The 56,900-nt window shown below is 52.5% G+C and carries 54 protein-coding genes, 1 tRNA gene and 1 riboswitch (2 of these 56 cut by a window edge); of the genes, 15 read left to right on the plus strand and 40 right to left on the minus strand.

The genetic code is table 11. The annotated features are described in order from the left end of the window. The 3 genes from GZ59_RS12950 to GZ59_RS12960 all read right to left on the minus strand — a co-directional run. Nucleotides 1–624, minus strand: partial view of an ABC transporter permease gene (locus GZ59_RS12950; protein WP_039292271.1) — the 5' portion only. Its footprint begins 192 nt before the window's first position; 624 of the gene's 816 nt are visible here — the first part of the coding sequence; it begins with the start codon at nt 622–624; its stop codon lies beyond the left edge, outside the window. Nucleotides 625–647: 23 nt separating this feature from the next. Next, complete coding sequence (locus GZ59_RS12955) at nt 648–1,706, minus strand: putative urea ABC transporter substrate-binding protein (protein ID WP_011093480.1); 1,059 nt, start codon at nt 1,704–1,706, stop codon at nt 648–650. A gap of 59 nt (nt 1,707–1,765) precedes the next feature. Continuing rightward, nucleotides 1,766–1,867, minus strand: a riboswitch (guanidine-I (ykkC/yxkD leader). Nucleotides 1,868–2,049: 182 nt separating this feature from the next. Then, nucleotides 2,050–2,463 (minus strand): MarR family winged helix-turn-helix transcriptional regulator, encoded by a 414-nt coding sequence (locus GZ59_RS12960; RefSeq protein ID WP_011093479.1) that lies wholly within the window; start codon nt 2,461–2,463, stop codon nt 2,050–2,052. 81 nt (nt 2,464–2,544) lie between these two features. On the opposite strand from GZ59_RS12960, the gene GZ59_RS12965 reads away from it, so the two are divergent. Then, nucleotides 2,545–2,808 carry a DUF3861 domain-containing protein gene (locus tag GZ59_RS12965; RefSeq protein WP_011093478.1) on the plus strand — a complete coding sequence of 88 codons (264 nt, stop codon included), beginning with the start codon at nt 2,545–2,547 and terminating at the stop codon, nt 2,806–2,808. An 85-nt stretch (nt 2,809–2,893) separates the two neighbouring features. Here GZ59_RS12965 and katG read toward each other — a convergent pair whose 3' ends face one another. Together katG and GZ59_RS12975 are read right to left on the minus strand one after the other, a co-directional pair. Then, entirely contained in the window at nt 2,894–5,068 is a 2,175-nt protein-coding gene (katG, locus tag GZ59_RS12970; RefSeq protein ID WP_039292274.1) for a catalase/peroxidase HPI, read from the minus strand. Nucleotides 5,069–5,381: 313 nt separating this feature from the next. Then, nucleotides 5,382–6,512 carry a metallophosphoesterase gene (locus tag GZ59_RS12975; protein WP_039292277.1) on the minus strand — a complete coding sequence of 377 codons (1,131 nt, stop codon included), beginning with the start codon at nt 6,510–6,512 and terminating at the stop codon, nt 5,382–5,384. 262 nt (nt 6,513–6,774) lie between these two features. Here GZ59_RS12975 and GZ59_RS12980 point away from each other — a divergent pair, with 262 nt between their 5' ends. Further along, nucleotides 6,775–7,548, plus strand: coding sequence for a DeoR/GlpR family DNA-binding transcription regulator (locus tag GZ59_RS12980; RefSeq protein ID WP_039292280.1), 774 nt, complete (start codon nt 6,775–6,777; stop codon nt 7,546–7,548). A gap of 33 nt (nt 7,549–7,581) precedes the next feature. Here the strand turns inward: GZ59_RS12980 and GZ59_RS12985 are convergent, their stop codons facing one another. Beyond that, nucleotides 7,582–8,373 carry a Cof-type HAD-IIB family hydrolase gene (locus tag GZ59_RS12985; RefSeq protein WP_039292283.1) on the minus strand — a complete coding sequence of 264 codons (792 nt, stop codon included), beginning with the start codon at nt 8,371–8,373 and terminating at the stop codon, nt 7,582–7,584. Nucleotides 8,374–8,970: 597 nt separating this feature from the next. Between GZ59_RS12985 and GZ59_RS12990 the strand changes: the two genes are divergently transcribed. The 3 genes from GZ59_RS12990 to GZ59_RS13000 all read left to right on the plus strand — a co-directional run bounded on the left by GZ59_RS12990 (nt 8,971) and on the right by GZ59_RS13000 (nt 11,363). Next, nucleotides 8,971–9,047, plus strand: a tRNA-Val gene (locus tag GZ59_RS12990). Between the two features lie 423 nt (nt 9,048–9,470). Further along, nucleotides 9,471–10,259 carry an SDR family NAD(P)-dependent oxidoreductase gene (locus GZ59_RS12995; RefSeq protein WP_039292286.1) on the plus strand — a complete coding sequence of 263 codons (789 nt, stop codon included), beginning with the start codon at nt 9,471–9,473 and terminating at the stop codon, nt 10,257–10,259. 108 nt (nt 10,260–10,367) lie between these two features. Then, the gene (locus GZ59_RS13000) at nt 10,368–11,363 is read left to right on the plus strand and encodes an NADP-dependent oxidoreductase (RefSeq protein ID WP_039292288.1); all 996 of its coding nucleotides are present in this window, start codon (nt 10,368–10,370) and stop codon (nt 11,361–11,363) included. Nucleotides 11,364–11,510: 147 nt separating this feature from the next. On the opposite strand, the gene GZ59_RS13005 is transcribed toward GZ59_RS13000, so the two are convergent. The 4 genes from GZ59_RS13005 to narQ form a co-directional block, all read right to left on the minus strand. Then, complete coding sequence (locus GZ59_RS13005) at nt 11,511–12,878, minus strand: MFS transporter (protein WP_051623264.1); 1,368 nt, start codon at nt 12,876–12,878, stop codon at nt 11,511–11,513. 48 nt (nt 12,879–12,926) lie between these two features. After that, nucleotides 12,927–13,772 (minus strand): AraC family transcriptional regulator, encoded by an 846-nt coding sequence (locus GZ59_RS13010; protein WP_039292292.1) that lies wholly within the window; start codon nt 13,770–13,772, stop codon nt 12,927–12,929. A gap of 299 nt (nt 13,773–14,071) precedes the next feature. Next, a complete protein-coding gene (gene narP / locus GZ59_RS13015; protein ID WP_039292294.1) occupies nt 14,072–14,704 on the minus strand; it encodes a nitrate/nitrite response regulator protein NarP in 633 nt (210 codons plus the stop codon). 87 nt (nt 14,705–14,791) lie between these two features. After that, complete coding sequence (narQ, locus tag GZ59_RS13020; protein ID WP_039292297.1) at nt 14,792–16,510, minus strand: nitrate/nitrite two-component system sensor histidine kinase NarQ; 1,719 nt, start codon at nt 16,508–16,510, stop codon at nt 14,792–14,794. A 355-nt stretch (nt 16,511–16,865) separates the two neighbouring features. Between narQ and napF the strand changes: the two genes are divergently transcribed. Genes napF through napC form a run of 7 tightly spaced genes read left to right on the plus strand, consistent with a single transcriptional unit; the run spans nt 16,866 to nt 22,744 of the window. Then, nucleotides 16,866–17,402, plus strand: coding sequence for a ferredoxin-type protein NapF (gene napF, locus GZ59_RS13025; protein WP_039292301.1), 537 nt, complete (start codon nt 16,866–16,868; stop codon nt 17,400–17,402). Beyond that, complete coding sequence (napD, locus tag GZ59_RS13030) at nt 17,399–17,668, plus strand: chaperone NapD (protein ID WP_011093465.1); 270 nt, start codon at nt 17,399–17,401, stop codon at nt 17,666–17,668. Before napF ends, napD begins: the two co-directional genes overlap by 4 nt. Then, nucleotides 17,665–20,151, plus strand: a complete 2,487-nt coding sequence (napA, locus tag GZ59_RS13035; RefSeq protein ID WP_039292305.1) for a nitrate reductase catalytic subunit NapA — start codon at nt 17,665–17,667, stop codon at nt 20,149–20,151. Before napD ends, napA begins: the two co-directional genes overlap by 4 nt. A gap of 5 nt (nt 20,152–20,156) precedes the next feature. Next, nucleotides 20,157–20,849 carry a ferredoxin-type protein NapG gene (napG, locus tag GZ59_RS13040; RefSeq protein WP_039292308.1) on the plus strand — a complete coding sequence of 231 codons (693 nt, stop codon included), beginning with the start codon at nt 20,157–20,159 and terminating at the stop codon, nt 20,847–20,849. After that, nucleotides 20,836–21,699: a quinol dehydrogenase ferredoxin subunit NapH gene (gene napH / locus GZ59_RS13045; RefSeq protein ID WP_039292312.1), complete on the plus strand. Its 864-nt coding sequence runs from the start codon at nt 20,836–20,838 to the stop codon at nt 21,697–21,699. Before napG ends, napH begins: the two co-directional genes overlap by 14 nt. Further along, nucleotides 21,696–22,133, plus strand: coding sequence for a nitrate reductase cytochrome c-type subunit (napB, locus tag GZ59_RS13050; protein ID WP_039292315.1), 438 nt, complete (start codon nt 21,696–21,698; stop codon nt 22,131–22,133). The genes napH and napB overlap by 4 nt, the downstream gene beginning before the upstream one ends. An 8-nt stretch (nt 22,134–22,141) precedes the next feature. Beyond that, nucleotides 22,142–22,744 carry a cytochrome c-type protein NapC gene (gene napC, locus GZ59_RS13055; protein ID WP_039292318.1) on the plus strand — a complete coding sequence of 201 codons (603 nt, stop codon included), beginning with the start codon at nt 22,142–22,144 and terminating at the stop codon, nt 22,742–22,744. A gap of 702 nt (nt 22,745–23,446) precedes the next feature. On the opposite strand, the gene ccmI is transcribed toward napC, so the two are convergent. From ccmI to GZ59_RS23955, 23 genes are all read right to left on the minus strand, one after another. After that, entirely contained in the window at nt 23,447–24,316 is an 870-nt protein-coding gene (ccmI, locus tag GZ59_RS13060; protein WP_039292321.1) for a c-type cytochrome biogenesis protein CcmI, read from the minus strand. Next, complete coding sequence (locus tag GZ59_RS13065; RefSeq protein ID WP_039292324.1) at nt 24,313–24,771, minus strand: cytochrome c-type biogenesis protein; 459 nt, start codon at nt 24,769–24,771, stop codon at nt 24,313–24,315. Before GZ59_RS13065 ends, ccmI begins: the two co-directional genes overlap by 4 nt. Beyond that, the gene (locus tag GZ59_RS13070) at nt 24,768–25,325 is read right to left on the minus strand and encodes a DsbE family thiol:disulfide interchange protein (protein ID WP_011093456.1); all 558 of its coding nucleotides are present in this window, start codon (nt 25,323–25,325) and stop codon (nt 24,768–24,770) included. The genes GZ59_RS13065 and GZ59_RS13070 overlap by 4 nt, the downstream gene beginning before the upstream one ends. Next, the gene (locus GZ59_RS13075) at nt 25,322–27,277 is read right to left on the minus strand and encodes a heme lyase CcmF/NrfE family subunit (RefSeq protein WP_011093455.1); all 1,956 of its coding nucleotides are present in this window, start codon (nt 27,275–27,277) and stop codon (nt 25,322–25,324) included. Before GZ59_RS13075 ends, GZ59_RS13070 begins: the two co-directional genes overlap by 4 nt. After that, nucleotides 27,274–27,756: a cytochrome c maturation protein CcmE gene (gene ccmE / locus GZ59_RS13080; RefSeq protein WP_039292330.1), complete on the minus strand. Its 483-nt coding sequence runs from the start codon at nt 27,754–27,756 to the stop codon at nt 27,274–27,276. Before ccmE ends, GZ59_RS13075 begins: the two co-directional genes overlap by 4 nt. Further along, nucleotides 27,753–27,974, minus strand: a complete 222-nt coding sequence (gene ccmD / locus GZ59_RS13085) for a heme exporter protein CcmD (RefSeq protein WP_039292333.1) — start codon at nt 27,972–27,974, stop codon at nt 27,753–27,755. Before ccmD ends, ccmE begins: the two co-directional genes overlap by 4 nt. Next, a complete protein-coding gene (locus GZ59_RS13090; protein ID WP_039295102.1) occupies nt 27,971–28,711 on the minus strand; it encodes a heme ABC transporter permease in 741 nt (246 codons plus the stop codon). The genes ccmD and GZ59_RS13090 overlap by 4 nt, the downstream gene beginning before the upstream one ends. A 68-nt stretch (nt 28,712–28,779) precedes the next feature. Continuing rightward, on the minus strand, nt 28,780–29,436 hold the full coding sequence (gene ccmB, locus GZ59_RS13095; RefSeq protein WP_080641343.1) for a heme exporter protein CcmB: 657 nt from the start codon (nt 29,434–29,436) through the stop codon (nt 28,780–28,782). Further along, complete coding sequence (gene ccmA / locus GZ59_RS13100) at nt 29,436–30,056, minus strand: cytochrome c biogenesis heme-transporting ATPase CcmA (RefSeq protein ID WP_039292340.1); 621 nt, start codon at nt 30,054–30,056, stop codon at nt 29,436–29,438. The genes ccmB and ccmA overlap by 1 nt, the downstream gene beginning before the upstream one ends. A gap of 190 nt (nt 30,057–30,246) precedes the next feature. After that, nucleotides 30,247–31,077: a heme lyase NrfEFG subunit NrfG gene (nrfG, locus tag GZ59_RS13105; protein ID WP_039292343.1), complete on the minus strand. Its 831-nt coding sequence runs from the start codon at nt 31,075–31,077 to the stop codon at nt 30,247–30,249. Beyond that, nucleotides 31,074–31,475 (minus strand): heme lyase NrfEFG subunit NrfF, encoded by a 402-nt coding sequence (gene nrfF / locus GZ59_RS13110; RefSeq protein ID WP_039292346.1) that lies wholly within the window; start codon nt 31,473–31,475, stop codon nt 31,074–31,076. Before nrfF ends, nrfG begins: the two co-directional genes overlap by 4 nt. Next, nucleotides 31,468–33,342: a heme lyase CcmF/NrfE family subunit gene (locus GZ59_RS13115; protein WP_039292357.1), complete on the minus strand. Its 1,875-nt coding sequence runs from the start codon at nt 33,340–33,342 to the stop codon at nt 31,468–31,470. Before GZ59_RS13115 ends, nrfF begins: the two co-directional genes overlap by 8 nt. A 21-nt stretch (nt 33,343–33,363) precedes the next feature. Beyond that, entirely contained in the window at nt 33,364–34,326 is a 963-nt protein-coding gene (gene nrfD / locus GZ59_RS13120; protein ID WP_011093447.1) for a cytochrome c nitrite reductase subunit NrfD, read from the minus strand. Continuing rightward, complete coding sequence (nrfC, locus tag GZ59_RS13125) at nt 34,323–34,994, minus strand: cytochrome c nitrite reductase Fe-S protein (protein ID WP_039292360.1); 672 nt, start codon at nt 34,992–34,994, stop codon at nt 34,323–34,325. The genes nrfD and nrfC overlap by 4 nt, the downstream gene beginning before the upstream one ends. Next, complete coding sequence (nrfB, locus tag GZ59_RS13130) at nt 34,991–35,560, minus strand: cytochrome c nitrite reductase pentaheme subunit (protein ID WP_011093445.1); 570 nt, start codon at nt 35,558–35,560, stop codon at nt 34,991–34,993. The genes nrfC and nrfB overlap by 4 nt, the downstream gene beginning before the upstream one ends. Before the next feature lie 46 nt (nt 35,561–35,606). Beyond that, a complete protein-coding gene (nrfA, locus tag GZ59_RS13135) occupies nt 35,607–36,995 on the minus strand; it encodes an ammonia-forming nitrite reductase cytochrome c552 subunit (protein ID WP_373365834.1) in 1,389 nt (462 codons plus the stop codon). A 478-nt stretch (nt 36,996–37,473) separates the two neighbouring features. Then, a complete protein-coding gene (locus GZ59_RS13140; protein WP_011093443.1) occupies nt 37,474–38,487 on the minus strand; it encodes a nucleoside hydrolase in 1,014 nt (337 codons plus the stop codon). Nucleotides 38,488–38,591: 104 nt separating this feature from the next. Then, nucleotides 38,592–39,776: an alpha/beta hydrolase-fold protein gene (locus GZ59_RS13145; RefSeq protein ID WP_039292369.1), complete on the minus strand. Its 1,185-nt coding sequence runs from the start codon at nt 39,774–39,776 to the stop codon at nt 38,592–38,594. 92 nt (nt 39,777–39,868) lie between these two features. Beyond that, nucleotides 39,869–41,509: a carbohydrate porin gene (locus tag GZ59_RS13150; RefSeq protein WP_039292370.1), complete on the minus strand. Its 1,641-nt coding sequence runs from the start codon at nt 41,507–41,509 to the stop codon at nt 39,869–39,871. A 258-nt stretch (nt 41,510–41,767) separates the two neighbouring features. Continuing rightward, on the minus strand, nt 41,768–43,162 hold the full coding sequence (locus GZ59_RS13155) for a glycoside hydrolase family 1 protein (protein ID WP_011093440.1): 1,395 nt from the start codon (nt 43,160–43,162) through the stop codon (nt 41,768–41,770). 35 nt (nt 43,163–43,197) lie between these two features. Beyond that, the gene (gene bglF, locus GZ59_RS13160; protein WP_011093439.1) at nt 43,198–45,099 is read right to left on the minus strand and encodes a PTS beta-glucoside transporter subunit IIABC; all 1,902 of its coding nucleotides are present in this window, start codon (nt 45,097–45,099) and stop codon (nt 43,198–43,200) included. Nucleotides 45,100–45,412: 313 nt separating this feature from the next. After that, nucleotides 45,413–46,276, minus strand: a complete 864-nt coding sequence (gene licT / locus GZ59_RS13165; RefSeq protein WP_039292373.1) for a BglG family transcription antiterminator LicT — start codon at nt 46,274–46,276, stop codon at nt 45,413–45,415. Nucleotides 46,277–46,488: 212 nt separating this feature from the next. Next, the gene (locus GZ59_RS23955; protein WP_258042070.1) at nt 46,489–46,623 is read right to left on the minus strand and encodes a hypothetical protein; all 135 of its coding nucleotides are present in this window, start codon (nt 46,621–46,623) and stop codon (nt 46,489–46,491) included. Between the two features lie 298 nt (nt 46,624–46,921). Here GZ59_RS23955 and pykF point away from each other — a divergent pair, with 298 nt between their 5' ends. Together pykF and GZ59_RS13175 are read left to right on the plus strand one after the other, a co-directional pair. Then, on the plus strand, nt 46,922–48,334 hold the full coding sequence (gene pykF / locus GZ59_RS13170; protein ID WP_011093436.1) for a pyruvate kinase PykF: 1,413 nt from the start codon (nt 46,922–46,924) through the stop codon (nt 48,332–48,334). Between the two features lie 313 nt (nt 48,335–48,647). Beyond that, the gene (locus GZ59_RS13175; protein WP_005970385.1) at nt 48,648–48,884 is read left to right on the plus strand and encodes a major outer membrane lipoprotein; all 237 of its coding nucleotides are present in this window, start codon (nt 48,648–48,650) and stop codon (nt 48,882–48,884) included. Between the two features lie 191 nt (nt 48,885–49,075). Here the strand turns inward: GZ59_RS13175 and GZ59_RS13180 are convergent, their stop codons facing one another. From GZ59_RS13180 to sufA, 7 genes are all read right to left on the minus strand, one after another. After that, entirely contained in the window at nt 49,076–50,098 is a 1,023-nt protein-coding gene (locus tag GZ59_RS13180) for a L,D-transpeptidase family protein (RefSeq protein ID WP_011093435.1), read from the minus strand. 388 nt (nt 50,099–50,486) lie between these two features. Further along, nucleotides 50,487–50,903, minus strand: a complete 417-nt coding sequence (gene sufE, locus GZ59_RS13185; protein ID WP_011093434.1) for a cysteine desulfuration protein SufE — start codon at nt 50,901–50,903, stop codon at nt 50,487–50,489. Nucleotides 50,904–50,936: 33 nt separating this feature from the next. Further along, nucleotides 50,937–52,160 carry a cysteine desulfurase SufS gene (gene sufS / locus GZ59_RS13190; protein ID WP_011093433.1) on the minus strand — a complete coding sequence of 408 codons (1,224 nt, stop codon included), beginning with the start codon at nt 52,158–52,160 and terminating at the stop codon, nt 50,937–50,939. Continuing rightward, entirely contained in the window at nt 52,160–53,506 is a 1,347-nt protein-coding gene (sufD, locus tag GZ59_RS13195) for a Fe-S cluster assembly protein SufD (protein WP_039292376.1), read from the minus strand. The genes sufS and sufD overlap by 1 nt, the downstream gene beginning before the upstream one ends. After that, nucleotides 53,481–54,227: a Fe-S cluster assembly ATPase SufC gene (gene sufC / locus GZ59_RS13200; protein ID WP_005970394.1), complete on the minus strand. Its 747-nt coding sequence runs from the start codon at nt 54,225–54,227 to the stop codon at nt 53,481–53,483. The genes sufD and sufC overlap by 26 nt, the downstream gene beginning before the upstream one ends. Before the next feature lie 97 nt (nt 54,228–54,324). Then, nucleotides 54,325–55,824, minus strand: coding sequence for a Fe-S cluster assembly protein SufB (sufB, locus tag GZ59_RS13205; RefSeq protein WP_011093431.1), 1,500 nt, complete (start codon nt 55,822–55,824; stop codon nt 54,325–54,327). A gap of 13 nt (nt 55,825–55,837) precedes the next feature. Continuing rightward, nucleotides 55,838–56,209, minus strand: coding sequence for a Fe-S cluster assembly scaffold SufA (gene sufA, locus GZ59_RS13210; RefSeq protein WP_011093430.1), 372 nt, complete (start codon nt 56,207–56,209; stop codon nt 55,838–55,840). 426 nt (nt 56,210–56,635) lie between these two features. Here sufA and GZ59_RS13215 point away from each other — a divergent pair, with 426 nt between their 5' ends. Then, nucleotides 56,636–56,900, plus strand: partial view of a hypothetical protein gene (locus tag GZ59_RS13215; RefSeq protein WP_011093429.1) — the 5' portion only. It continues 137 nt past the right edge of the window; the window shows 265 of its 402 coding nt (coding positions 1–265); its start codon is at nt 56,636–56,638; the stop codon falls past the right edge of the window.

Raw genomic sequence — 56,900 nt, forward strand, 5'->3', positions numbered from 1 at the left:
GAACAGCCACGCTGCACCCAGCAGCAGCCGCAGGGAAATCAACAGCCGTGACAGCAGTTGCGGCAGGATGACGCGCAACACCACCACCCAGCTGTTCGCCCCCAGCGTTTGCGCTTTGATCAGCATTTCCTGTGGGATATTGCGGGCACGCTGTTCGAGATCGCGTGCCAGCATCGGCGTGACGCCAATGACGATCAACATCACTTTCGAGAGTTCATCGAGCCCGAAGACGATGAAAAGAATGGGTAAAATCGCCAGCGGCGGGATCATCGACAGCACCGTCATCAGCGGCGAGAGTGACGCACGGAACAGCGGAAAAGCCCCTGCCGCAATCCCAAACAGCAGACTCAACAGGCTGGCGATGCCGAGCCCCAGTGCAAGACGTATCAGACTGGCCTGCGTATCCAGCCAGAACAGATAATCTCCGCTACGTTTGTCTTCGGTAAATGCCATGCGCTGAATTGCCTCGGCCATTTGCCCAAGACTTGGCAGCAGTTTGTCATTGGGATTGGCTTCCAGCCGCAGCGCTGAACCCACGAGGTACAGCACCAGCAACACGGTAAACGGCAGCAGGACAAGCAGCAGCCGTCCGCCCCGGCTGGGGGAGCGATTGATCAAGCGCACGATAGTCTCTCCAGTCTGCGAGGTCAGAGTTTGTTCTCTGCGGCCAGACGAACGAAGGTGTCGTCAAAGCGCAGTTTCACATTGGCGCTGTCACCTTGCGTGATCTGCCCAGGGAACGTCATGCCGATAAAATCGGCACTCTGTGCGCCAGTGCCGAGCAACCCTTTATCAAAGGAGAAATCCGCAACGCGTTTCATGGTGTTCGGGAGATCGGCGCTGGTCAGAAACGCCAGATTGTCCTGCGCGGAATAAAACAGATGAGTGGTTTTTAGCTGTGCCTGATAACCGGCTAAATCGGTACCGGAGGCGGCTGCCATCGATTCCAACGCGGGTTTGTCACCCGCTTTCATTAGCGACATCATTTCAAACCAGGCACCGGCCAGCGCTTTACCCAGCGCCGGATTCTCTTGCAGCGTCTGCGTGTTCACGACCATCATGTCGATCAGCTCGCCGGGGATCTGACCGGACTGAAAGACTTCCGAGGTATCCGGCTGGCTTTTAATCGCGGAAAGCTGTGGGTTCCAGGCGACAACCGCCTGTACGCTGCGGGTGGCGAAGGCGGCAACAATATCGGCATCCGACGTGTTGACGACGGTGACATCCCGCTCACGCAATCCGGCGGTTTCCAGACCGCGCACCAGCAGGTAATGAGAAACGGAGAGTTCAGGCAGATTGACCTTCATCCCACGCAAGTCGCTTAGCGTTTTCCCTTTGCCCTTGAGTACGATGCCGTCATTACCTGCGGAGAAACTGCCAAGCAGCAACGCCGTGGTATCCACACCGCCCGAAGCCGGAATGGTCAGCGCATCCATATTGGTCATGGTGCAGCCGTCAAACTGTCCAGCGGTGTATTGATTGATCGACTCGACGTAGTCGTTAAGCTGGGTAACCTTAATTTTGATGCCGTACTTGTCGGCCCATTTATCGATAATGCCCTGCGTGCCGATGACGCCCCACGGCATCCAGCCAGCATAGATAGTCCAGCACACGTTGAATTGCGTTTTAGGCGCAGCCTGTGAAGGGAAGCTCAGCAGCGCTGAGAGACTGAGGACGCAAACGCCCAGTAAACGAGATAAGTTCATGCCAGACCTCCAGTTGAGTAGGAAAAAAGCGGGAACAGCGCGACACCATGGGTGTTGCTGTCTCCCGGGCTTTTGTCCCGCCGTGTAACCTCAACTGGAGGTCGCCAGCTCTCGGACCAGACATCCATATTGCATGGATCGGAACCCTAGCCAGCTATTCAGGTTGTTCAGCGCCCTATGTGGTGCTGTCCCGAAGAGATAAGAGCAAAATGCGTGCCAGCACCGCAAATGCCGGTACGGCTGGCGTTTATGCAGGGAAGAACCCCGTTCTCGCGCCATCGCGGTGCAGCAGTACGATGAGTACGCCTCACGGCAGTGCAGAGATCGTCAGTTGGCACAGGATTTAGTGTTTCGCATCGCTCGCCGCTATTTTTTCCAGCAGCGCACTGAACATGGCTTGTTCTTCAGAGGACAGCGCCTGAAGCATTCGCGCCTCTATCTGCTTTTCCTGATGCAGAAAAACCTGCGTAAATGCGGCGCCCTTATCGGACAAACTGAGCCACACGCTGCGTCCATCATCCGGGTTATCAATCTTGCGGACATAATTACGTTTAACCAGCTCCGCCACCATTCGGGTGATCTGCGCCTTATCGCGTCCTACAGCTTTCGCCAGCGACTGAGGCGTAATCCGCCCTTCCATCGCGATGATCTTACATAGCCGAATGTGCACGACATCCAGACTTATATCGTGCGCTTTCATCTGTTCCTGCATCTGTGCCTTATAGCTTTCTAATAAGGAAAAAAGCGCTTTCATCATAATTTATTGACTCAGTCAACCAATGATCATATAGTTGATTTTATCAACTATCCATCACGAGTTCAATTTACTGAGGCCACAATGGGAAACATCTATCAGATTACGGTGGAAGAAAAAGCCGAGCACCAACGCACGCTGTCGTTTGAATTCTCGCTTCACGACGACCTGTTCAAGCTACTGGAAAAAGTCGATGGCAAGATGGACATGACGCCGGAACAAACGCAGGCCTTTATGGTGGGATTGAAGCTGTTTGGAGAGGTGATGATGCAGCAAAGAAAACATCCGCTATTTAAGGAATTTTCTGCCCCGTTCAGAGCGTTCATGATGAACCTGAAGAAACAGTAATCTGTACAGACACACCGAAATGCATCACAGTAGAAAATGATTCTCCCCACGCGGCACAAGCGCCCGCGCAGGGAGTGGTTACGTCTTACTCTGCCAGATCGAAGCGATCCGCATTCATCACTTTCACCCAGGCAGCAACAAAGTCATTCACAAACTTCTCTTTGCTGTCGTCCTGTGCGTAAACTTCAGCGTAGGCCCGCAGAATGGAGTTGGAACCAAAGACCAGATCCAGACGCGTCGCCGTCCATTTGACTTCACCCGTTTTGCGATCGCGGATTTCATACAGGTCTTTGCGGTAAGGCTTCCACGTGTATTTCATGTCGGTCAGATTGACGAAGAAATCATTCGTCAGCGCCCCTTCACGATCGGTAAATACACCGTGCTTCGTACCGCCGTAGTTGGTTCCCAGCACGCGCAGGCCGCCCACCAATACCGTCATCTCATTCGCTGTCAGCCCCATCAGTTGGGTACGGTCGAGCATCAGCTCTTCTACGCTAACGGCATAATCTTTCTTCAACCAGTTACGATAGCCGTCATGGATCGGTTCGAGGACATCGAAAGACTCCACATCAGTCAGGGCATCGGTGGTGTCGCCACGTCCCGGCGCAAAAGGCACCGTCACCTGTACGCCAGCCGCTTTTGCCGCTTTCTCAATCCCCACATTACCTGCCAGCACAATGGTATCAGCCACGCTGGCTCCCGTTGCGGCCGCAATACTTTCCAAAACGACTAATACGCGCGCCAGACGCGCAGGTTCATTCCCTACCCAGTCTTTCTGCGGGGCAAGACGAATGCGCGCACCGTTGGCACCGCCGCGCATATCGGAGCCACGGAACGTACGGGCGCTGTCCCAGGCGGTTGCCACCAGCTCGCTAATGGAAAGGCTGCTTTCCGCAATGCGTGCTTTGACAAGATCGACATCATAGTCGGTACGGCCCGCCGGAACCGGATCCTGCCACAGTAAATCTTCCTGCGGCACATCTGGGCCAACGTAGCGCGCTTTCGGCCCCATATCGCGGTGCGTCAGTTTGAACCACGCTCGGGCAAATACTTCGGAGAAGTAGGCCTGATCCCGAGAGAAGCGCTCGGAAATTTTGCGATATTCTGGGTCAACTTTCAGTGCCATATCGGCATCGGTCATCATCGGGTTGTAGCGAATAGACGGGTCTTCAACGTCAACCGGTTTATCTTCTTCTTTAATGCTGACAGGCTCCCACTGTGACGCGCCCGCTGGACTCTTTCTCAGTTCCCATTCGTGATTCAACAGCATTTGGAAGAAGCCGTTGTCCCATTGTGTCGGATGCGTCGTCCAGGCACCTTCCAGCCCGCTGGTTACGGTATGGCGACCTTTGCCCGACCCCGCCGGGTTATGCCAGCCGAGACCTTGTTCTTCAACATCCGCACTTTCTGGTGCCGCGCCCAGCAGGCTGGCATCGCCGTTGCCGTGGGTTTTACCAACCGTATGTCCACCCGCCGTCAGGGCGACGGTTTCTTCATCATTCATTGCCATACGAGAAAACGTAACGCGCATGTCTTGTGCGGTACGCAGCGGATCGGGATTACCGTCGACGCCTTCTGGGTTAACGTAAATCAGCCCCATCTGTACGGCAGCCAGCGGATTCTCCAGAGAGGTACGATCGTCGCTGCCATAGCGTTCAGTACTTTTTGCCAGCCACTCTTTTTCCGCTCCCCAGTAGGTATCTTTTTCCGGTTGCCAGATATCTTCACGACCAAAAGCGAAGCCGAAGGTTTTCAGCCCCATGGATTCATAGGCGATAGTGCCCGCCAGAATAATCAGGTCTGCCCAACTGAGTTTATTGCCGTATTTTCTTTTGATTGGCCACAGTAAACGGCGCGCTTTATCGAGGCTGACGTTATCCGGCCAGGAGTTAAGCGGTGCAAAGCGCTGGTTACCCGTTCCGCCGCCACCGCGACCGTCAGTTGTGCGGTAGGATCCCGCCGAGTGCCAGGCCATACGAATCATCAGGCCGCCGTAGTGCCCCCAATCCGCTGGCCACCACTCCTGGCTGTCGGTCATCAGTGTATGCAGGTCTTTTTTGAGGGCATCGACATCGAGGGTTTTAAGGGCTTCACGGTAGCTGAAATCGCTGCCTAACGGGTTGGTTTTGGTGTCGTGCTGATGAAGAATATCGAGATTGAGGGCATTGGGCCACCAGTCCGTGTTTGATGAGCCAGTAGAAGTATTTCCGCCGTGCATAACCGGACACTTGCCGGTTGGTTTCGTTTTATTCTCGTCCATCATTATCTCCCAGTATGTTGCATTGCCTTAATCGCTGCGCCAGAAAGTGGGTCGTTCTCCGATAGCCTTGTCATGTGACAACGGAGCCTTCACCTATTCCCTCTTCTTGATGCAAGACAGTGCCAGAGTCTCCCTATCATTTATAATTGTATATACTAACTTCTGCGATAGCTTAACCTGATGAAAAGCAGCTCAATCGCACATTTTTCCTATCTGCATCAATAATCTTGCGGATAGAACGGCTTGCGATAATGAGTCTGCTTGTGATCGCGGCCTCTTTCAAGAAGCCGCTGATTCAGCTACCACAAAAAAACTACAGCGCAGGCGAACGGAGTATGAACTGGGTAATTTCGGCGCGTTTCCCTAATCGGATCGGAAAGCCGTTCCACAGACCTGCGCCATTGCTCACGTATAAATGCATGCCATCGACGTCATAGCTGCCTGAAACATAGCCTTCATTCGCTAACTGCGTCACCCAATGCATGCCTAGCACCTGTCCGCCGTGCGTATGGCCGGAAAGCTGTAAATCGGCTCCGGCACGCGCGTTCTCTTTCGCCCCCGTGGGTCGATGGCTCAGCAGAACGACGGCGCTGTCGGGCGATATACCCTCAAGCGCAGCACGAGTATCCGGCAGCAGTTGTTGAAAATCCGCAGCAGTGCGATCGGTGATACCCGCCAGTACAAACGCGGCATTATCACGACTAATCGACACATGTTCATTGAGCAACATCCGTAAACCCAACGCATTCAACCGTTGCACCCATTGCGTATATTCCACGTAATACTCATGGTTGCCCACGATGGCAAACACGCCGTGTGGCGCAGTCAGGTTACGCAGCGGCTCCATATCATCGTGACGGGCGCTGACGGTGCCATCGGCCAGATCGCCGGTAATCACTGTTAGATCGGGCTTAAGCGCATTAGTTTTTGCTACCACTGCTTCCATCCAAGGGCGCTGCAACAGACGGCTGGCATGTAAATCCGTTAGCTGCACCAGTCGGAAACCGTCCAGCGCTGGCGGCAGGTGTTTTAATTCAACCTCTACCGTGCGAACTTCAGGAACACGTACCGCTTCCCACACTCCAATAGCCGCCAGCCCCATCGCCACAGCGGCAATGCCGCCACGCAGCACCATGTTGTTCAGCAGAATATTTCCAGCTGACGGGGATAAAAAACGCACCACGACGCCGAGAAGATCGACGGCCAACAGCAGGAATGCAGATATCAACAGCGCGCCGAAAGCCCATCCCAGCAGCATCAGGACGAATGCAGGCACTTCAGGCGATGCCATCGTGCCAAAAAAGGTGCGCGTAATTAGGTGATGCTGTGAAACCAGCAGCAGTAACACCGCCAGCATGCGCTTTACAGGCACCCCGACACGTAAGCGCCAGACCAGACGCCAGATAACATAGAGGGCAATGAGCCCAGTAATGACATGAAACACGGATGTTTTCTCTCTTTATCGGTGATATCGGTATATTGACGCGGACATTATTTCCCAAGGAAATGTTTATAGTGTCCACTAAGATCGTGTCAAGCCGTTTACCTCGCGGCTCACACATTGCGGATCAACGCAGTAGAGGTGTTGTGTTGCCAGAAGGGGCAGATTAACATGGCGCGATTCCCTGCTGTACACGTCACTGACCAGAGTGAAGCCTGCTAGCTGACGGCAGGTTGTGCATGATTTTGATTAACCAAGGACATTTATGTTCGATTACACCGACTTTCCCGAACAACGGCAATCCAAAATCAGGCAGATCCTCAGCGAGGAAGGCAAAGTCGTCTGCACACAGCTCTCACGCGAATTGAACGTATCCGAGCACACCATACGGCGCGATCTAAAAGAACTGGCACAATCTGGTGCCTGCAAACGCGTCTACGGTGGTGCAGTCAGCCTGCCGCCAGAAGCCATCGATTTTGCCAGCCGAGCAACCATCGACGCAGCCCAGAAAGATCGCATCGCTCAGGCCGTCATCCCACTGATAAAGCCCAACGGCTGCGTCTTCTTTGACACTGGCACAACCAATCTGGCAGTGGCGAAACAGATCCCGACGGGGCTGAAATTTACCGCAGTGTGTAATTCGCCGATTATCGCGGCGGAATTGATGCAACATCAGGATGTAGAAGTGATTGTTCTTGGTGGAAGGATCCAGAAGGAAGTCGGTGGCGCAATTGGGATCGATACGCTTAGGCAGTTGGAGAAGATGTATTTCGATCAATGCCTGCTGGGAGGCTGTGCCTTTGATGCTAATGAAGGCCTGACCGTTTTTGAATATGACGATGCGGAATTCAAAAAGTGCCTCGTAACCCGCAGCAGCGAAGTGATCGTGGCCCTCACTGCCAATAAAATCTCCGCTCTGGCGCGCTATCGCGTCGCTGAATGTGATGAGATCACCTCGCTGGTGACCGATGACGAAATCCCCCCTGCCTGCCAGAGCGTGTTAAGCGAAAAAAATCTGGATCTGATTATTGCCCGATAATACAACGGTAGCCCCAGCGGCTGCCGGATCCACTCATGAAAGCAGCAGCTTTATCGTTTTTAGTACCCCATCGTCGTCATTACTGCGGGCAATAAAATTCGCCGCGGCTTTGGTTTCCTCAAACGCATTGCGCATCGCAAAGCTGTAAGCTGCGCGGCTCATCAGTTCAATATCATTGTAACCATCGCCAAACACCATCGTTTCATCTGGCGTAATCGCCAATGTATTCTGAAGAATCTCTACGGTGTGCCCTTTGTGTACGCCAACATTGGCAATGTCGATCCAGGCCGCTTCGGAGACCACGATATAAACATGGTCGTGAAACGCATCGAGATACTTCGCCGTCTCATGACAGTGTCCTGCTGGGTCATAAACCGTGATTTTCACAAAGTCATCGGTGACGACAGCAAAACTGGGTATCAACGTCACGTTGGTGTACGATTTCTTCACCTTTTCCAGTAAGGCTGGGCTGATCGTTTCTTTTACCATTGCTCCATTTGGAGTACAGCCGATGATCACATGCTGGTCGTCTACGCTTTCCAGCACGCCAATCAGACTCAACGCAAGACGGTTTTTGATGAGCGATTGGTAAATATAATTTCCCTGATGTTTGATACGCGTCGCGCTATCTCCCAGAATCCAGATGTCTTTCGCCTCATCGCCAAAAAGCGCTTCCACCCGTTCACACTGCTTACCCGTGCAGGCAGCGAACTGTACGCCCTTCTCTTTCATTAATGCATAAACCTCGGCAAACAAGGCTCTGTTGTAATCGCCATCGCTGTGAAGAAACGTGCCGTCCAGATCGGTAATTACCAACTTGATCATTCCACTCCCCTTTCAGATTGTACGTACACAGATAGCCACGTGTCAGGCTGGGAATAGCCCACCTGAACAAGGAAAAACATCGCTTTTTCACAGTGTGCTAAATGATCGACGTGATGATTAAACGCCAATGCTCGATTAAGCTCGATAATGTATTCACCACACAGAAAAGAGCAAAATGCATACGATGAAAACTACTTACTGTCAGATTCATTGAGATTTTACGCGAAAATTAGCATAGCATTTATTGACAATACGCAACAAGAAGCAAAATCAATCAATAATGAGCAGCGGAGGGATAGGGATAATGAAAACCGTGGCCGAGGCCACAATGAAAATAGCTCCGCAACACATTAGCGGTTCAAATGAAGCCGATGCGGGACGAAACCCGTACTCAGATGAGCCGCAACAGCACCATATTTTGCTGACATATCGGCTTCATTCGACGAATACGGCTAAACATTCGGCACTTGAAAGACGATGATAAACAAAGCGCTTGCCACGAACGTCGGAGCCGTCCATAATAGCGCCCATTCCAAACGCTGGAATGAAGAAAAGCATTCTAATCAAAACGTTACTGATTAAGATGTTATCTACTGTACGACCGTAGCTCAGTTGGTTAGAGCACCACCTTGACATGGTGGGGGTCGGTGGTTCGAGTCCACTCGGTCGTACCAATTCATGTTCTGTAAATATTACCCTGCGCCCGTAGGTTAATGAATGTGAATTGAAATTTCTCTTACTCGTGTCCTGTTAATCTCATCAAAACCTATTCAAATAAGCGTTTTTACGCTCATTTTTAGCCTGATCCTGGGCGCTAATCTAACCCGCACGACAATCCTGTTACCGACTTTGCAGCATTAACCATAATTGCACACCAATCTCTATTGATGTCACTCATCATCAAAACACTTGACGGAATAGATGATGATCATCATTATAAAAATCAGCTCATTTCCTGTAAGAGATGATAAATCATGGCGAGTTCCCTGTCTGACCCTTTCAGCCCACTTCAGCGCAGTCGATAGGGAGTAGAGCCGACCTCACTCAGGGCCTTAATCACCGAGCCTATGCCACGCTCCCCTTTCAAGGACAAAATTATGACGACTCGCTCCACTGTTCTCATCACTGGTGCCTCAACCGGAATTGGTGCCACTTACGCTGACCGCTTCGCTCGTCGCGGACACGATCTGGTATTGGTCGCTCGCGACAAAGCACGCCTCGACACGCTCGCCACCCGTCTGCGGGACAAACACCACGTCGGTGTTGATGTTCTGCAAGCCGACTTGACCCGGCCCGAAGATCTGGCAACAGTCGAACGCCGTCTGGTAGACGATTCCGCAATTGACATCCTCATCAACAACGCCGGCATCGCACAGTCTGGGGGGATCGTCGATCAAACCGCCGGTAGCATTAACCAACTGATCGCATTGAACATTACAGCGCTGACGCGACTCGCCACAGCCATTGCCCCACGGTTGGTTCAGTCCGGCACGGGAACTATCGTCAATATCAGCTCAGTCGTTGGCTTGGCACCCGAGTTCGGCATGTCAGTGTATGGAGCAACCAAGGCCTATGTACTATTCCTTTCTCAGGGACTGAGTCAGGAACTCGCGCCCCAAGGCATCTATGTACAGGCGGTGCTGCCAGCATCCACGCGCACCGAAATCTGGTCGCACATCGGCATCGATGTCAATACGTTGCCTGAGGTGATGGAGGTCGACGAACTGGTGGACGCCGCCCTCGTTGGCTTCGATCAGCGTGAACTCGTGACGATCCCCCCTTTGCACGTCGCTGCACGCTGGGACACGCTGGATGCAGCACGCCAAGGCCTGCTGTCGGATTTACGTCAGGCAAATGCGGCGCAACGCTATCGCCCAGCCATTTGAAAAAACCAGTTACCGCTAAAGCCTCTGCCAGACAGAATGGGGATATGCCATGAGCGCTGTCCCTATTTTAACCGTTACTCCTCTCTCACAGGCATAGGGCCATATATCATGAAGGCATTTTTCATCAATCGCTACAAGGACACCGGCCAGATTGGTCAACTGCCTGACCCTGAGGTCGGGCACAACGACGTGTTGGTACAGGTGCATGCCGCCAGCATCAATCTGCTGGACGCCAAGATCCGTAAAGGCGAATTCAAGCTCATCCTGCCCTATCGCTTTCCGCTGGTGTTGGGCAATGATCTGGCCGGTGTGGTCGTGCGTGTCGGCCGCAATGTCCGTCAGTTTAAGGCTGGAGACAAAGTTTATGCTCGTCCCCCAGAGGATCGCATCGGTAGCTTTGCCGAACTGATTGCCGTGAAAGAGGAAGCGCTAGCACTCAAGCCGACCAATCTCGATATGGAACAAGCCGCCTCCATCCCGCTGGTTGCCCTAACGGCCTGGCAGGTGCTGGTCGAAACTGCACAGTTAAAGAAAGGTCAAAGGGTGCTGATTCATGCAGGTTCGGGCGGCGTAGGCACTATCGCCATCCAACTGGCTAAACACCTCGGTGCGTTTGTTGCGACCACCACCAGCACCCGCAATGTCGAATGGGTGAAAAGTCTGGGTGCCGATGTTGTGATCGATTACAAAACACAGGCGTTCGAGAGCGTCCTGAAAGATTACGATGTCGTCCTCAACAGCCTAGGCAACGACGTACTCGAAAAATCACTTCAGGTGCTCAAGCCCGGTGGTCGACTTATCTCTATTTCTGGGCCACCGACACCAGCCTTTGCCAAGCAACAAGGGCTGTCTTGGTTCCTGAAACAGGTGCTACGCCTGTTGAGCCGACGCATCCGCCAGAAAGCTGACAAGCGCGGCGTGCGCTATAACTTCGTTTTCATGCGTGCAGACGGCGACCAACTGCGAGACATCACTGCGCTGATCGAATCCGGAGTCATCAAACCGGTCATCGACCGAGCTTTCCCATTGGAAGCAACTGCAGAGGCACTGGCTTATGCCGAGCAGGGAAGATCGAAAGGCAAGGTAACCATCAGTATTCGATAGCTCGGTGGTGCTGAATAGCAGAAGACGTTTCGCTCAGGGCACATTCGGGGGAACGTGGAAATAAGGCTAACGCCGACAATTCCTCCCCTGTTCCCGCTGCCTTCGATCCTTAAGTATCTCTATTAGTGCTTATGGACACAGAGCCATTTAATCACGCAGGAGCAAGGCAGAAATTGACACGGTTGCACCAAACCCAGCCATTAATAGCCACGCCAGACTGTATTGATCTGCATAAAGCGCCGTTCCCGATACCGCAACAAAGACAGAAACCCCTACCGCCGCACCGATTTGGCGAGCCGTATTAATAATCCCAGTGCCTGTAGCATACTGCTTCTCAGGCAGCGCAGCCGTGCCGCCAGCCAGAAAACCCGTTTGCCCAATACCAGCCCCTGCACCTGCCAGAAGCAATCCCGGCAGGTAGCTCACCAAATAGTCAGGTTCGGAGCCTAACATGGCATACCACCAAATCCCTGCGATCAGGAAAAGGAAACCAGCCAGCGCGGTCAGTCGCTTAGGTGAAATATTTATTTTGCCCACCAGTAATGATGCCAGTACGGCAGCACCCGGACTAATACCAATACCCGCTCCGGCAATCATCGGTTCCCAGCGCCACACCTGTGTCAGGTAGAGCGAGCCTCCCAACAGCATGATCGCAAACCCCATATAAAAACAGGCCATCCCGAACGTCGCAAACGAGAAGGCCGGAGCCTGAAAAACGCGCAGATCCAGCGCAGGTGACAACACGGTTAAGCAACGCCGCACAAACAGCACCAAAAATAATGTTGCCGCGCCGAATGCCAGCCAGAGGCTTATACTCTCCGCGCCCCACACCGACGTGTACGAAATGCCCGTGACAAGGCAACCAATCCCTGCGATCAAAAGCACAGAACCCGCAATATCGGGAAATACACCGTCCGTGGCTGGGCTTTCAATCAGGTGCTTGCTAAGCCACAGCGCCACCATGACCACGGGCAAGTTGATCAGAAAAATCAGACGCCAGTCGATCTCAACAAGCGCACCGCCCAACGTAGGACTCAGAGCGGCAGCGACCGAACCCGCTGCAGCCCAAATGCCAACCATCTGCTTGTGTCGCGTTTTGGGGTAGGTAGCAAGGAGCAAGCCAAGGCTGGTGGGGATCATCAAGGCAGCGCCTAACCCTTTTAAGCCCCGCGCGAGAATCAAAGAGACAACATTGGGTGCAAAGGCGCAGGCGGCGCTGGCTAGCGCGAAAACCAGTAGCCCTGCGATAAACACTCGCTTGCGCCCGTAGAGATCCGCCAACCGGCCACTGGGCACCAGAAAAGCCGCAAACGTGATGGTATAAGCGGTCAGCACCCATGACATAATCTGATTTGTCGCGCCGGGAAAACTGTCCCGGATGGCAGGGAAAGCCAGGTTGACAATAAACAGGTCAAGCGACGACAGCACACTGCTCGCCCCCACGGCAACCATTACCCAAGGTGAAACACGGGTGGGTGGTTCTTCAATCATTAAGGTATTCGTTGGCTGGGACATATCCTCTCCAGACGATGGTATTTCTGGAAGAGGAGTGTGATAAATACATCAGGTCGTGTATTGGACATCTGATAAATACGCCGCCGTGTACTGCGCAGGTGTGATGCCAAATGAGCCCTTAAAGCGCCGAATAAGATGGCTCTGATCGGACAGGCCAACGGAGGCCGCTACATCAGCAGCACAGTGGCCGGATCGCAGGAGTTGTTTCGCGGCATCCAATCGTACGGCATTGAGATAGGCATGGAGAGGAAGGCCATAAGCCGCGCTAAACAATTGATTCAGTCGAACCCGGCTAAGCGCGGCGGCTTCCGCCAACACTGATGTGGTCAATGGCTCAGAAAAACAGGCGTGGATAAGTTCACGAACACGTTCGATACGAGGTTCATTACACACTGGTTGAGGTTTGATAGGGGTCGTTGAGTAACGTTGAAATAGCGGATTTAACGCGTCAATCATGCTGACTTCACGTGCCAGCAGATCCTGTTCACTAAAAAGTACACCATGGAGTTTTTTCAATAAAAAAACGATATCTGCATCCATGATTAATGAGTGGGTAAAGCGTGTGGTGGAAGAGGGAAAAACGTCATGCGCCTGAGCGAGATCATCAATCATCCAGGGATCGATATACACCATGCTGTAGATATAACCCTGCTCGTCACAAGGCTTCCCGTCATGCATCTCTCCGGGATTGATGATCATCGCGCTACCCGGAGGAGCAATGAATCCCCCCTTTTCCAGAGCAACTTTTGGCGCACCAGCATCAATCGTACCCAACACAAAATAGTCGTGGGAATGGCGTTCGTACTGATGTTTGTTGAAGTAGGCGTGCAGCCCCTGCATTCCCAATGAAGGAACAGCAACAAACTTCTTCCATTCACGCTGTTGGGATTGCATACACTCCGCCCATGTCTGATCTGAAAATCAATCGCCCCTAGGGATCAGATTCACCCCGTCAGCCATGATTATGGCGAGTTTGCTCCCGTTAATCATCCAGAAATATAAGGCTTTACACCGGCCTAAATGGCAACGAATTTTCCCTTGCTGTCATGCTAAAAGGCAAGAGAGCACCGCTTAGAAAAGGACAGCCACGGCATACTGACCGCCAGCCCCTCTGGATAGAGAGGCTCCATGACTCAAGAGACGTAAATCGTTCTTTGCGGCGGGCGACAATCCACCGTTAATTAACTACGGCCCTACTGCCCGCGAGTTTCCAGATAAAGCACCGTGGCGGCGACGCGGGAGCGCACGTTGAGTTTGCGCAGCATGTTGCGAATATGCACTTTTACCGTTTCTTCTGAGATATACAGCACAGCGGCGATTTGCTTGTTGGATAACCCTGAAGCCACTTCCTGAAGCACATCCAGTTCGCGCTCCGTCAATACGGTAAAGGGCGACGGCGTCTCCTTTATGGCGATACGGTGGCGCAACACGTCGCGCACCTGTTCACTGAATGCATCACTGCTACGGATAGAATCCAATAAGTGTTCTGGGGCGCTATCCTTAAGCAGGTAGCCATCGGCACCCGCGTCCATCAGCGCATAGATATCGCTGGGCGCATCGGAAACCGTCAGCACAATCACGCGAGCGCAGATCCCATCACGCCGCAGCGCGTGGAGCGTATCCAGCCCGCTTAATCCTTTCATGTTGAGATCGAGCAAAATGATATCGGGAGAATCTCGATTCGCGAGGCTTAGTGCCTCCACGCCATTGCTAGCTTCCCCAATCACGTCAAAGATGGCGTCAGTTGCCAGTAACTGACGGATTCCCCGGCGCATAAGCGGATGATCGTCGACGATCAGCACGCGATAAGATGGTTTTTCTGACATGCCCAGCCCCAATGTAATATGGATCTTATTATTTTTTATTTATGATTTATCCCTGTCATCTTTCAAGCGATATGTACGCCGCTCGAATTATTCAGGGTAGAGATTATTCGTGTTGTCACGTTCACGCGCTGTCGTCGGCGTCGAAAAACGAACGCTAACCTGCGTCCCTCCTTCAGGGTGGAGACCAATAGCTAATCGTCCTCCTAACCGTTCGGCGCGTTCCTGCATAATATTTAAACCGTAATGTCCTGCGGGTTCTTCCTGATTGATAATGCCGCAGCCGTCATCTCGAATATCAACACAATGACTACCATCGGGCTGCGTACGACAGTTGACGGTAATCGTCGTCGCCTGCGCGTGTTTAATGGCGTTTAGCACCGCTTCACGAATAATTTGCAGCAGGTGAACCTGCTGTGATGCATCTAGCGCCTGCGTAGGAATACGGCAATCGATATCAATCGTCGCCGGAGTCTGCGCTCTTAGCGGTTCAATCATTTCCTGCATCGCCGCAGGCAAATCAGCCTGTTGCAGCGTCAGCCGGAACGTTCCTAACAATTCCCGCAGTTGGCGGTAAGCATCGCTTAACGCCTGTTCAAAATCGGTGATGATCTGCCGAGCCTGCGCATTTTCTTCCGCTACCGCGCGCTTTAATAACGTCATCTGGATATTCAGATAAGAAAGCACCTGAGCCAGTGAGTCATGCAGTTCACGCGCAATAGTGGCTCGCTCCTCCATCAGTAGCAACTGCTGGTAGTGCTTCTGCGCCTGATTAAAATAGAGGCCGCGCCCCAGCATATTGGCGACGCTTTCCATCAGCTGCGCCGACGGCTGCTGCGTTGATGCCTGCCACCGTAGCTGTCCAAACTCGACCTCTTGCAAACGGATGGGCAGCGTCTGCCATGCTGTCTGCTCGTCCGACTGGCCTTCACATAACAGCCAGTTCTCCCCTACCCGCATTTCCAGACAGACGACCGTTTCATAGCGATGAACAATTTGCAGAATCTGCTGAAAGCAATGCCTGTCGATCGTGCTGACATTCATCGCCTGAGAACAGTTGTACAACACCTTCAGCATACGGTTCACTTCCTGCAAACGCAGCGTTTTCTGCCGTACCTTGTCTTCCAGAGAGCGGTAGAGCTTTTGCAATTCGTCAGTCATGCTGCTGAAGGTTTGCGCCAGTAATCCCAATTCATTCGGCAAATTGACATCCAGCCGCGAATGAGTAAAACGCCCCTTCTCAATGGACGCACAGGCCGCCATCAGCTTATTCAACGGCACGACGACCTGACGGCGAATGCGGCGCAGCGTAAAGAAGATCAGTATATAGATAGTGATCGAACCAATTATTGATGTCACAACCACTATCATCATCTTGCGCTCGGAATAATGCTGCAACGCCAACACAAAGAGATCGATCTGCGTGACATAGCGAACAATATTGTCCTGATACCACACCCGATCCCCCGCGCTTAGGCGCTCATCCATCGTTTTCCAGCTCTGCAACAGTGCGGCATAACGATCGCGTACATCGCGCGGCACATACCAGCGATCCAACAGATGAAAAACTGGGGAATCCAGCGTTTGCGCATAGAGGTGGCGATGCGCTTCTAACGCTGCACGGTCGCCCTGTAGGTCATATCCCATGCGATAGCTTTGCATACGCATGGAGCCAGCAACGTTGATCGCTTCCGCATCGCGCAAACCGCTGGCTAACGTCAGCAGCGCAATGCCCGTCGTCAGGAATGAGAGCAACGCGATATAAAAAAATGCGCGAGCCAGACTGGTAGAAACAGGACGTTTGACCATCACAACAAGCAATCCTCTTTAGCATCAGGTAAGTGATTCGGGTGAGTGACAAGTCTGCCAGAGGCAGACTTGAACGCTGCTTGCAGCGGCCCCAACGGGGCGAGGTCCACATAAGTGGGCCGAGTAGCGCAGCCAACGCACATGCAGCTTGAAGTATGACGGGTATCCACTATCACGATCCCCGCGTGCTCAGGCAAGCCGATAAGGCACGAATCCTACATAAGCTTGATCCGGCACCCCCATTTACCTCTAAAGGGTGATTATCGCATACAGCCTAGGGAGCATAGTGTAACCCCTATAAAAACAACGTGTTTTTTATTGGATATTTTACCGAGTGCCAGAGCGACAAACCGCCATGACTAACCTCTCTCGACGTTCCTTACTGACCGGTGGCCTACAGCGTACAGACAACGCGCTGCGTCCGCCGTGGAGTGGTGCCGAAAGCCATTTTCTGAGTCAGTGTACGCGCTGTAATGCCTGCGTTGAGGCCTGCGAAACGAGGATCATCCAGCGAGGTTCAGGGGGCTTTCCCACTATCGATTTCCAACGCGGCGAATGCACCTTCTGCTACGACTGCGCTCGCGCGTGTCCACAAGCGCTGTTCGCGGAAAGCCACACCGCGCCGTGGGAATATCACCTGACGATTCAGGATGCCTGTTTATCGCTACATCAGGTGGAATGCCGCAGCTGTCAGGATGCGTGTGAAACAGGCGCGATACGGTTTCGGCCAACCCTCGGACGCATTGCCGCACCGTCGATCGATGATGACGCCTGTACCACCTGCGGCGCATGTATTTCAGGGTGCCCCGTCGGTGCCATGTCGATGAAAAAAATAACAGCGGAATATCACACCGCGCCAGCGCGTCTCACGACGCAACAGGAAAACCGATGAGCACAGTCTGGCATGTTTGCAGTGTAGTGGTTCACGTCAAGACGGAACGTATGGCGGCGGTAAGCGACGTATTGGAAAAATTACCCAATGTGGAGGTTGCCGCCAGCGATAGCGATACCGGAAAAATGGCCGTGGTACTGGAGTCAGATTCAGAAGACACGCTGTTAAAACACATAGCGTCAATACGCGAGCTTGCAGGCGTATTGGCGGTTTCGCTGGTTTATCACCAGCTTGATGAACAATCTCAGGGTGAGGAAATACCATGAAACTCAGTCGACGACACTTTATGAAGGCGAACGCTGTTGCTGCGGCCGCCGCGGTCGCAGGCATCACCATCCCTATCGCGGTTCGCGCCGCGACCGAGCAGTCGGATGCAATCCACTGGGATAAAGCCCCCTGCCGCTTCTGTGGCGTAGGATGCGGTGTCTTGGTGGGGACGCAAAATGGGCGCATCGTCGCCAGTCAGGGCGATCCCGAAGCACCGGTTAACCGTGGACTAAACTGCATCAAAGGCTATTTCCTGCCCAAAATCATGTACGGACAGGATCGCCTGACCCAGCCTTTGCTACGCATGCGTAACGGCCAGTTCGACAAAGAAGGCGAATTCACTCCCATCTCCTGGGACAAAGCGTTTGACATCATGGCGGAGAAATTCAAAACCGCGCTGAAGGAGAAAGGCCCGAACGCAATAGGTATGTTTGGCTCTGGGCAATCAACGATTTGGGAAGGTTATGCCTCCGCCAAACTGTTCAAAGCCGGTTTCCGTTCCAACAATATTGACCCTAACGCGCGCCACTGTATGGCCTCGGCGGTGGTAGGCTTTATGCGTACCTTCGGTATGGATGAACCCATGGGTTGCTACGATGATATCGAGCAGACCGATGCGTTTGTGCTGTGGGGCTCCAACATGGCGGAGATGCACCCGATTCTCTGGTCGCGTATTACTGACCGCAGCCTGTCAAACAACAATGTCACGGTCGCTGTGCTGTCTACCTATCAGCACCGCAGTTTTGAGCTGGCAGATAACGGGATGGTGTTTACGCCGCAAACCGATCTCGCCATTCTCAACTACATCGCCAACTACATTATTCAAAACAATGCGGTGAACGAGGCGTTCTTTACTCGCCACGTGAATCTACGTAGAGGCGTAACCGATATCGGTTACGGGCTACGCCCGACGCACCCGTTGGAAAAAGCGGCGAAAAATCCCGGTTCCGACGCGTCCGAGCCGATGAGTTTTGAAGAATACAAAGCCTTTGTCGCCGACTATACGCTGGAAAAAACGGTCGCGATCAGCGGCGTTCCTGCCGACCAGTTGGAAGCGCTGGCAAAACTCTACGCCGATCCGAAGAAAAAAGTGATCTCCTATTGGACTATGGGCTTTAACCAGCACACGCGCGGCGTCTGGGCGAACAATCTGGTCTATAACATCCACCTGCTGACCGGCAAGATCTCTCAACCGGGCTGCGGGCCGTTCTCGTTAACCGGGCAACCTTCTGCCTGCGGCACCGCGCGTGAAGTCGGCACCTTTGCCCACCGCCTGCCAGCAGACATGGTCGTAACCAACGAGAAACACCGTGCGATTGCGGAAAAACTGTGGCAGTTACCGACAGGCACCATCCCTGAAAAAATCGGTCTGCACGCCGTCGCACAAGATCGGGCGCTGAAAGACGGCACGCTGAATGCCTATTGGGTGATGTGTAACAACAACATGCAGGCTGGCCCTAACATCAATCAGGAACGTATGCCGGGCTGGCGCGATCCGCGCAATTTCATTGTCGTTTCCGACCCTTACCCAACCATCAGCGCACTGGCCGCCGACCTGATTTTGCCTACCGCGATGTGGGTGGAAAAAGAAGGGGCCTACGGCAACGCCGAGCGTCGGACACAGTTCTGGCGTCAGCAGGTTAAAGCGCCGGGCGAGTCAAAATCGGACCTGTGGCAGGTCGTCAGCTTTGCCAAACGTTTCACCGTGGAGGACGTGTGGCCGGAAGAACTCCTGGCGCAGAAACCGGCCTATCGCGGCAAAACGCTCTATGACGTGCTGTTTGCGAACGATGTCACCACGCGCTTCCCGCTCAGCGAATTAGCGGAAAATCAGCTGAACGACGAATCTCGCGAATTTGGTTTTTATTTGCAGAAAGGTCTGTTTGAAGAATACGCCGCGTTTGGCCGGGGACACGGTCACGATTTAGCACCATTCGATGCTTATCATAAGGCTCGCGGGCTACGCTGGCCGGTCGTTGACGGCAAGGAAACGCAGTGGCGCTACAGCGAAGGGCACGATCCTTACGTCAAAGCGGGAGAAGCCTACCGTTTTTACGGTAAACCGGATGGCAAGGCGGTGATTTTCGCGCTGCCATACGAACCCGCAGCAGAAGCGCCGGACGAAGAATACGATCTCTGGTTCTCTACCGGTCGCGTGCTGGAGCACTGGCACACCGGCAGCATGACGCGTCGCGTACCAGAGCTGCATCGCGCCTTCCCCGAAGCCGTGCTGTTTATCCACCCTCAGGATGCCAAAGCGCGCGATCTACGACGCGGTGAGAAAGTGCGCATCATCTCACGCCGTGGCGAAGTCATCTCCGTGGTTGAGACTCGCGGTCGTAATAAACCGCCGCGCGGGCTGGTGTATATGCCGTTCTTCGACGCCGCACAGATGACCAACGTCCTGACGCTGGATGCGACCGATCCGCTGTCGAAAGAAACGGACTTTAAGAAATGTGCCGTCAAGCTGGCTAAGGTGTAGCGAACATGGCACGCCCGGAGAATTCACCACCCGCTCGCCGCCGCTTTCTGCGTGACGCCGTTCGTGCCGTTGCGGGTTTATCCGTAGCGGTGACGATACTCGGCATTCAGCAGCGGCGCGCGCAGGCTGACGTACTCCGGCTGCGGCCGCCGGGTGCGCTGCCTGAAGCGACGTTTTCCGGTGCCTGCATCCGCTGTGGTCAATGTGTTCAGGCCTGCCCCTACGACACGCTAAAGCTGGCGACGCTGGTATCCGGTCCCGCAGCGGGTAGCCCTTACTTTGTCGCGCGTGATATCCCGTGTGAGATGTGCGAGGACATTCCCTGCGTGGTCGCCTGCCCTAGCGGTGCCTTACAGCCGCTGGATTCTATCGATGATGCCCGCATGGGATTGGCGGTGCTGTTAGATCAGGAGAACTGCCTGAACTATCAGGGGTTACGCTGCGAGGTGTGTTATCGCGTCTGCCCCCTTATCGATAGCGCCATCACACTGGAGCCAGAGCGCAATGCCCGTACCGGAAAGCATGCTCGCTTTCTGCCTACCGTGCATAGCGATGTCTGTACCGGCTGCGGCAAGTGTGAAAAAGCCTGCGTGCTGGAACAACCTGCGATAAAGGTCTTACCGCGCACGCTGGCAAAAGGCGAACTCGGGCATCACTACCGTTTCAGTTGGCTGGAGGCACGCGATGGCAAATCGTAAGCAAGACGCTGGACGAGAAGCTCGGGCGAAAAAAGGTTGGTGGCGAAGTCACCGCTGGCTGGTACTGCGCCGCCTGACCCAATCTCTGGTGCTGCTGATGTTCCTCAGCGGCCCGCTGTTAGGGTTCTGGATCTTGCGCGGTAACTACAGCTCCAGCCGATTGCTCAACACCGTGCCACTTAGCGATCCGCTAATGGTGCTGCAAAGTCTGGCCAGCGGCCACCTGCCCGCCGCACTTGCACTGGTCGGGGCGCTGATTATTGCGCTGAGCTATGCGCTGGCGGGCAAGCGCCTGTTCTGTAGCTGGGTCTGCCCCGTGAATCCGCTCACCGATTTAGCCGCCTGGCTGCGTCGTCGTTTCGGCATCACCGCCTCGGCAACACTCCCCCGCAACCTGCGCTATCTGCTGCTGATACTTATTCTGGCAGGTAGCGCACTGACGGGCGGGCTGCTGTGGGAATGGGTCAACCCTGTCTCATTGGCGAGCCGTGGGCTGATTTTTGGGTTTGGTGCAGGCATCTGGCTGCTATTAGCGTTGTTTTTGTTTGATTTATTGGTCGTGGAACACGGCTGGTGCGGGCACCTTTGCCCGACGGGTGCGCTGTACGGTGCGCTTGGCAGTAAAGGCGCATTAGTTGTGGATGCCGCCAAACGTGAACGCTGTACGCGCTGCATGGACTGTTTTCATGTCTGTCCAGAGCCGCAGGTATTGCGCGCACCCTTGCTCGATAAAGACAGTCCGGTACAGGTGACTGACCGAGACTGCATAACATGCGGACGCTGTATTGATGTCTGCGCTGAAGACGTTTTTAAAATAACCCTTAGATGGAAATCGGGAGCAAAGTCATGAAAAGCCTGAGAATGGGATGGTTTCGTTGGATCACCGCCTTGGCAATAATGTGCAGTGCGATAGCCACTGCACAGGTCGATTTAAGTCAATCGCCGGAAGTCGCCGCGACACAGCCGGGAAATAGCCGGATGCCGAAGCAGCAGGAGCGTATGGCGCTCAACTATGTCAACCAACCGCCGATGATCCCACATAGCGTGGATGGCTATCAGGTCACCCCAACCTTTAACCGCTGCTTACAGTGTCACGGAGTAGAGAACTACCGTTCCACCAGCGCCCCCCGCGTCAGCCCGACCCACTTTGTCGACAGAGACGGTAAAGTGCTGAGCAATGTGGCCCCCGCACGCCATTTCTGCCTGCAATGCCATGTGCCGCAGACGGATAGTTCGCCGATTACCGGCAACACGTTCACCCCTTCTAAAGGCTTTGGACAGTGAGGTTTGCTATGAAACAGCCAGGAAAAGTAGGACGGTTGTTGCGCCAGCTGTGGCAATGGTGGCGTCGCCCAAGTCGGCTGGCACTGGGAACGTTGCTGATTAGCGGCTTCGCGGGCGGTATTTTCTTTCTGGCGACATCCCAGAAAGGCATGGAAATGAGCAACAGCGAGGCGTTCTGCATCAGCTGTCATGAGATGCGCAATACCGTCTATCAGGAATATATGGAAACCGCGCACTACAGCAACCGCAGCGGCGTGCGTGCCACCTGCCCGGATTGCCACGTTCCGCATGAATTAGTGCCGAAAATGGTGCGTAAGATTCAGGCCAGTAAAGAGCTGTACGGCAAAATAATGGGCACCATCGACACGCCACAAAAATTCGAAGCACACCGACTAACGATGGCGCAGAGCGAATGGCGGCGTATGAAAAATAACAACTCTCAGGAATGCCGCAACTGCCACAACGTTGACTATATGGACTTATCAGGGCAAAAAACGGTCGCGGCGGAAAAACACAGCGAAGCGATAAAACTCGGTCAAACCTGTATCGATTGCCACAAAGGCATCGCACACAAACTGCCGGACATGCACGGCGTCAAAAGCGGGTTATAAGCACACCTCTTCTTAACACATAGGACGGTGTATGCCGTCCTCACCACAAGCGGAAACATCCGACCCAAACTAGCAATGTGCTGGGTTCAGTCTTTTGACCTTATGGGTTGGCTCGCGTAAAAAATCGCGCTGAGGTGGGCGTAGCCGCCGGATGAGCGGCATGGACGCCGCGAAAGCCTGCGCCGCGTAAGACAAAAACGTCAAAGACGTTTTTAAACAGCACTTGTGCTGGCCCGAAGGGCGAGTCCCATTAATGGGGCGAGTAATCGCGTCGCAGGTGGTCCGAACCGCGGATACGAACGCCGAAGGCATCGCCAAGCGGCGCGATTTCCCGCAAAAAGCCAGGGGTCACGGGGCGACGGCGATGAGCCGCCCCGTGTCGGGCGCGTGCGACGCGAGTTGCAGAAATTCACGCGGCGTGTAGCGCACGAAACCTTCACCGTAACAACAGAAACAACAGAAACAACAGAAACAACAGAAACAACAAAAGGGCGAGGTTGCTGACACAGTCCGTAGAGCGGGAGTAACGGATAGATCGTAAAGACGCTGTGAATACATCCTTGTACGCTCGGCTTGCGCCATCCCTGGCGCAAACGCTTTACTCTTCTATTCCGTTACTCCCGTTTTCATTCGGCAAATAAGTTTGTCAACGGTCTGAGGGCGATATATCGCCCTTTTGCTCAAGACAAAGATAAAAAGAACTTACTTCCCAGTTACCGCCTGCACCGACAGAGAGGCTTCGGCCTGCGCCACACTGCGCTCGATGACAGCACGGCGTGTGTCGTTTTGCGGGAGCAGTTTTAGCATCGCTTTCCAGGCATCAATCGCGTCTTGATAGCGCTGGGCTTCATAGGCATTGAAAGCCAAAAGGCTCAGTACGCGCACATTGGTCGAGCCGGAATTCATCAGCTCACGCAGCATGTCACCACCGCGCTGGCTATCACGCGGGTCGGTGGATCTCGAAAGTAGATCGGCATAATCCAGCGCCAGATCCGTATTTTTCGGATCGAGCTGGAACGCTTTGGCAAACGCCTGCACAGACATGTCATAGTTATTCAGCAAGCCCGCAATACGCCCCAGCATCCACCAGTCTTGTGCATTATCTGGCTGCGCTTCCAGTTGGCTGCGTAACCCCAAACCGAGGCGCGAGACTTCTTCGATGGTCAGTGGTTCTGCATCAGCATCCAGCGCTCGCTTCATCAGATCTGGCGTTAACGCCACCACCTGCTGCAACTCTTGCACCCGATTAACCGCAGAAGTCTGCCAAAACACACCGAGGCTGACGATGACCAGCAACAGCACACCCGGCAGCAAAACCCAACGGTTCAACGGACGCCGTTGTACCGTTGTACCGTCAGGAATATCTTGCAATAGCGTATGCTGGAGTTCTTCAACTAACTGAGCACGCTCCTGCTCATTGGCAACATCCCCATTAAGTTCACGCAGACGATCGCGATACAGCGCCTGATTGATCGCATCGCGATCGTATTCGCCCCGTGACGACCACGGCGCAAGCAGCAGCGCGGACAGTGCAATCAGCGATAAGACAATGATGGTTGTCAGTAACATCATTCCGATTTCTCCTCACGTCCCAACAACATCTGCAAACGCTTTTTATCCTGTTCACTCATCGGTTCTTTGGCACTTCTGATGCGGCGCGCGCGCTGAATAATCATCGCCGCCCCCGCCGCCAGAAACAGCGCAGGCAATAGCCATAGCAGGATCGTGAAAGGCGTAATCGGCGGTTCATACGTCACAAAATAACCGTAACGATCCACCATATAATCGACAACCTGCTCTTTCGTTTGCCCTTGCTGCATGAGCTCATACACTTTCTGCCGCATATCCGAAGCAATCATCGAATTGGAATCGGCAATGCTGTTGTTCTGGCATTTTGGGCAGCGCAGTTGCATCGTCAATTCGCGAAACTGTTGCTCCTGCGTGTCGTTGTCAAAACGCAATACTTCGGATGACGCCAGCACGCTGAACGACAGCAGCAGTGCACCAAGGAAGCTGAGCACTCTCATGCGCCGCCCTCCTTGCTGTATTTTTCCCACAGCGGTTGCAGCGTTTCTTGCCACACCTGCATGTTGAGATCGCCCGCATGGCGATAGCGAATGATGCCTTTCCCGTCGATCAGGAAGGTTTCCGGCGCGCCGTACACACCTAGATCTAGCCCCAACATGCCGTCGCCATCAAACAAGCTCATTGCATAGGGGTTGCCTAGCGTCTTCAACCATTCAACCGCTTTGGGGCGTTCATCTTTATAATTCATGCCCACGACGCGAATTCCCTGCGCCGCCAGCGTATTGAGAAACTGGTGTTCAGCCCTACACGTTGGGCACCAGGTCGCCCAGACGTTTAGCAGCAGCGGCTTGCCATCACTCAGTTCAGATTGGCTGTAAATCTTTCCCGGCTGATCCAGCGATTCAAGACGAAACGCAGGGATTGATTTGCCAATCAGGGCGGACTCCAGTCGCATGGGATCGTCACCGTCGCTGTTACGCACCAGTTGCCACAGCAAGGCAACAGCCAGCAGCAAAAACAGGGCGAGCGGGATTAATAAAATCTTACGGCTCATGCTGATGTCTCCCTAACGGCCCGACGCAGGCGATAGCGAGGGTCAAACATGCACAGAATGCCACCTAACGCCATCAGCCCCCCGCCATACCAAATCCAGCGAATAAAGGGTTTGTAATACAGCCGTACCGCCCAGCTATCGTCATCTAATTGTTCGCCCAAGGCCGCATAGAGATCGCGCGTCACACCCGCATCAATAGCAGCTTCCGTCATGACCGCGCCGCTGGTGTTATAGAAGCGTTTTTCCGCTTTCAGGATCGCCTCCGGCTTGCCGTTACGCGTGACCTCAATCGTCCCTTTACCGCTGTGCCAGTTAGGCCCCACAACATTCTGCACACCTTGAAACGTAAACCGATAATCATGGATCTGGATGCTGTCGCCTGCCCGCATCCGCACATCACGCTCGACGCTATAATTCTGACTGAAGGCGATGCCCACCACCGTCACCGCCAGCCCAATATGACCGCACACCATGCCCCACTGGCTCAGTGAGAGTGTGGTCAAACCGCGCAGCAGGCCATGACGTCGAGTAGAATTGGCATGCAGGTCGTACACCGTTAAGAAAAATACCCACAGCGCCATCGACAAGCCGACTACCGTCATGGCAACCAGCGAGTCCTGCAACAACCACGGAAGCAGCAGCGACAGCGCGGCGGTCACAGCCAGCGCAACCAGCAGCAGCTTACGCAGCTTTTGCGGCTCATCGCGCCGCCAACGAACCAGTGGCCCCACGCCCAACAGCAGAGCAAAAGGCGACATTAACAGGGTAAACATGGTGTTGAAGAACGGTGCGCCAATGGAAATGCTGCCCAAACCCAATTGCTTATGCACCAACGGCAGCAGCGTTCCCAGCAGCACCACGAGCGTGGCCGCCATCAGGATCAGGTTATTGCCGAGCAGGAACGTCTCACGCGACCAGAGCGAATTCGTCACCCGTGCCCGTACTCTGTTGCCTTTGATGGCGAACAGCAGCAATGAACCGCCGATGACAATGACCAGAAATGCGAGAATAAACATCCCACGCGCCGGATCGGAGGCAAATGCATGCACCGACACCAGTACGCCAGAACGCACCAGAAAGGTACCCAACAGGCAGAGCGAGAACGCGCCGATAGCCAACAACACCGTCCAGGCTTTAAAGCTGCCGCGTTTTTCGGTGACCGACAGCGAATGCAGCAGCGCCGTGCCCACCAGCCACGGCATCAGTGAGGCATTTTCTACCGGATCCCAGAACCACCAACCGCCCCAGCCGAGTTCGTAATACGCCCAACCAGAGCCGAGCACGATACCCAACGTCAGGAACGACCAGGCCGCCTGCGTCCACGGTCGAGACCAACGTGCCCACGCGCTGTCCAGCCGTTCAGCCAGCAGCGAGGCAACCGCAAACGCAAACGCCACGGAAAACCCGACATAACCCATGTAAAGCAGCGGAGGGTGGAAGATTAACCCGACATCCTGCAGCAGCGGATTGAGATCGCGCCCGTCAATTGGGTAGTCCGGCAGCGTGCGCGTAAAGGGATTCGACGTCAGAATAATGAACAATAAGAAGCCGACATTAATCATTCCCATGACGGCTAATACCCGGGCGACCGCATCCAGCGACATCCCTCGGCTGAAGACCGCCACGGCAAAGGTCCAACCGCTCATCAGCAGAACCCAGAGCAGCAGCGATCCTTCATGTGCGCCCCATGCCGCCGCCACGCGATACCACACTGGCAGCGCACGATTCGAGTTGTTTGCTACATAGAGGACGGTGAAATCATTGATCACCAGCGCATGCACCAGCACGAGGAAGGAAGCCAAAATGCATGCAAACAGCGCCCAGGCAAGTGGACGCGCCAGCGCCATTAGGCGTTCATCCTGACGTGATGCCCCCCACAGCGGATACACGCTGAGCAACAGCGCGACGCCCAGCGCCAGACAGAGCAGATAATTGCCCACTTCAGGCATCATAACCGTTTACCCTCTGTGCCAGCCGCGGGTGCATGGCCGTTCTGCCCTTCCATCGCCGCTTTGATTTCCGGTGGCGTGTAATTTTCGTCATGTCGGGCAAGCACTTCTTTCGCCGCAATATGATCGTCGGTATCCAGAATGCCCTGCGCCACAACGCCTTGCCCTTCACGGAACAGGTCCGGTAGCATCCCGTTGTAAGTCACGTCCACTGAACCCTTCGCGTCATAAACGGTGAAACGGACCTCCAGACTTTGGCTATCACGGCGTACGCTGCCCGGCATCACCATGCCGCCAACGCGCAAACGCTGTCCGATCGCCGGTTTTTCCTGCGTTTCATTTTTGCCGTAGAGAATTTCGCTGGGCGTATAGAAGAGATCGATATTTGAGCTCAACGCATAGAGCATCAGCGCTATCGTCAGTACCGCGCCGCAGACGACGGCCAGAATGGCATAGAGGCGAGTTTTACGCGGTGCACTCATTGCACCACCCCCATGGTTTCCGACTGACGCGCCGTGCTCTTACGCTGATCACGCGCCTGCTGGCGGCGGATATCCCGCAGCAATGCACGACGGCCCAAAAGGGTATGCCCGATCAACGCACTCAGCGGTAGCAGCGTTAACACCACGGCCAGCCACACGTACAAGGCATAGCCGCCCATCGCAAAGAAATCTTGCCAGCTCGTGAAGGCGATATTCATCGTGCTACTCCTCCTTTATTGACCAGCGCAGCAACCCAAGGTGCACGGCGCTGCTGCACCAGTATCAAATTACGCAATCGCATGAGTGACAACGTCACGAATAAACTCATAAACCCTAGCATCATGATTCGCAGCGGAAGGCGCATGGCGGGATCGATGGTCTTCTGCATTTTTGTCGATCCCTGATGCAGGGTATTCCACCACTCGACCGAGAAATGGATGATGGGTAAATTCACCACGCCAACCAGCACCAAAATGGCCGCCGCACGACCGGCAAGGCGGCGATCGTCAAATGCGTTGTAGAGCGCGATGATACCGACGTACAGAAATAACAGGACGAGTTCCGACGTCAGGCGTGCATCCCAAACCCACCAGGTTCCCCACATCGGTTTGCCCCAGGTAGCGCCAGTGGTCAGCGCAATAAAGGTAAACACCGCACCAACGGGAGCCATCGCTGCCACGGCAAGCTCCGCCGTTTTTGACTGCCGAATCATCCCGACCAGCGCGAAAATCGCCATCACGGCATAGACACCCATCGACCATACGGCAGCTGGCACGTGCAGATACATGATGCGATACCCTTGCCCTTGCTGAGAATCTACAGGCGCAAACCCGAACCCTAACAGGCAACCGCCGATCAGCAACGCGACGCTGATCAGGGCAATCCAGGGGATAAGCCTGCCGCAAAGGCCATAAAGGCGATCCGGCTGCGTAAGCTGATAGTTTTTTTTCAACATAATCGTGTGCTCACTTTGCGTAAAACGCATCCCAACGGGACGACGAATGCGATCCTGAGATCGGAAAATTATTGTATGCTCACCCGCAACGCCGCCGCCGTGGCAAACGGGCTTAGGGTGGCGCTACCCACCAAAAAAGCACCGAGGATCGCCAGATACCCACCCACTGGCAGTTGCATCATCGCGGCCTCTACCGCCGCCGTCGCAAAAATCAGCAGCGGTATGGTCAGCGGCAGTACCAGCAGGCTTAACAACACGCCGCTGCGGCGCAGCCCGACCGTTAATCCCGCGCCAATAGCGCCTAGAAAACTCAGTGTTGGCGTGCAGAGCAACAGCGTTAATGCCATCACCCACCAGCCGTGGCTGTCCAGCCCAAACAGAAGTGCCGCCAGCGGGGAAAGCAGTAGCAGCGGCAGCCCACTGACCATCCAGTGCACCACCACTTTCGCCAGCACCACTAGCGGCAGCGGCAAAGGCAGCAGCGTCAGTTGTTCTAGCGAACCATCCTGATAGTCATCGCGAAAAAGACGATCCATCGCCAGCAGAGACGCGAGCAATGCCGCGACCCACACCACACCCGGCGCCACGCGCATCAGCAGCTGCGGTTCTGGCCCGATGGCCAACGGAAATAAGATGATGACGATGAGGAAGAACCACAGCGGGTTAAGAATCTCAGCGTTATTGCGTAACGCGACGCGCAGTTCTCGAGCAATCAACCGCCGCATTATGGCGTGCCCTCACTTGGTGTGAGCTGGATACAGCGGATACTTTGAGCAAACGGACGTAGCGGCTGATGAGTGGTTAAAATGATGATGCCGCCGTGCGCAATATGGTGTTCCATACGCTGTGTCAGCATTTCGACGCCCGCCACGTCAAGCGCGGTCAGCGGTTCATCCAGAATCCACAGCGGCACATCGGTGAGCCACAAACGCGCCAGCGCAACGCGACGCTGCTGTCCCGCCGAAAGACGCGCCACAGGCACGTCTTCATATCCAGCCAACCCGACAGCAGCCAACGCCTGCCAATGTGCATCCTGATGCTGTTGCGGATAGAAAAAGCGCAGATTTTCTTCACCGGTCAGGACGCTCTTGATGCCCGGCTGATGGCCTAGCCACAGAAGCTGCTGATTAAAATGCTCGCGGATACGATTGATTCGCTGCCCCTGCCAGCAGATTTCCCCCGACTCGGGCGTCGCCAGACCGCTTAACATGCGCAGCAGCGATGTTTTACCTACCCCGTTAGCACCGGCAATCTGCACCATTTCTCCCGGGCTGGCGGTAAACGACAACGCGCTGAACAGCACATGCTCATCGCGTATGCAAACCACATCGCGCGCTTCTAACATCGGGGTTTACTCCTACTTTCTTCGTGGCTATAGAATAACATGACGCCTTTACTCCCCCTCTTGGGGGTCGTAACCCTAAAGAGTTAATCTTTTTTATTGAGATCAATAAAGTCGGTGATTCCGGTTATCTCCGTCATCATGACGGTGCCAAAAGCGGTGCTGGCATTGCTGAGCCGAAGGAAATCACGCACTATTTCTGGCTGTTCTTCAGCAGCGTTGCCGTGTTGATCGCCGCGATCAATTGAGCGCGGTTAACCCGCGGGCTGTATGTATCCAACAGGCGCTGCCAAATCGTAATCGCGCGTGCATAATCGGCCTTCAAGAATGCGTCAGACGCCAGCAGCATCAGTGCCGTGACTTCATTGGCGTCCAGCGCCAGCGCTTTATCGACCATCTCCTGCATAGCAGGCGTGACAACCTGACCAGACTGGTAATACAGCACTGTCGCCAGCGCCGAATACAGCTCCGCACTGTCACCCTTAAGCGCAATCGCCTGCTGATAAGCGCGCAGCGCGTTGTCATAAGCGTTACGGTAAAGATAATACTCACCCAGTTCAGCCCAGAGGACGCTGTTGCTCGGCGTTTTACGAATGTTGTCCTGCAAGGCAACAAGCTGTTTTTCCTGCTGTTGCGCGTCGCTAAAATCACGTAGCGGATCGGCAAGCCGCTGGCGTTCCGCCTGAACCAGCACACCACGCTGGCCCAGCGCATAGAACGCCGCACTGCTCAATAGGATAACGATGACCGCGACCACAATGGCGATAGTGGGCATCGGGCGCAGTGCAGAAAAAGAGGATTGCGTTAGCGGTAGGTCATGCGTCAGCTCACGCCCCAACATCTTGGCCTCATGCTCGGACAGATGCTTCCCTGCCTGTTCACACTGAAAATGCCAGATACGCTCCGCTAAACGCGGTAGCTTTCCATCCCCCTCGGTCTTGCGCAGGGGTAATAGCGGCCACAACAGTCCGACAGCCAGAGCAAGAATAGCGACAGCGACGATCAATTCGTTTAATAGGTTCATGAGCGCGCCCCTCGGTTCTGTCGCCGTATCACCCGCCACGCAATCACCGCGATCGCGAGCAGCAAAAACAGCGGCGTTAGCCAAAGGATGCCGGTTTGCATTTTCATCGGGGGGTTGTACTGAACAAAATCGCCATAGCGCTGGTTCATAAACGCCATAATTTCTGATTTGTCTTTACCTTGCTCCACCATGGAAAAAACCTCATGGCGCATGCTGACCGCGACGGGCGAATTCGACTCCAGCAGGCTTTGATTCTGACACTGTGGACAGCGTAACTCTCCGGCAATTGCCATCGCGTCCTGACGCTGTGCCTGACTGGAAAACACCCAGGTATCAACCACCTGTGCCTGCACAGAAAAAGCCAGCAACATGAGAAGAAGCGCAAGGTGCTTAGTCATAGACCCTTCTCCCTCGGAACCATCCCAGCAGTGCGCCAGCGACCATCAACATGCCGCCGCCCCACACCCAGCGAACGCCGGTTTGCACATAGAAACGCATCGCATAGCGGTTTTCGCCGGTTTTCTCTCCCATCACGGCATACCATTCTCTGATTGGCCCCCAGGCAATACCCGGTTCAATCATCTGATGTTTGCGTGTATTGTAATAACGCCGTTCAGGTATGACGCGAGCGATCGGCGAGTCGCCACGATAAATCGCAATCACGGCCTGCTCTGCGGTGTAATTCTGCGCCGCCACTAAATCCAGCTGTAAAAAATGAAATTGATAGTCACCCAGCGTGACCTGTTCGCCCTGACCCACATTGGCGCTGATTTCTTGCTTGCTGCCCGCAGAGAACGCAATCCCCAAGGCAAACAACGCCACGCCCGTATGTGCTAACAGCGCAGGAAGCTGCTGGCGTAGCGCCGACAGCGGCTGTAGCCACTGAGCTGCCATCACCCAGCCGATCAGACCGGAAGCCAGCGCCACATCGTATCCATACGGCCATAAGACCAGAGCGGTGACGACACCGACTGCCAGCGTCACGCCTAAGTGCCAGACAGGCCACCGCGTACTGCGTTTCCAGTAGCCTCCCGCCGCAACGCCAATGAGCAACAGCATCAAGCCAGCAAAGGGCAAGAGCACGCGGTTAAAATAGGGTGCGCCTACTGAGATTTTCCCCCAGCCCGCTAGTCCATAAATCATCGGATAAAGCGTACCGAGTAGTACCACCAGCGCGACGGCACTGAATAGCAACAAAACCAGCAGTATTGCCATTTCCCGTGACCAGCCAGAGAAGCGGGCTGCGGAATGGACAAGCTGAGCACGCCAGCCATAAACAGCCAGCGCAGCCATGCTTAAGCAGGCAAACAAGATAAATAAAGGTACCGCGCGATCATGTTCGAGGGCAAAGGCATGGACAGAAACCAGTATTCCGGAACGAACAATCAGCGTCCCCAGCAGGCATAAAATGAACGTCAACAGCGCCAATATCAGCGACCAATGGCGGAAGATACCGCGCATTCGAGTGACAGACAGACTGTGAAGCAATGCGCTAGCCGTTAACCACGGAAGCAACGAGGCGTTCTCTACCGGATCCCAGAACCACCATCCTCCCCAGCCCAGCTCGTTATAAGCCCACCACGATCCCAAAATGATTCCCAGCGTCAACAGGCTCCAGGCGGGCAGCGTCCAACGCCAGCAAATCCAGGCGGCTGGTGCAGTAAACTCGCCGTGAATCAGGGCAGCTAACGCCAGTGCCGCACTCACGGTTAAGCCGCCATAGCCTAGATAGAGCAACGGTGGATGGAGAATGAGGCCAATATGTTGCAACATCGGGTTGAGATCCCTCCCCGCCACCGCAGGCGGGAAGAGGCGCACAAAAGGATCGGAAAAAAACACAATGAATACCAGCAATGCGGTCGCAATCACCGCGAGCATCGCCAGCGTCAGCGGGAACAGATCGCTCATCGCCTTGCGATAGCGGCAGGCAAATGTGGCGCTCCAGCCGGATAAACACAAGAGCCACAGCAGCAGCGAACCTTCATGCCCGCCCCAGACCGCCGCAATTTTGAGCCCCAGCGGTAAATCACGGTGGCTATGCTGAGCGACGTAATTAACAGAAAAATCATCCTGCACCACGCTCAACGTCAGCGCGACAAACGCGAACAGCACGAGACCAAACAGCACCAGCGTCCAGCACCGCGCCAGTCGGTAAGTGCCCGACCAGCGCAGGGTGTAGCCTGAAAATGTCAGCAATGCTGTTGCCACACCGACGCAAACCGCCAGTAACAGCGACACATACCCAAACTCTGGCAATAACAACATCAACAGGCCTCTTGCTGGGAACTAGACAACGGTTAACTGCCCCGCATAGAGGATAAAGAAGCGCAGCAGTAAAACGCCCACCAGACTCATGCCGCAGACCGCCAGCACGCCATAGGGTGAATGCTGTCGGTTAGCCCACGACTTGAGCAGCAAGGGAATGACTAATCCAATCCCTACAACGCCCAGCCAGAACCACACGGCCCAGAATCCACCACCCAACGCAGCCACTAGCGCCCGTTGCTTCCCATCGTCCCCTAACGCGAGGCCAATAAAGAACGCGAACAGCAAGAAGATCTCTAGCCACACGACCGGCGTTTCGACGCGATGGATAAAGTGCGCCTCTTCGCTATGCGGATTGCGGCGATAGCGGCAGGTCATAGCGATCAACGCCACTGCGGCACCGGAGGACACGCCCGAAAACAGGAATAACGCAGGTAGAATCGGATTATTTAGTAGCGGATAGGTCTTCAGCGCGGAGAGCAAGAATCCGGTATAAGCCCCTAACATCACCGCCAGCAGCAGCATCACGATATCCAGCGATTTCTGCATCGGTGCCAGCCAGCAGAGCACCTTGGGGAAGAGAGTCAGCTTCGGCAGCCAGCGCTGTTGCAGCACAATAGCCTGCTCGCTAAAAATATTGATCAGCCAGACTGCCAGCGCCGCCATGTAAACCTGAAACAGCATAACCCCAACGGACATCACGGAGGTAAAACTGTAATGGAACATGAGCTTCCAGAACGTCCAGGGGCGCGTGAGGTGGAAGACCAGAATCAACAATCCCAAAATGATGGTGCACGGCGCGAGAATAAGCGTGGTGCGCATTAGCGTACTGTCTGCTGTGGCCTGTTCGGGATGGTAGCGCCGCAGTAAGGCAGACAGCGTCACCAGCCCCGCAGAAATCCCCACCAGGAACAGGTAAATCGCAATCGGCCAGTCCCAGACTAACGAATCAAAATGGAATGCGCTTGAAGACACGGGCGTCATTGATGAACCTCCCCGTATTTAAACGGTACGCGATAAACCTTAGGACGAGTGCCGAGCGCGATTTTGTAGCGATAGGTCGGCTGTTGACGAAGCTGACGGGAAATGTCGCTGTCAGGGTCGTCAAGGTTACCGAACGTCAGCGCGTTCGTCGGACAAGACAACACACAGGCGGGCAGTTTTCCGGCTTTCAGGTTAGTCTTGCGGCAAAAATCGCACTTATCCGCCGTTTTCGTCTGCGGATGAATAAAGCGCACCTGATAAGGGCAAGCCGCAATACAGTATTGGCACCCGACGCACAGATCGGGATTCACATCCACAATGCCGCTTGCCGCATCACGAAACGAGGCTCCGGTTGGACATACGTCAACGCAGGGTGAATTTTCACAGTGCTGGCAGGAGTGACGGAAAAAGCGGTATTTCACGTCTGGGAATGTCCCAATCGGTTCGCTGCGAATGATCGTCAGACGCGATACGCCCTCCGGCACCTGATTGACCTCACGGCAGGCATCCATGCACGCCGTACAGCCGATACAGAGCGATTCATCATGGATCATGCCGTAGCGGACGCCGTTGATATTCAGCGTCTGTGCGACGACTTGTCCCGCCGTGCTGGTGATGGCGATCAGCCCGCCCATACGGGCAAGAAATTGACGACGAGAGCAACTCATGGCTGCCTCTTATTACCCAGATGCACTGAGGCTGGGTTGAAGTCTGGGTTATTGCGCTGATCGCTATGACAATCCACACACAGTTTGATGCGGCTCTTGTCGTTCAGCGTCTGCATACTGTCCTGCGTGGGGTGCAGTTGATGGCAACTGGCACACGCCACTTTCGCCACATGCACATCGTGTGGCCAAAACGCTTTCTGCAACTGCTCCGGCGCATGGCATGACATACAGACGCCGTTCTGTTCTTCCACCTTATACATCGGGAAGTTAAAGCGCATGACATCTTTAACGCCTTCGCGGTGCAGCAGTGACGGCTTGCCATGACAGTTTGTGCAGGTCAGCTGTTGTTGATTATGCGGGTTGACTGCGGAGGCATGTTTGCCCTGCATGCCATCCTCTTCCGGTTTATGGCACTGTAGACAAGCCTCATCGGGATTGCGCTGTGGCATTACCGTCCACCGCTCTCCTTTTTCCGCCTGGGGTGCGGGCTGCGTCAGCCCTGGCAATGCCCAAAGCATGCCTGATACCAGCACCCCGGCAGTCAATAACGAACGTAATACGCTCATATCCACTCCACTTTATGATCGCCCGCGTCCACGGGCGATGGGGTTATTAGTTCAGTCGTCCAGCTTTACGCGCTTGCTCATCCCACTGCGGCACTACCGTGTTCAGGAAATCCTGTTTCTCGGCGTTGATTTGCTGCATGTTGAGACCAATCGCCTGTTGCGCTTTCTCTTTCGTCGAGATATCCGGCAACTTGACTTCCCCTGTCACCCCTTTCTGTGCCAATAAGCGCACCAGTTTGGTTCTCGCCTCGGCAGATTTGCTCAGCGAGGTGCCAAGCATCCGTAAGCCTTCATCCGGCGCATGCATGTGAATGCCGTGAGACGCCACCGCCAAATCCCAGCGCCACTGCGCATGGCGGATATCTATCAAAATCGGCTGCATGTCTGCTTCGGTTGCACCGGCATCCCAGGCCGCTTTGGCCTCAAAATGCGCGTGAACCAGTTGCTCTTCTGCTTTCAGTTTTAATTCCTGAATGGCCGTTTTACGTTCAGCGACAACCGCTTGCATTGCTGCTTTATCCTGCGTATGGCAATTGGTGCACGTTTCGCCGTAATTATCGAAGGGGTTACCGATCTTGTGATCGGTGTACAACTTGCCGTCTGCGTTTTTCACTTTCGGCATATGGCAGTCGATACAGGTCACGTTATTTTTACCGTGGATACCAACGCTCCAGGTTTCATACTCTGGATGTTGGGCTTTCAGCATCGGTGCGCGGGAAAGGGTGTTGGTCCAGTCGGAGAAGGAAATGGCGTCATAGTATTTCTCCATGTCCTCGACTTTCGTGCCGTTATCCCATGGGAATTTCACGGCTTTGTCTTTGCCAGAAAAATAATACTCAACGTGGCATTGTCCGCAGACCATGGACTGCTGTCCGAACCGACTGGCACTATCAAACGGTTTGCCAATCGCCTCCATCGCGCGTTCTGCGTAAGGACGGGATAGCGTCAGTGCTGGCTTGCCCTGAGCAAAATCCGGTGACGCGGTATCATGGCAATCTGCACAGCCGAGATCGTTAGTAATCTCCGGCCCACCTCGTGCCCATTTGCCTTTGAAGTAGCCCTCCTCGCCCTCCTGCTGGATCAACCGAGCGACATCCGGGCTTTTACAGCTCCAGCACGCCATTGGGAGAGGGCCATCTTCTGCCGTCTTCGGTGCACCAGTGCGTAGCGTTTCACGTACGTCCGTTATTGCGTAAGCGTGGCCGCGCGGCTTGTTATAGTCTCTGGAAAAGGGGTAACCTGCCCAGAGGATCACCATATAGGGATCTTCTGCCAGTGCATCGTGGCGCTCAGACTGTTCGCTGGTCGCTTTCCACGAGTTGAACTGATCGGGGTGTTGATTGATGAATACCGAATTTCTTGCCTCTATCGGGGCGGGAGACGCCGGAACATCCGCCGAATAGGCTGGCATCATTAGAAAGAGACTGGCTACCATGCCCCACAGATAGGAGATTGACATGCTTATCCTGACCATGCGTTTGTGTCCACATTAAGCCGCCTGCTGGCGGTCATTTTAGTTATCCATTCGACAGAAACCACACCAACTGTCGTGACATTACTCGCCCTATGAATACCAAAAAGATGCATTTGAAATATTGTTTTTGATCAAAGGTAAAGAAAAGTAATGAATCGTATCGAAAGTTATATGAGGATTATCTCAATCACGGAGGGAGGACATTGCCAAAATAAGACAAGGGACTTAAAAATTGCGGGCTTAAAAATTCAGGACTTAAAACCTGTCAGCTTTGACATCAAAGTATGCGGTGTGAGCACTGGGATGAGGTGTTCATGTCGGAAATTCATCCCAGTGTGTTTTCTGATAAAACGCGGCGTGAGGCATCCCCGCGGGAACGCATTACCGTGAACGCGCTAAATCCACGCTTGAGTAAGCGGTATTAACCCTTCAGGGATTTTTATTTTCCCTGACCATAAGCCAACGCCAGTTTGGCGTAGAAATCTTCCAGCGTGAAGCGGGCATCAACCGCGTTATACACCCGAATCTGGCGCGCATTGTCCTGAGGCGCATAGGTCAGATCGTCGTTTAACTGTGGCGCGTTGACCAGCGTGTAGTGATATTCGTGGTCATCCAGCAGCAGAGAAACCGAGGGATTGTCACCCAATACCCAAACTTCACTTTTCGGCCAGGGAACATCTTTGATGGTTTCGGAAATCGCACGATTAAACTCGATCAGCTGTTGCCATAGGTACTCCCCGACTTTGCCTTGCGGCTTAACGCGTACCGCAAGTTCAGACAGCGAAACACGCACGGACATATAGACATTGTGCGGAACCTGCCATAACGGCACCTGAGATTTGAATACGTGGTTCGCCGCCACCGGATCGTTGAACATATTGTATTCCCAGCCGCCTTTCGGGTAAGGCATACCACCAATCCACACAACCGTCATTTTGCTAGCGATCTTCGGTTCAGCTTGCAGCGCAGCGGCAATATCCGTGATCGGCCCCATGACTAACACAAATAACGGATGCGGATCGTCTTTTAACGCCTCCTTGATGAGCATCTGCGACCCTTCACTCAGTGCTGGCGCGCCACCGTCGGCTTTCAGCGACTGTGTCGCACCGCGATAAACGGGAATATCTGTCTTTCCCATCACATTCATCAGTCGCTGGAGCTCATGATAGCTTTCCATCATGCTGTTTTCGCCATCACGTTTCATCAACGGCGCGGTACGGGAGTAATGGGCGGCAATCAGTCCTTTCACCTGCATCGTTGGCGTCAACACCGCATGCGCAACGGCAAAATCATCATCAGCCTCGTTTTTAGCATCGGCACTGATAATGACGCGGATCTGTTTATGATCGGCTACATCAAAAGGTGAGGTTTGAGCCTGAGCGGTAAATGCGCTGAGGAAAGGCAATGCGACGATCACCATGGCAAACTGGGAAAAAGACCTGTGAATAAACATGATTATCCTTAACTGTGCTGAGCAGTCGTTGATATGGCAGCCCAGCGATTCAGGCTGCCCAGAGAACGCGGGCACGCGACGACTCTGCCCGCAGCACGCCGATGCTATTTAAAAAGCTTCTGAACAAATTCGCTGTAGGCCGGTCGCCAGACATCCATCTCATGGCCGAGGTTAGGATAGTGGGTATAGTCAAACCGGATATTTTTCTGCTCTAACATCGTTTTCAAACCCGCAATATCCTTACCGGTGATGTTATCGGTTTCGCCAATCACCACTGTGAGGTTCTTCAGTTGCTGATTAATCTGCTCAGGCCGTTCAAGCTGTGCAGCAACAGCCATGTTTGGCACCGTTTCGGTAGTCACGCCGCTGAACGTTGCAAGCCAACCAAAATGATCCAGATGGCTCATACCCGATACCAGTGCCTGATAGCCGCCTTGAGACAAGCCGGCCAGCGCCCTGCCGTTTGCATCCTGACGAACATTAAAGCGTTTGCCGATCGCGGGGATAATGTCATGAATAAGTTCTCTGTCCGCTGCTAAGGCATTGCGCGGATAGAACACCTTGCGCCGCTCCTGCGGTGGGTATTCTTCCGGGATAATCCCAGGAACGTCGGTTTCCGTATCAGGGATGACAACCAGCATCGGTTCAATTTTTTTCTCTGCCAGCAGGTTATCCATCATCTGCGGTATCCGCCCCTGCACAACGGCAGACGCACCTGTGTCGCCAAAGCCATGATAGAAATAGAGCACGGGTAACGGTTTTGACGATTCGCTATAGCCCGGTGGCGTCCAGACATACATCTGACGCTCTGATTTCAACGCGTTGGAGTGGTAGGTCAGTGTTCTCAGTTCACCATGCGGAATCTGGCGTACATCCAGAATGCTCCCCGGCACCAGAATCAGGCTGGTGTTCACCTGACGCTGCGGTTTGGTAAACGCCGTACCGGTATCAATGGTGCGAAAACCATCCACGCTGAAGAAGTATTCATACAGATTCGGTGCCTGCACTGGCGTTTTAAACGACCACACACCTGCTTCATCTTTTGTCATCGCATGGGACACGATGCTATCGGGTGTCGAACCGGTAAAAACACTGACCTGCTTCGCCGTTGGCGCAAACAGGCGGAAAGTAATGCTGCTGTCCGCGTTAACCGCCGTAACATACTGGCTCACGGGGGCCGTTGCCGCTGGCATAACAGGAAAGTCAGCCGGTAGCGCAGACGCATTGATAGAAAGGCCTGACAGAACGCCCAGCGTTAATAATGATAAAGAGATTTTCTTCATGTTCATTCGCATAATCCCATCCCAACGATTACGTAATCGAGTCTGTTTTTGCTAAATGTGACGGCACTGCGGTAGCGGTGCCGACGTGATGACAGGTATTACCACCAGACTTCTGCCTGAACACCCAAGGAGAATTGATCGCTCTTGCTGTCGTTAAATGTGGCCTGACTGATGTCGTTATCTTCAATTTTCAGGTAAGAACCATAAAATCGAATCTCTGGACGAGAATTCAAGATACTCGTGTCAACTTTAAGCGCATGGTACAGCGTAGTTTTATAACCGGATTCATGGTAACTCACGCCGTTCGTTTTATTGGTTTGGTTAAAATACGCCAATTCTACGCCGGTCTGATTGAACTTATCCCAAATATAGGCGGGACGAAGTACGGCACGGAGGCTATCAAAGTCAGTATTTGCACCGGTATCATAACTGTAGATATCGTTACCTTTTGAATAGACCAGCGCATTGGCCATAATGACATCATCACGCAAATACATTTCTCCTTGCGAGATCACGCGGAAGGCATTACCTGAATGGTTGCCATAGTAGTCACCATTACGGCTATACGTCGGGTTAGCATCAGATATATTAGCAAAACCGCTGGCAATAGAATTACTCGCACCTTGCACGGTGAATTCATTAAATCCACCGTTATACAACCCTTGACGTAAAATGACACCAGCAGTCCAAGCATCCTTTAACTTATAAGACAAACCATCGATTTCGTCATTTTTCTGTACATTGCTTTTATTGGCTTGTGCATATTTACCAATCAGAGACAATGTTGCATCATCCCACAGCGGAATACCCTTATAGCGGATATCAACCGCATTCGTATTGACCTGATTTTTATCCTTCTTCGGATCATTATATACGAATCGGCGCGCGTTAACGTCTTCACGGTTCAAAGAGACATCAAGTTTACCCACGCCCAACTGCCAGTTCTCAATACCTACACCGCCTGCCGCTTCTGAACGATGGCTTTTCCAGTCCAGCATCTGAATTTCATAGACTGGCAGGGTATTTTTACCTACCCAAAAATCAGCCTCTGGGGCGAATGGTAAGAACCCTTTTGTATTGACGTACATCTGGGAGAATTGCAGTTTATTTTCATTATCGGCGTCTTCGCCAAACCAGGCGCTGTTGTACTGCATACCCACGTTACCATCCAATTGGATAACGGCGTCGACACGTTTATTCCCTTCTGCATAAACTTTTTGGCTCAGTATGAGATCAAACCAACCACTGTGCTCATTACCAAAACGCCCTAATGAACCGATCGCATACGATTTTGGTGCGCCATGATCGGCCGTTGCCCATCCAGAACGGAAATACCCCGTATAGCTAAAGCCAATATCATCCTTAACGAACTTGCTCACCTCAGCTAACGTTAATGGCTTTTGTGGTGCACTCATAACATCATCAGCCGTATTTGCGGCTGGTTGAGCGACAGGCGCAAGAACAACCTGATTAACCGATGACGTGCCAGAAGAGGCAATAACCAGTGGTTTATCCTTTGCCACAGAGTTTGCTGCCAAGCGTGCTTTATTTTCTGCGATCGTCTTATATTCACGCAGCTCTTTTTTCGTTGACTGCAATTCGGCTTTATTTTCCGCCAATTCTTTTTCCAATAGTTCCAATCTTTCTTCTACGGTCAATTTTGCGGCCATAGCACCATTAGACAAAAACACTGACGACATCAGTAATACCATCATCTTTACAGGGAATTTTTTACGCATGATTATTATCCGTGTAGGGTACATTATTAAATTTATAACGATGCACTTTCGACGCTAGCCGATGGCTCGTCTATTTATAAAAAGCTATTTGTAAAACCCAAATGATCGTTTATATAAATTAATGGCTAGACCACGTCCTCCTGTTTCATTTTATTCTCCTGCCATCTTTCCCATGGGTAGTAAAAAATATAATTCGCATTCATTCCAGACCTTATTCTTCTGAGAATGAATGCGTAAATGACGTATCGATATGCTGATTTATTTCAACGCTTCACCATCAGAGGCAATAACCTCTTTATACCAGTAGAAGCTTTTCTTACGTCGACGCGCTAATGTACCGTTCCCTTCATCATCACGATCGACATAAATGAAACCGTAGCGTTTCGACATTTCAGCTTTTGACGCACTGACCAGATCGATAGGCCCCCAGCAGGTGTAACCCATCACCTCAACGCCATCTTCTAGCGCTTCGCCGACTTGATACAGGTGATCGTTCAGGTATTTGATGCGATAGTCATCGTTAATGCTGCCATCGCTTTCCAGTTTATCTTTGGCACCCAACCCATTTTCTACAATGAACAGCGGTTTTTGGTAACGGTCATACAGATAGTTCAGCAAATAACGCAGTCCTTCTGGGTCGATCTGCCAACCCCACTCGGAGCTTTCCAAATGCGGATTCGGCACCATATTCAAAATATTGCCACGGGCTTTTAGGTTCACCTCTTCGTCGGTGGTCACACAGCCCGTCATGTAATAACTGAAAGAGATGAAATCGATGGTTTCCTTCAGCGACTGACGATCGTCTTCGGTTACCGACAGCGTAATACCGTGCTGTGCAAAGAAACGCTTCATGTACGCTGGGTAGTATCCTCTGGTTTGTACATCACCAAAGAACAACCAGTCGCGGTTCTGCTGCATCGTTTCCATTACATCCGCAGGCTTGCAGGTTAATGGATAGAACATGGAACCCAACATCATATTGCCGATTTTGGCATCAGGGATGATTTCATGGCACGCCTTCACCGCTTTAGCGCTGGCAACGAGCTGGTGATGAATCGCCTGATAAATATCCTGCTTATTACTCTCGGTAGGTAAGCCAATTCCTGTAAACGGCGCGTGCAGCGCGCAGTTGATTTCGTTGAACGTCAGCCAGTATTTCACTTTGTCTTTATAGCGCTGGAATACCGTGCGAGCGTAACGCTCGAAGAACGTAATCGTTTCGCGACTTCTCCAACCACCGTAATTCTTCACCAGACCGTACGGCATTTCATAGTGGGACAACGTCACAAGCGGCTGAATGCCATACTTTGCCATTTCATCAAACAGGCGATCGTAAAATGCCAGCCCTGCCTCATTCGGCTGAGTTTCATCGCCCTGCGGGAAAATACGCGTCCAGGCAATGGAGGTTCTCAGGCATTTGAAGCCCATCTCAGCAAAAAGCGCGATATCTTCGGGATAGCGGTGATAAAAATCGATCGCGGTGTCTTTAGTTCCGCTGTCGCCCGGCGTACGCATGACGATCTCGCCGAAGATACCCTGTGGCTGTAAATCGGACGTTGATAGCCCCTTGCCGTCCGTTAAATACGCGCCTTCAACCTGATTGGCTGCGATCGCGCCTCCCCACAAGAATTCTTTCGGAAACTGATGGCTCATCTTCTCTCCTCCCAGTTGGGTCGTAAATGTCAATTTCAGCGGATTAACGTCAACAGTGCGCCCTGTTCCTGCACGGTGTTTCCGGCGGTAGGCAGAACATCAACGTAATTTTCGCTATTCGTGATAATGACGGGCGTTGTCGTGTCATAACCGGCTTTTTCGATCGCCTGATAATCAAATTCCACCAGAAGATCGCCCTGTTTCACGATATCGCCGGTCTTAATGTGTGCGGTGAAATACTGACCATCCAATTTCACCGTATCGATACCGACGTGGATAAGCACCTCGGCCCCCTCTTCTGATTCAAGGCCAATGGCATGATTGGTCTTAAACAGCGAAGCAACCGTCCCGTTCACCGGTGAAACAACGCGTCCAGCCAACGGTTTAATCGCGATACCTTTTCCCATTAATCCGCTGGCGAACGTTTCATCACCAACCTGATCAAGGGTCAGAACCGTTCCCTCAATCGGGCTGGTTATCGCTTGTTTACGCGTGGCATCATTTGGGTTCTGCGTAGCTTGCGGGGCCGCCGTGGGTGCATTTATTGCTGCGGTATTTTCTTGTGCGGGAATCCCAAAGGCCCAGGTAGCCACGGCCGCGAAGGTAAAGGCGATTGCCGTACCAATAATGGCGGCCCAGACCGTATTATCGACACCTGTCGGCGGGATAACCTGAGTAAAGGTGAAAATACTCGGGAAGCCGAAGGAATAAATAGTGGTATGGAAATACCCCAGAATTGCGGCCCCCATTGCGCCCCCCACACAACCGAAGATGAAAGGACGTTTCAGCGGCAACGTAACGCCATACACCGCTGGTTCCGTAATACCAAAGATTGCAGCGGAGAAAGCCGAACCGGAAATACCTTTCAACTTCATGTCACGGGTACGCAGCAATACGCCCAGCACCGCTCCGGCCTGCCCTAATACCGCCGGAACCAGAAGAGGCATCATGGTGTCGTGCCCCAACACGCTGAGATTGTTAATCATCAGCGGTGTTAAGCCCCAGTGCAGGCCAAAAATAACGAACACCTGCCACAGCGCGCCCATCAGTGCGCCCGCAATTGTGGAGTTCAGCCCGTAGATCAATTGGTAGCCGCTGGCCAACATATGCCCGAGCCAAGTTGCCGCGGGACCAATCAGCAGGAACGTAACGGGAACGGTGATACAAAGGCACAGTAGCGGCGTGAAGAAATTACGGATATTGATATGCAAAATGGCATTCAGTGGCTTTTCCAGACGTGAAGCAAGCCAAGCCGAGAAAATAATCGGAATAACCGAAGAGGCATAATTAATGAAGGTGATCGGAATGCCGAGGAAATAAAGCTGTTGATAACCGGTATTCTGCATCGCACCAAATTCAGCAATCATTGATGGATGTACCAGCGTTGCACCAATCACCATGGTAACGAATGGATTTCCGCCAAATTTCTTCCCTGCGGTATAACCTAAAACAATCGGGAAGAAAAAGAATAATGCATCGCTCGCAGCGAATAACACTTTATACGTCCCACTGGTTTCAACCATCCAACCACAGGCCAAACTGAGCGCCAGAAAACCTTTTAAAATACCGGAGGCTGCCATCACGCCAATTAATGGCGTAAATATTCCAGAAATAATATCGATGAAGCGAGAGAAAACATTTCCTTTTTTCTCATCACCTTCCTCATGATTTGCGGAATCACTTTGATCGGTCAATCCAGAAACATCCAGTAAACTACGATATACATCACTGACATGATTGCCTACAACGACCTGAAATTGTCCGCCACTTTCAACCACCATGATCACGCCTGAATTATTCTTCAGCGCCGCTGCATCCGCCTTTTTACTGTCTTTTAGTTTAAAACGCAGCCGGGTTGCACAGTGCATCACGCTAATGATGTTGCCACGTCCGCCGACACCATCGAGTATCTCACTTGCTAATGCTTTGTATTCCATCGCCTATCCTTAAATACTTAACAGACATATATATCAATATGTTATGTTTGCCAGATCTGTTTAAGACAAAAAAAAACCTAAATCGCTTTTCCCAATAAACATTGAGAAAACGATTTAGGTTTTGCCTGCCTGCTGAGACGAGCCTGACAGTAACAATCCTGATTATTTGCCAGCACAACTCATGCACCGACAATAAAAACTTACTTCATCTGATAATTTTCTTTCCACATACTCTAGTCTTTCACTTTCATCGTAAGCAAGGCATTTATCTCGCTACGCTGCTATTTTGTGACGAAAAGCAGATTAACAGAAATCATTCTCCATCACCTGGTTCTATTTTCTCCTGGCCTTCCGTTCGCACGCGTTCAATATGAATAGTCAAGAACATTAATTCTTCTTTCGTTAACGTGTAGTGATACTTTTGAATAATGTGAGCTTGTATTTTTTCCGCACAGCGATAAGACAATGGATATCTTTCTTTCACCACATCATGCAGTGATTCGTCATCACTAAATACGGTACTTTTTCCTATTAGTCGTTGCGCAAAAAACTTCAAATGCGTAACAAAACGATGATAGCTTAACGCTTGCTCGTTATAATCCAGGCTCAGCTGATATTTTACAATATTCAGTATTTCCTGCATGATTTTGGTAATTTGCAAGACTTCTGGCATTTCGCTGTCAAGCTGCGCATTAACCAAATGCAGCGCAATAAATCCAGCTTCATCTTCCGGTAACCGCACGGACAAACGTTGCTCAATAATATCCAGCGCTTCCAGACCAACGGCGAATTCCTTTGGATACAGGCGCTTTATTTCCCATAAAAGCACATTGCGGATATCGACGCCTTGCTTGTGGCGCTCGATCGCAAAGTGGCAGTGATCTGTTAAAGAGATATAGACGCTATTTTGCAGTTTCCCGGGCAAACGCGCTTTTGCCAGCAGAATGATCTTGTCTGCCGTTGTGATGACATCCATCGGGATTTCTGACAGCAGCTCCTGTAGGCGCGATGTCAGTTCTTCTGACTTCATCACAAACACACGTTCAATCAGCGTTTCATCCAGCAGATCGCCAGAGTGTTTTTTGAAGCCCAGCCCGCGCCCCATCACAACCGACTCATTATTGTTTTCGTCGATTACGGTGACGACATTATTGTTGAGTATTTTGGCAATCTTCATTTTTCAAACCCTGGAAACAAAAAAACCAGACACCCGTAGCAAGAACGAGCATCTGGTTTTGCCTGCTTACGCAGTAACAATCCGCAATGGCTGGTAAACTACCATCTGCATTCATCTTCTCAAGAAGAATGACACAAAAACGTGATGCGGATCGACAGAAAAGCATGCCGCTTACATGCTCTTTCTTTATCTATTGTCGGCCGTTACAAGAATCAACCACTTGCCATCACCCGCTGCAATACCGTATTTATACGGCGGGTTTTCTTAGGCAGTTGCGCAACAAAGTTAGGTAAAAACCCCAAATCGCTCAGTTTTTTGCGTAAACGCGACAAAATATTCAACTTCATACCTTTTGCCACCTTGTTTCTCTTCGCTTAATAACTATAATACGGAACGTCGTTTCAATTGAATGGTTTCAGCTAAACACGTGCCACTATCAATAATATTATTATCAACGGCATCGCCAACGCGACTCTCCGCTAATCTCATGCAACGAGCGGCCTCGCACTTCATTACCCATTCGCTACGACCATCTATACTTACCTCTTTTACGCGGTTTCCTCACACATTCTTTCCAGCGGCTTGTCCCACATCGCCACTGGTTCACTCGTTTTTTTATCCATCACAACTTGTAGAAACTATCTTATGAAAAAGACAAAAATTGTTTGTACCATCGGGCCGAAAACAGAGTCAGAAGAAATGCTTGGCAACCTGCTGTCTGCCGGCATGAATGTTATGCGCCTGAACTTCTCTCACGGGGATTACGTAGAACATGGCCAACGCATCAAGAACCTGCGTGCCGTCATGGAAAAAACCGGTCAGCAAGCGGCGATCCTGCTTGACACCAAAGGCCCAGAAATCCGCACCATGAAGCTGGAAAACGGCGCTGACGTAACGTTGACCGCCGGTCAAACGTTCACGTTCACCACCGATCAGAGCATCGTGGGTAACAAAGATCGTGTCGCAGTCACTTATGCTGGATTCACCGAAGACCTCAGCGTCGGTAACACCGTTCTGGTTGATGACGGTTTGATCGGTATGCAGGTTACAGCGGTCAGCGGTAACGACGTCGTTTGTAAGGTGCTGAACAATGGCGATCTGGGCGAGAATAAAGGCGTTAACCTGCCAGGCGTTTCCATCCAGTTACCTGCTCTGGCTGAAAAAGACAAACGCGACCTGATTTTCGGTTGCGAACAAGGTGTCGATTTCGTCGCAGCTTCCTTTATTCGTAAACGTTCCGACGTTGAAGAAATTCGCGCTCACCTGAAAGCACACGGTGGCGAGCACATCCAGATCATTTCCAAAATCGAAAATCAGGAAGGTCTGAACAATTTCGACGAAATTCTGGAAGCGTCTGACGGCATCATGGTTGCTCGTGGCGACCTGGGCGTTGAGATCCCAGTTGAAGAAGTGATCTTCGCACAGAAAATGATGATCGAAAAATGTAACCTGGCTCGCAAAGTGGTGATCACCGCAACGCAAATGCTGGATTCAATGATCAAAAACCCACGTCCTACCCGTGCTGAAGCTGGCGACGTGGCTAACGCCATCATCGACGGTACCGATGCCGTTATGCTGTCTGGCGAAAGTGCGAAAGGTAAATACCCGCTGGAATCCGTTACCATTATGGCGACGATCTGTCAGCGCACCGATTCCGTGATGAAAAGCCGTCTGGATACCATCAAGACACCAGGAATACTGCGTATCACTGAAGCCGTCTGCCGTGGTGCAGTAGAAACCGCAGAAAAACTGGATGCACCGCTGATTGTGGTTGCGACCAGCGGCGGCAAGTCAGCCAAATCGATCCGTAAATACTTCCCGAATGCGCGCATTCTGGCGCTGACGACTAACGAAGTCACCGCGCGCCAGCTTCTGCTGAGCAAAGGCATTGATACGCTGCTGGTGAAGGAAATCGCCTCTACTGATGATTTCTACCGCATTGGTAAAGAAGCCGCGCTGAAGACCGGTCATGCGCAAGCTGGTGATGTTGTGGTGATGGTATCTGGTGCACTGGTTTCCAGCGGCACAACCAACACTGCTTCCGTACATCGTCTCTGATCCTAACCATCAGATCGGTAAAAAGCGCCTTAATGGCGCTTTTTTTATATTCTGAAACGACTTTCTACAGTGCGATAACCTAATTAATGCGTTTGCGTAACACGCCTTTTTAATAGCCAAAGCCTCAGAGTTATCCGATAAAAATAGCGCTGTTTTCCTTACTTTTTTAATTAATAGGTAAAACTCGCTGTTTCTTTGAGCGAACGATCGAAATTAAGCATGTTCTCATCAAAAATTTATTCTCATTAGAAAAAAGTTTGTGTAATACTTGTAACGCTACATGGAGATTAACTCAATCTAGAGGGTATTAATAATGAATCGTACTAAACTGGTACTGGGCGCGGTAATCCTGGGTTCTACTCTGCTTGCTGGTTGTTCAAGCAATGCTAAAATCGATCAGCTGTCTTCTGACGTTCAAACTCTGAACGCTAAAGTTGACCAACTGAGCAACGACGTGAACGCAATCCGCTCTGACGTACAGGCTGCTAAAGATGACGCAGCTCGTGCTAACCAGCGTCTGGACAACCAAGTTCGTACTTACAAAAAGTAATCGAGCTGGTTAAGTAGTGAAAATGGCGCACAGTGTGCGCCATTTTTTTTGCCTTTTTTCTGTCAGCAGTTCTGTTCCATCGACCTTCGCTTTCATCCCTTTTCCACGTTACCTTACGTATCTACTCTTCTGCCCGATCTCTGAACCAGCACAGATGCGTCTAAGACGCACCAGGCCAGTTTATTTCATAATTAACGCGAGGTAGTATTAATAGAAGTGATTGGCGCAACCTGATGGGTTTCAGGCGCTTCTGGAGACGATTCTACCGGTGGCTGGTAGGTATTGATATCTTGCCCCACGCTCACCACAATCGGCATGCCGGAACGACGCACAATCGCATCAGCAACGGCTTTACTGTCCGTCTCCGCCTCCTTAACAAACTTCTGCGTCTTCACCGTCAACGGAATCTTCATGGTTTGTGGATCGTCCTTATCGGTCTTCGACAAAGGCTGATGCACTTCAACGTAGCGTTTACCGTCCGGTTCAACGGAGGTTTTAATCGCATCATTAAGAATCTGTACACGCGTACCTACTGGCACGTTGTCGAACAACGCCTTGATGTCATCTGGGCGCAGACGGATACAGCCGGAGCTTACGCGCATGCCGATACCGAAGTCCGCGTTCGTACCATGCAGCAGATAAACGCCGCCATGTGCTGACAGGCGCAACGCATGTAGCCCCATCGGGTTATCCGGGCCAGCAGGAACGACCGCAGGCAGCTTAATGCCCTGCTCTTCGAGATAATGCTTACGGATGTTCGCCGTTGGCGTCCAGGTTGGATTCTCACGTTTCTCGCTCACGCTGGTCGTCATCAGTGGCGTATTGCGCCCCAGTTGACCAATGCCGATCGGGTAAACGATGACGGTGTTTTTCCCTTTCGGGTAGTAGTAGAGGCGTAATTCCGCCAGATTGACCACGATGCCTTCACGCGGGGTGTCCGGCAGCAGCATTTGCGTCGGGATCGTGAGAGTCGAACCCGGTGTCGGCAGGTAAGGATCCGCGCCAGGATTTGCTTCCAGCATGCCCAGTAAACCAATCTTGAAATCTGCCGCGATGGCTTCCAGCGGACGACCGTCATTAGGAACGGTATAAGCGATGTTCTCGCCGATAAGGCGACTATTGGGTGGCGGTAGCGGATATTCCGTCGCTCTAGCGGCGGTGCTGGCCAGGTATGCTGCGAAGGCCATACCAAGTAAAGTTAACGCGCGTTTCATATTAGGTTCCCTACAATCAATAACATCTGGCTGTGTACCCAGAATGCAGTATCCGGCTATACCTCTTGATCTGGTGTCAATGCGGCTATTGGTGCCACTTTCCACCGAACGTGGGTATATATTAGCATTGTTGTAACAAAAGAATATTTGATTTAAAAATCAAAGCATTGATATTCAATTCTTTACAAAACAGAGTCAGCATAAAATTTAATGGGGAATAAATATACGGGACGAATTCTGAAATATCAGCGAGTTAATAAATGAACCGAAAAACAATAACGTGCCGTTGGTAAAAATCAGTAAATGAAAAAAACAAAAAAGCGCTGGACGTTTTTTCCGTCACAGCGCTTTTTTATACTCAGAGAAGCAGAGAAAACAGGGAAGAAAATTAAAGCAGTGCCGCGGCATGCGCACGAATCGCACGCAGCATTGCCTCAAGCCCCTGAGAGCGAGATGGTGTTAGATGTTGGTTCAACGCCAGCGATTCAAAGAACGGCCGCACATCCAGCTCAACAATCTCCTGCGCTGTTAGCCCCTGATACAGGCTGAAAACGACCGCGATCAGGCCTTTCACAATGGCAGCATCGCTGTCGCCGTGCAGAATTAGCACGCCCTGCTCATCAGGCTGTGTCACAATCCACACCTGACTCTGGCAGCCCGAAATTAGGTTCTCAGGATTACGCCACTCATCGGGCAGTGGGTCAAGACGCTCCCCTAACTCGATGACATACAGATATTTTTCTTCCCAGTCATTACAGCGCGCAAAATTGCGCGCCAGCTTCTGCGGTTCTGGCAGACTCGCCATGGTTTCCTCCCCGAACAGGTTCGCGCGCGGCGCTTAACTGCCCAGCAATCGATGGATACGTTGCAATCCGGCAACTAGCCGGTCAATTTCTTCGCGCGTAGTATAAACGGCCAGCGAGGCGCGGCACATACTGGGAACACCATAGTGTTCCATCAGCGGCATCGCGCAATGGTGGCCGGTGCGAATCGCAATACCGTACCGATCGAGGAAACTTCCCACATCATAGGCGTGGTGCTGCCCAAGGTTAAACGCAATAACACCGTGACGTTCAGCAGGACCGTACAAGGTCAGATCGGGAACCTGCGTTAACGCTTCAAGCGCGTACTGCATCAGCGAAGATTCATAACGCTGAATATCTTCACGTCCCAGTGCCGTCACATAATCCAGTGCGGCACCTAAGCCCATAATACCGCCCGTGTTAGGCGATCCAGCTTCAAAGCGCCACGGTGAATCAGCATAGGTGATGCCCGTACGCAGGCTGACCTGACGAATCATCGCCCCGCCGCCTTCCCACGGTGGCATGGCTTGAAGCAGGTCACGTTTGCCATACAGCACACCAATGCCTGAAGGGCCGTAGATCTTATGTCCTGAAAAGACAAAGAAATCGCAATCCAGATCCTGCACATCGACAGGCTGATGCATAATCGACTGTGCACCATCGATCAACACAACAGCACCCGCCGCTTTTGCCTGCGCAATCATCGCTTTCACTGGGTTCAGCGTGCCCAATACGTTGGATATCTGCGTCACCGCCAGCAGACGAGTGCGTTCATCCAACAGTACGGGAAGCTGTGCCACATCCAGCGAGCCATCTTCAGCTAGCGGCAATACACGAACTTCAACGCCATGCGCTTCCGCCAGCATCTGCCAGGGAACAATATTCGCGTGGTGCTCCATCTCGGTGATGATCAGGTTATCGCCCGGCTGGATGAAGGTGCGACCATAGCTGTTGGCCACCAGATTGATGGCCTCCGTCGTCCCACGTACAAAGACAATCTCTTCCGCTGAAGCGGCATTGATAAAAGATGCCACCTTCTCGCGTACAGCTTCCATCGCACTGGTCGCCTGTGCGCTCAGCGTATGAATGCCGCGATGCACAGCGGCGTATTCATGGCGATAGAATTCAGCTTCACGATCGATAACCGAATGCGGCTTTTGCGCACTCGCGGCACTATCCAGATAGGCTAACGGTTGGCCGTTAACCTCGCTTGCCAGCAACGGGAAATCAGCACGAACTCGCTCAATAGGATAACTCATCATACCGCCTTGCCGGCATTCGCCAACGCGTTGGGCAAACGCTGCGCGATACGTTCCAGAACCGCATCTCGCAGAGACTCGTTTTCAATCGCTTCTGTGACTTCCGCTGCGAAGGCGAAGATGATCATCTGTTGTGCATCCTGCTGCGTAATACCGCGAGAACGCAGATAGAACAGCTGTTCTTCGTCCATACGGCCAATGGTCGCGCCGTGGCTGCATTTCACGTCATCCGCATAGATTTCCAACTGCGGCTTGGTGTCTACCTCGGCCAGTCGACCCAGCAGCAGGTTGTTATTGGTCATCTGTCCGTCGGTTTTCAGCGCATGCGGCGCAACCTTGATCATGCCGTTAAATACCGCTCGGGCGCGATCGTTGACGATGACTTTATGCAACTGACGACTTTCGCCGTTGCCCTGATTGTGTTCCAGATACGTTCGCGTATCACACACTTCGCTGCCGACAGGCAAAATCAGGCTGTTCATGGACAGATTCGTCCCTTCGCCGTTCAACTGAGCACTGGTGTGGTGACGCGTCAGCCCGGCTCCCAGCAGGAAGCTATGGCTGCGAACCCGAGCATCGCGTGCCAGAACCAGATCGTTGTGCGCGAAGTGGTAGCTCGCCGCCGCTTCAAATGCCAGCTTATAGTGGCTAACCTGGCTATTTTCCGCTGCATTCACCGTCAGGCGTGCACCAGTAAAGTGCGCATGTTCATCCAGGCTGACGTAGTGCTCGATGATTTCCGCGCTTGCGCTACGTTCAACGTTCAGATGGTGACGATGGTGAACCGTGTTCAACGCCGCAGCCTGGCTGCTGCTGATGTGCAGCAGATAAAGCGGTTTTTCCGCTTGCTGCCCGGCAGCCAAACGAATCAACGTACTCGTACTCGCCAGACTTTCGGTCAGATGCAGGAACACTTCTGACTGAATCGCCGTAGGCAGCACACCATGCGCATGCGACGCCTGTACGTTAACCTGATACGGTCCCCAGGCGCTGTCGCTGAGTTCAGCGTTGAACACGCCATCGATGAACACCAGACGCCAGCTATCCACCGCGAATGCCAGTGCATCTACCGCCGCACGATCGATAGACGGTGCCTGCGGTGCGACAAATTCATTACTCAGCAAGACATCGAGCGGCGTGTATTTCCAGTGCTCATGCTTACGATGCGGTAAGCCAAGACGTACGACGTCCTGCCAGTGTTGGTTTGCGTCTTCAGAACGACGCGACGCATCGCGTTCAAACAGGCCATGCCATTGTTGCAGCGCCTGCTCTTGTTTCTGTGCGATGCTGGTTTTACCCGCCACGTTATCGCTCGTCACATTATTGCTCGTCGGTAAGCCAGCCATAGCCTTGCTCCTCCAACTGTTTCACCAGCGAGAAATCACCGGATTTAACAATGCGCCCTTGATACAGAACGTGTACGTGGTCCGGTTTGATGTAATCAAGAATACGCTGGTAGTGCGTGACAATGATGAACGAACGTTTGCCGTCGCGCAGGGAGTTCACGCCGTTAGAGACGATTTTCAGTGCGTCAATGTCCAGCCCGGAGTCAGTTTCATCCAGAATGCACAGATCCGGCTCCAGCGCCGCCATTTGCAAAATGTCGTTACGCTTCTTCTCGCCGCCGGAGAAGCCCACGTTGACCGAGCGGGTCAACAAATCTTCCGGCATATTCAGCAGTTTGATCTTTTCTTCGATAAAGTCAGCGAAGTCAAAGCGATCCAGCGGTTCCTGTTCGCGGTATTTACGCACTGCGTTAACAGAAGTTTGCAGGAAGAACTGGTTGCTCACGCCGGGGATCTCTACCGGATACTGAAACGCCATGAAGACGCCTTCACCTGCGCGATCTTCTGGAGACAGCTCCAGTAAATCTTTTCCTTTGAAGCTCACCGAGCCGTCGGTGACTTCATATTCTTCGCGTCCAGCCAGCGTCGCGGAGAGCGTACTTTTCCCTGAGCCATTCGGGCCCATAATCGCGTGAACTTCACCCGGCTTAATAGTGAGATTAAGCCCTTTGATGATCTCTTTGCCTTCTACGCTGACTTTTAAATTTTCGATGCTTAACATGCTTATTCCTTCCAACGCTCAATATGGCGAGCGCTTAATGAATTCCGGGACCGATGATTCTCATTATTCGTCTGTGAAAATCCCGATAACCGCCGAATTAACCCACGCTGTGTTCCAGGCTAATCGCCAGTAACTTTTGTGCTTCTACCGCGAATTCCAGCGGCAATTCAGAGAAGACGTCCTTACAGAATCCGTTCACGATCATCGAAATAGCGTCATCTTCGCTGATACCGCGTTGCAGACAGTAGAACAACTGATCATCGCCGATTTTCGAGGTCGTCGCTTCATGCTCCAACTGCGCAGTATTGTTGCGCACTTCCACGTACGGGAAGGTGTGCGCGCCGCACTCGCTGCCGATTAGCATGGAGTCACATTGGGTAAAGTTACGGGCGTTGGTCGCGCTCGGCATAATCTTCACCAGACCGCGGTAGGTGTTCTCGCTACGCCCGGCAGAAATGCCTTTGGAGATGATGGTCGAACGGGTGTTTTTACCGATGTGAATCATCTTGGTGCCGGTATCGGCCTGCTGACGACCGTTGGTCAAGGCAACAGAGAAGAATTCACCCACGGAGTAGTCACCGCGCAGAATGACGCTTGGGTATTTCCAGGTGATCGCCGAACCGGTTTCCGACTGTGTCCATGACATTTTTGAATGATCACCCGCACACAGCGCGCGCTTGGTTACGAAGTTCAGAATGCCACCTTCTGTGTCATCTTTACCGGAGAACCAGTTCTGCACCGTGGAATATTTCACTTCGGCATTCTTGTTGATGATCACTTCCACCACTGCGGCGTGCAGCTGGTAGGTGTCACGAACAGGTGCGGAGCAGCCCTCAATGTAGCTGACGTAGCTGTCGTCATCGGCGATCAGAATCGTACGCTCGAACTGACCGGTTTTTGCCGCATTGATACGGAAATACGTCGACAGTTCCATCGGGCAGCGCACGCCTTTCGGGATGTACACAAACGTGCCGTCGGAAGCGACTGCCGAGTTCAGCGCCGCAAAGAAGTTGTCGTTCGCCGGTACGACCGTGCCGAGATACTGACGCACCAGATCGGGATGTTCCTGAATCGCCTCGCTGAATGAACAGAAGATAATGCCTTTTTCAGCCAGCTCATGCCGATACGTGGTCGCAACGGATACCGAGTCGAAAATAGCATCGACCGCGACTTTCTGACCTTCACGGACGGGAACGCCCAGTTGATTAAAGGCATTCTCTACTTCGCTGGTCAGGTAATTATTCACGTCCGTAATCCCGGATTGCTGCTTGGCACCGGGCTCAGAGCCACAGCTGTCGTCGCAGTTACCGCAAGAAGGCGCGGAATAATAGCTATAGTCCTGATAGTCGAGTTTCTCGTAATGGGCTTTCAGCCAATGCGGCTCTTCCATCTCCAGCCACGCTTTGTAAGCGTTAAGACGGAATTCCAGCATCCACTCAGGTTCATTACGCTTCGCCGAGATCGCCCGTACGACATCTTCGTTGATGCCGTGCGCCAGCTCATCGGTTTCCAACTGCGTGAAGAAACCTTCTTTATAGCGTCCATCACCCATCCAGATCTGGACATCATCAGGTACATCTACCGTGCTACGTGCCATAATTTTTCATCACTTAAATGCCAAAGCTTTCGCCACATCCACAAGCATGCTGCGCTCTGGGATTATTAAACTTGAATATCTGATTCAGCCCTTCACGGACGAAATCAAGTTCTGTGCCGTCAATGAAAGGCATCGCTTTCAGTGGGACATACAGTTTTGCGCCATCACGTTCGAATATCAGATCGTCGGTTTCAAACTCCTGCACCAGATCCAGCACATAGCCAAACCCAGCACAGCCTGATTGTTTAACGCCAAGCCGCAGCCCTTGCACGGCTTCATCCTGCGTCATCAGATTCTTAATCTGCTTCACGGCGCTATCGGTTAGCGTCAGTCCCTGCCAGACATTTTCATCCAGTGAAAATGTCCCTACATTTTCCGCTTGCATATGGAATACCTCATTGCGTGTGGTACCAGTTTTAGGCTGGTTTCCCCTAATGTTAGTGATTATGAAACTAGCTTCAACCTCTTGTTTCGCAGGGCTATTCGTAACATTTGTTTTTTTAGCGATCCAATAGCATCATTTTACACGTCTTAAGTACGCCAAACAACGTGGCAACAACCCAATTAAGAGATTGATAATAAAGAAATTACCTTCACCAACCATGGCTCTTGCAGTCGAATAAAAAATATCATCTCGTTATCATTATTATAACATTTATCGGTGATACCTATTTATAAAACAGGGAAGGTATATGAAGATTTATGTGATTTCCGATCATACTTTTGATGTTAAAGCACGTTTTGCCCATTGATCATGGCCTTTTTTATTAATATGATAATGATTATCATTTCATATTCAGGATCGATAACCATGCTTTCCATGAATGCCTGGCTGCACCACCAGATTGACGAATATAAATTTCAGATTCGCGATGCCACTGTTGATTTCTATATGGCGGAAGCCCGTCTGAACCGCCCGGGAAGCAATATTGATCATTTACGTCGCTTTCATAACGCCTGTATGGACATGGTTGAACTCTGTCTGAGAAATGGCGATGACGACAGTTATTTACATGCGCTGGTCAAGTTGCACAATCGGTTGATTAAAGAGATCAATAATGAAGGACGTTGCCACC

Source organism: Pectobacterium atrosepticum (genome assembly GCF_000740965.1).
In the GTDB taxonomy this organism is placed as follows: Bacteria; Pseudomonadota; Gammaproteobacteria; order Enterobacterales; family Enterobacteriaceae; genus Pectobacterium; species Pectobacterium atrosepticum.

What these genes read in the sequence shown, in the direction of transcription:
- nrfC (WP_039292360.1), bottom strand. Translation starts at nt 34,994, where the DNA reads ATGAGTTGCTCTCGTCGTCAATTTCTTGCCCGTATGGGCGGGCTGATC.
- ccmI (WP_039292321.1), bottom strand. Translation starts at nt 24,316, where the DNA reads ATGATGTTACTGACAACCATCATTGTCTTATCGCTGATTGCACTGTCC.
- GZ59_RS12955 (WP_011093480.1), bottom strand. Translation starts at nt 1,706, where the DNA reads ATGAACTTATCTCGTTTACTGGGCGTTTGCGTCCTCAGTCTCTCAGCG.
- ccmB (WP_080641343.1), bottom strand. Translation starts at nt 29,436, where the DNA reads ATGCGGCGGTTGATTGCTCGAGAACTGCGCGTCGCGTTACGCAATAAC.
- nrfB (WP_011093445.1), bottom strand. Translation starts at nt 35,560, where the DNA reads ATGAGCGTATTACGTTCGTTATTGACTGCCGGGGTGCTGGTATCAGGC.
- GZ59_RS12980 (WP_039292280.1), top strand. Translation starts at nt 6,775, where the DNA reads ATGTTCGATTACACCGACTTTCCCGAACAACGGCAATCCAAAATCAGG.
- sufD (WP_039292376.1), bottom strand. Translation starts at nt 53,506, where the DNA reads ATGGCTGGCTTACCGACGAGCAATAATGTGACGAGCGATAACGTGGCG.
- GZ59_RS13065 (WP_039292324.1), bottom strand. Translation starts at nt 24,771, where the DNA reads ATGAGAGTGCTCAGCTTCCTTGGTGCACTGCTGCTGTCGTTCAGCGTG.
- sufC (WP_005970394.1), bottom strand. Translation starts at nt 54,227, where the DNA reads ATGTTAAGCATCGAAAATTTAAAAGTCAGCGTAGAAGGCAAAGAGATC.
- GZ59_RS13140 (WP_011093443.1), bottom strand. Translation starts at nt 38,487, where the DNA reads ATGTTTATTCACAGGTCTTTTTCCCAGTTTGCCATGGTGATCGTCGCA.
- napF (WP_039292301.1), top strand. Translation starts at nt 16,866, where the DNA reads ATGACTAACCTCTCTCGACGTTCCTTACTGACCGGTGGCCTACAGCGT.
- napA (WP_039292305.1), top strand. Translation starts at nt 17,665, where the DNA reads ATGAAACTCAGTCGACGACACTTTATGAAGGCGAACGCTGTTGCTGCG.
- pykF (WP_011093436.1), top strand. Translation starts at nt 46,922, where the DNA reads ATGAAAAAGACAAAAATTGTTTGTACCATCGGGCCGAAAACAGAGTCA.
- GZ59_RS13180 (WP_011093435.1), bottom strand. Translation starts at nt 50,098, where the DNA reads ATGAAACGCGCGTTAACTTTACTTGGTATGGCCTTCGCAGCATACCTG.
- GZ59_RS12995 (WP_039292286.1), top strand. Translation starts at nt 9,471, where the DNA reads ATGACGACTCGCTCCACTGTTCTCATCACTGGTGCCTCAACCGGAATT.
- GZ59_RS13075 (WP_011093455.1), bottom strand. Translation starts at nt 27,277, where the DNA reads ATGATGCCTGAAGTGGGCAATTATCTGCTCTGTCTGGCGCTGGGCGTC.
- GZ59_RS13155 (WP_011093440.1), bottom strand. Translation starts at nt 43,162, where the DNA reads ATGAGCCATCAGTTTCCGAAAGAATTCTTGTGGGGAGGCGCGATCGCA.
- GZ59_RS13010 (WP_039292292.1), bottom strand. Translation starts at nt 13,772, where the DNA reads ATGCAATCCCAACAGCGTGAATGGAAGAAGTTTGTTGCTGTTCCTTCA.
- GZ59_RS13145 (WP_039292369.1), bottom strand. Translation starts at nt 39,776, where the DNA reads ATGAACATGAAGAAAATCTCTTTATCATTATTAACGCTGGGCGTTCTG.
- GZ59_RS12965 (WP_011093478.1), top strand. Translation starts at nt 2,545, where the DNA reads ATGGGAAACATCTATCAGATTACGGTGGAAGAAAAAGCCGAGCACCAA.
- GZ59_RS13090 (WP_039295102.1), bottom strand. Translation starts at nt 28,711, where the DNA reads ATGTTGAAAAAAAACTATCAGCTTACGCAGCCGGATCGCCTTTATGGC.
- napH (WP_039292312.1), top strand. Translation starts at nt 20,836, where the DNA reads ATGGCAAATCGTAAGCAAGACGCTGGACGAGAAGCTCGGGCGAAAAAA.
- nrfF (WP_039292346.1), bottom strand. Translation starts at nt 31,475, where the DNA reads ATGACTAAGCACCTTGCGCTTCTTCTCATGTTGCTGGCTTTTTCTGTG.
- GZ59_RS13150 (WP_039292370.1), bottom strand. Translation starts at nt 41,509, where the DNA reads ATGCGTAAAAAATTCCCTGTAAAGATGATGGTATTACTGATGTCGTCA.
- GZ59_RS12985 (WP_039292283.1), bottom strand. Translation starts at nt 8,373, where the DNA reads ATGATCAAGTTGGTAATTACCGATCTGGACGGCACGTTTCTTCACAGC.
- sufB (WP_011093431.1), bottom strand. Translation starts at nt 55,824, where the DNA reads ATGGCACGTAGCACGGTAGATGTACCTGATGATGTCCAGATCTGGATG.
- napD (WP_011093465.1), top strand. Translation starts at nt 17,399, where the DNA reads ATGAGCACAGTCTGGCATGTTTGCAGTGTAGTGGTTCACGTCAAGACG.
- katG (WP_039292274.1), bottom strand. Translation starts at nt 5,068, where the DNA reads ATGGACGAGAATAAAACGAAACCAACCGGCAAGTGTCCGGTTATGCAC.
- GZ59_RS13070 (WP_011093456.1), bottom strand. Translation starts at nt 25,325, where the DNA reads ATGAGCCGTAAGATTTTATTAATCCCGCTCGCCCTGTTTTTGCTGCTG.
- narQ (WP_039292297.1), bottom strand. Translation starts at nt 16,510, where the DNA reads ATGGTCAAACGTCCTGTTTCTACCAGTCTGGCTCGCGCATTTTTTTAT.
- GZ59_RS23955 (WP_258042070.1), bottom strand. Translation starts at nt 46,623, where the DNA reads ATGAAGTTGAATATTTTGTCGCGTTTACGCAAAAAACTGAGCGATTTG.
- nrfA (WP_373365834.1), bottom strand. Translation starts at nt 36,995, where the DNA reads ATGGTAGCCAGTCTCTTTCTAATGATGCCAGCCTATTCGGCGGATGTT.
- nrfG (WP_039292343.1), bottom strand. Translation starts at nt 31,077, where the DNA reads ATGAACCTATTAAACGAATTGATCGTCGCTGTCGCTATTCTTGCTCTG.
- GZ59_RS13005 (WP_051623264.1), bottom strand. Translation starts at nt 12,878, where the DNA reads ATGTCCCAGCCAACGAATACCTTAATGATTGAAGAACCACCCACCCGT.
- GZ59_RS13000 (WP_039292288.1), top strand. Translation starts at nt 10,368, where the DNA reads ATGAAGGCATTTTTCATCAATCGCTACAAGGACACCGGCCAGATTGGT.
- nrfD (WP_011093447.1), bottom strand. Translation starts at nt 34,326, where the DNA reads ATGACGCCCGTGTCTTCAAGCGCATTCCATTTTGATTCGTTAGTCTGG.
- GZ59_RS13115 (WP_039292357.1), bottom strand. Translation starts at nt 33,342, where the DNA reads ATGTTGTTATTGCCAGAGTTTGGGTATGTGTCGCTGTTACTGGCGGTT.
- ccmA (WP_039292340.1), bottom strand. Translation starts at nt 30,056, where the DNA reads ATGTTAGAAGCGCGCGATGTGGTTTGCATACGCGATGAGCATGTGCTG.
- GZ59_RS13175 (WP_005970385.1), top strand. Translation starts at nt 48,648, where the DNA reads ATGAATCGTACTAAACTGGTACTGGGCGCGGTAATCCTGGGTTCTACT.
- sufA (WP_011093430.1), bottom strand. Translation starts at nt 56,209, where the DNA reads ATGCAAGCGGAAAATGTAGGGACATTTTCACTGGATGAAAATGTCTGG.
- ccmE (WP_039292330.1), bottom strand. Translation starts at nt 27,756, where the DNA reads ATGAGTGCACCGCGTAAAACTCGCCTCTATGCCATTCTGGCCGTCGTC.
- sufS (WP_011093433.1), bottom strand. Translation starts at nt 52,160, where the DNA reads ATGAGTTATCCTATTGAGCGAGTTCGTGCTGATTTCCCGTTGCTGGCA.
- bglF (WP_011093439.1), bottom strand. Translation starts at nt 45,099, where the DNA reads ATGGAATACAAAGCATTAGCAAGTGAGATACTCGATGGTGTCGGCGGA.
- sufE (WP_011093434.1), bottom strand. Translation starts at nt 50,903, where the DNA reads ATGGCGAGTCTGCCAGAACCGCAGAAGCTGGCGCGCAATTTTGCGCGC.
- napC (WP_039292318.1), top strand. Translation starts at nt 22,142, where the DNA reads ATGAAACAGCCAGGAAAAGTAGGACGGTTGTTGCGCCAGCTGTGGCAA.
- GZ59_RS12960 (WP_011093479.1), bottom strand. Translation starts at nt 2,463, where the DNA reads ATGATGAAAGCGCTTTTTTCCTTATTAGAAAGCTATAAGGCACAGATG.
- narP (WP_039292294.1), bottom strand. Translation starts at nt 14,704, where the DNA reads ATGTCAGAAAAACCATCTTATCGCGTGCTGATCGTCGACGATCATCCG.
- licT (WP_039292373.1), bottom strand. Translation starts at nt 46,276, where the DNA reads ATGAAGATTGCCAAAATACTCAACAATAATGTCGTCACCGTAATCGAC.
- napB (WP_039292315.1), top strand. Translation starts at nt 21,696, where the DNA reads ATGAAAAGCCTGAGAATGGGATGGTTTCGTTGGATCACCGCCTTGGCA.
- ccmD (WP_039292333.1), bottom strand. Translation starts at nt 27,974, where the DNA reads ATGAATATCGCCTTCACGAGCTGGCAAGATTTCTTTGCGATGGGCGGC.
- napG (WP_039292308.1), top strand. Translation starts at nt 20,157, where the DNA reads ATGGCACGCCCGGAGAATTCACCACCCGCTCGCCGCCGCTTTCTGCGT.